Below are 56567 nucleotides of genomic sequence, written 5' to 3' on the forward strand. Positions count from 1 at the left end.
ACGCCTTGCCCGGCCTACGGGCATGATAACCATCCATATCACACAGTTGCAGTGACATCCCAGGCCTGCGCAAGCGCCGCGCCGCCGGGCAGCAGATATCCGGTACCGTGCGCGTCCCGGTGCCGGGCAATGGCGTGCACGCTCGCGCTGTCTGCAAAACCAAAGCCCGGCCGGCCTCTTAACGTTCTTCGTTAAACACCGCGCCCACCTGGCGCCGCACCTCATCCATCACCTGCAGATTCTGCAGCACCTGACTAAGCGGCCGCAGCGGCGAGTCCCGCAGCCCCTGACCGACACACCAGGCAAAATGCTCCGCCTGCCAGAACAGCTGGTCGTAGCGATTGCGCGGCTCTTCCCAGCGCAGCGCCTGCCCGCCCTGGCTGGCGGCGAGCGTGAACCCGCCGGGGGCGTAAAACTGACCGTCGATCGTCAGGGTCGCCTGGCGTCCGGCCACCACCGCCCCGCCCGGCGTGTTGCTGAACAACGTCGTGTTTAACAGCCCCTGCATCCCGTTCCGCCAGCTGAACAGCATTGACGTCTGGCCGTTAAGCCCCTCCGCCGTCGCGTGGCCGCGGGCGACAATCTCCTGCGGCATGCCGCCCACCATCAGCGCAAACGAGGTCAAATAGCTGCCGAGATCCATCATCGGCCCGCCGGCGAGGTCGGCATTAAAGATGCGGTGATCGGTAGTGAAATACTCGCCGTGATCGGCCAGCAGGGTATGCAGGTCGCCGAGTACCCCATCCTCCAGCAGCTGGCGGATCACATCATACTTCGGCGCGTAATCGCACCACATCGCCTCCAGCGCCAGCTTCCCCTGGCGGGCGGCTTCGGCCTGCAGTTCACCTCCTTCGCCGAGGTTGAGCGCGAAGGGCTTCTCTATCAGCACATGTTTGCCCGCCTTCAGCGCCTGCATGCCGTCGGGAAAGTGATGGTTGTGCGGCGTCGCAATATAGACCGCATCAATATCCGGACGCGCCAGCATCTCCTCGACCCGGCCGTAAGCCTGGGGGATCCCCCATTCCGCGGCTACCCGGTCGGCCTTCGCCTGGCTGCGGGAGGCAACGGCCACCACCTGCTGCCGGCTCTGGGTTTTCAATGCGTGCACAAAGCGCTCGGCGATCCAGCCCGGACCGATGATGCCCCAGCGCAGGGAGGGAATGCTCTGCGCCGCCGGGCGGCGCGGGGTCGGTAATTGTGAGGGAAACATAGCGGCTCCTTAATCCTTAACCACGTTAACCCAGCGACGGCTGATCATCGAGGCTTCAATCGCCGACAGCACGCGCTGATTCTGTAAACCAAATTCAAAGCTGGGATAGCAGTCGTCGTCCCCACAAATCCCCTGCACCAGGTCATGCACTTCCATCACCTTGACGTCAAAATAGCCCAGCCCGCCGCCGCCAAAATCGAAGCCGAAGAAGCCGGCATAGGCCGGGATCTGACTCCCGGCATACAGCGTTTTAAAGCCGCGGTCGTGTTTGTCATCGCGGAAGCGATACACCTGCAGTTCGTTAAAGCGCTCCCCGTCCATATACAGCGTGCCTTCGGTGCCGGAGACCTCCCAGAACACGCCGAAGATGCGCCCGGCGGCGATGCGCGAGGCCTCAATCACCCCCGCGGCGCCGCTGTCGAAATTGACCAGGCACTGAACCTGATCGTCATTTTCCACTTCCCGCCACTCGGCATCGGCCGCGACCCGGCTGGCATACCCGGCATCGGTCTGTGGCACCGGACGCTGGCGCAGGCAGGTTTGCGCGCTGGCGGTCACTTCACGGATCCCGCCCATCAAAAACTGGGCGACGGACAGGGTATGGGCGCCGAGGTCGCCAAGCGCCCCGCTGCCGCCGAGGGTTTTCGAGCAGCGCCAGGACCAGGGCAGGTTCGGGTCGTTATAAAACCCCTGATCAAAGGTGCCGCGAAAGCGTACCGGTTCGCCAATATCGCCCCGGGCGATAAGCTGCTTTGCCAGCAGCGCCGCCGGGGTTTTAATGTTGTTAAAGGCCACCATGGTCTTCACCCCCGCGCGCCGGGCCGCCTGCGCCATCTCCTGCGCCTGCTGCTCGTTAACCGCCAGCGGTTTCTCGCAATAGACATGTTTACCCGCCGCGATCGCCGCCATCGCCATCGTGTAGTGCAGATGGTTCGGCGAGGTAATATCCACCACGTCCACCAGCGGATCGTTCACCAGTTCGCGCCAGTCACCGTAAGCTTTCTCCGCCCCCAGCTTCACCGCATGACGTTCAGCCAGCGTCTGATCCTGATCCGCCAGCGCGTAAAGATAGGGGCGCTTCGGCAGATCGGGATAGAACATGGCCGCGCGACGGTAAGCGTCGGCGTGCGCCTGGCCCATAAAACCGGAGCCGATAAGACCAATATTTAACCGCGCGCTCATGATGCGTGCTCCTCTGATGATGACGGGGACGAAAAGTGGTGCGCCAGCCAGGCGAAGGCGCGGCGGGCGGTGGCAAACGGCGGCGCCATCGCCGGGTCCTGCTCGGCTTCGATAATCAGCCAGCCGCGGTAGTCGCTGTCCCGGGCAAAGTCGAGGATCGGCGCATAGTCGATGCAGCCGTCGCCAGGGATGGTAAACAGCCCGGCGCGCACCGCCTCGTTAAAGCTCAGGTTTTCGCGATACAGGCGCCCCAGCACCTGCGGACGGACGTCTTTCAGATGCAGATGGCGGATACGGTGGCCATATTTCTCCAGCACGCGCGGGATATCGACCCCGGCGACGAAGGCGTGTCCGGTATCAAACGCCAGCCCGACATTGTCATGGGTCTGGGACAAAAACCGCTCCAGCTCGTCGTCGTGCTCCACCAGCATCATCAGATGGTGGTGATAGGCCAGCCGGAGGCCGTAGTCGCGCAGCAGCAGGTCGGCAAAGGTATTTAGCTTATGGCAATACGTCGTCAGGCTGACGCGGCTTAACGGCGGCGAGAGCGAGATCGGCTCATCAAGCGGCGTTTCACCGGGCAGTTGCCCGCACTCGCCATAGACCATTACCCTGGCGCCGAGCTGCTGCAGGAGCTGCGCGTGGCCCCGCACCGCCTCCAGCTCCGCTTCCACGCTGCGGTCGGCCAGCAAGCCGCTGTACCAGCCGGACGCCAGGCGCAGGTCAGCCGCCGCCAGCAGAGGCCCCAATGTCTCCGCCTGGCGGGGAAACTTCCGCCCTAACTCAATTCCCTGAAACCCCGCCTCCCGCGCCTCGCGCAGACACGTGTCGAGAGGGATATCGCCGCCTAAATCCTCCAGCACATCGTTGGTCCAGCACAGGGGGCTAATGCCCCACTGCAGGTACTCTGTCGCCATGTTTATCTCCTTTTCAGCCAGTCGTCTGGTGTGCCGTCACTATAAGCAGGCGACGACCAGCGATGAAAACGGAGAAATGATGGAAATCCATCATTGCCGCGGACGAAATATCCGCTGGCGCGAGTAGCCCTGAAAAATAAATGGAAATAATGCTTGCCGCAGGCTTATTTTGCAGATAAAAATTACTGGCTTAATAACCCGCTTCAGAGGTTATCCCTTTCATTCGAAATATGATGATAGCAATATGAAAAAATCTCAACACCGCAGCGGCGCGGGCTTTAGCCCTGCGCCCAGGCCTGGCCTGCTGTTATTTGCGTAAGTGACAAATAGTCCCTTTTAAAACATCAATTACTTAACATTCTCTCTGCAATAATATGACATGCAGCGGGAAGGTACGGTGATAAATAAGCTCAGGGTAATGATGTTTTTACAAATAAATAACCCTTCTCCTTTCTGCTCGTTATTTATCAGGAATGGCTGCGGTTATATTTATTCGGACGCCCCTGGAGAATGCAACAATGTATATCAACCTTTATGACAATGCGCGCCGCTATCGCGATGAGAAACAATAAGATGAATAAGACCTGGCTTTTCACCACCCTCACCCTGGCGCTGGTCGCCGCCGCGCCGGCCCACGCCATTAGCGCGAAATACCGGGAACAGCTTGAACGCTCCGGTTGCACGCAGATGACCGACGGGACCACCTGCGATATTCATAAAACCAAAGCCGAGAATGCCGCCGCCGCGCATCAGGCCAGCAGCGGCTTCGGCCCCTGGGTGGGCACCTGGTATGTATATACTGACTATGGCAATAAAATTGATGAGATTACCATCACCGCTAAAACGGTGAAAACCCATGGTCATCTGGTCGAGGAGGCGAAAGCCAGCCAGGGTAAATTGACGTTCCGGGTGAAAAGCTCAGCCTTTACGCTGAACGACGCCTTTAACGGCGTATGGGCAAACGGCAGCCAGCGCGGCACGTTGCAAAAAGTCCTGTAATAACATTGCCCTGCCGACAGGATGGGGATAATGCAGGAAGAACCTCCCGGCGCAGGCCGGGAGGGAGTGCAACGGTTTACTTCTGCGGACGCATCGCCGGGAAGAGGATCACGTCGCGGATGGTGTGGCTGTTGGTAAACAGCATCACCATCCGGTCGATACCGATGCCCAGACCGGCGGTCGGCGGCAGACCGTACTCCAGCGCGGTGACGTAGTCTTCGTCATAGAACATCGCTTCGTCATCGCCCGCCGCTTTGGCGTTAACCTGATCCTGGAAACGCTGCGCCTGGTCTTCGGCGTCGTTCAGCTCGCTGAAACCGTTACCGATTTCGCGGCCGCCGATGAAGAACTCGAAGCGGTCGGTGATTTCCGGGTTGACGTCGTTACGGCGCGCCAGCGGGGAGACTTCCGCCGGGTATTCGGTGATGAAGGTCGGCTGGATGAGGTGCGCTTCCGCCACTTCGTCGAAGATTTCGGTGACGATGCGCCCAAGACCCCAGCTTTTCTCTACCTGAATACCGAGAGATTCCGCCAGCGCTTTCGCCGCGTCGAAGTTATCCAGATCCGCCATGTTGGTTTCCGGACGATGTTTTTTGATCGCCTCGCGCATGGTCAGTTTTTCAAACGGCTTGCCGAAGTCAAACACCTGGTCGCCATATGGCACCTCGGTTTTGCCCAGCACCGTCTGCGCCAGGGTGCGGAACAGCGACTCGGTCAGTTCGATCAGGTCTTTGTAGTCCGCGTACGCCATGTACAGTTCCATCATGGTGAACTCTGGGTTATGGCGTACCGAGATCCCTTCGTTGCGGAAGTTACGGTTGATTTCAAACACGCGTTCGAAGCCGCCGACCACCAGACGTTTCAGATACAGTTCCGGCGCGATGCGCAGGTACATATCGAGATCCAGCGCGTTGTGATGCGTGATAAACGGACGGGCGGAAGCGCCGCCGGGGATCACCTGCATCATCGGGGTTTCCACTTCCATAAAGCCACGGGCTACCATGAACTGACGCATGGTCGCGAGGATCTGCGAGCGGATGCGGAACGTATGGCGCGACTCTTCGTTAGCGATCAGATCCAGATAGCGCTGGCGATAGCGGACTTCCTGATCCTGCAGGCCGTGGAATTTATCCGGCAGCGGGCGCAGGGCTTTGGTCAGCAGGCGCAGCTCGGTGCAGTGGATGGAGAGTTCGCCGGTTTGCGTTTTGAACAGCTTGCCGCGGGCGGCGATGATGTCGCCAAGGTCCCATTTCTTAAACTGTTCGTTGTAGACGCCTTCCGGCAGGTCATCGCGGGCCACGTACAGCTGGATACGGCCGCCGACGTCCTGGAGGGTGACGAAGGAGGCTTTGCCCATCACGCGGCGGGTCATCATCCGGCCGGCCACCGCAACTTCAACGTTCAGGGAAGCGAGTTCATCGTTATCCTTCGCATCGAATTCAGCGTGCAATTGGTCAGAGGTATGATCGCGACGGAAATCGTTGGGGAAAGCTACGCCCTGCTCACGCAGCGCAGCCAGTTTTTCGCGACGAGTTTTCAGTTCATTATTAAGGTCAATGGCCTCATCGGCACCTTGTGCTTGTTGTTCAGACATATGGGTTCCTCATAACCTTGCTTTCAAACTAGCTTCGATAAATTGAACCAGGTCACCCTTCCGCGCGGCCTGTCTCCGGCTTTACACCGAAGAACAAGAGTAACGAATCTGGCTTCTCTTCAAGCTGATCTCACTCAGCTATGCCTTCACTAACGGTATTTTTTATCGTTGGCTTCCGCGCCTGCCAGAATATCCTCCTTCTGCTCACTACGCTGTGCAGGAGCGGCTTTGCGCTCCGCTGTGGATGGAATGCCCCGGTCGCGCTGCGCGTACCGGGGCGATAATTGGCGCTGGCCGATAGCCCGGCGGAGGCGGTTACGCCGCAGCCGGGACGCGCGTCAGGCGCCGCCGCCGGGAAGCTCGCCAGCCGCCGCGCGGCGTTTGCCGACGCTACAGGCTGCGGCAAAGGCGATAACCACCATCACCGCCACGCAGCCGAGGGTCCATTCCCCCATCTGCGAGAAGAAATGCTGATAGGCGGCAATCGCCGTATCGCTGATTTGCGATTCAGTGGTCTGCTGGGCGACCACGCCCGCCAGCCAGTTGGCCACCGCGCCGGTGGCCAGCATATAAATACCGGTCAATACCCCGGTGACGCCGGGCATGTTCAGGCGGGTGATTTGCGCCATCGCGACCGGGTCGATAAACAGTTCGGCAAAGCCCATCATCGCCAGTCCAGCGACCATCATGCCCATCGAGGCCTGACCCTCAGCGGCGCCGTGGCGGGCGTTGAACGCCAGCAGCATAAAGCCGCCGCCCATCAGCAGCAGGCCAAAAGCGAATTTCAACCAGACGCGCAGCACCGAACGAGCGCTGCCTTCCGGGCGCATCAGCCACGCCAGCGCCACGCCGGCCGCCATCACCGCCACCGCGTTAACCGACTGGAACAGCGCCGTCGGCACGTCCCAGTTCAGCAGGCGGCGGTTAACAAAGTGATCGATAAACAGGCTAATCGAGCTTCCCCCCTGCTGCGCCAGCACCCAGAACAGCGTCCCGGCAAGCATCAGCAGGACAATCTGCCACAGCGCGCGACGATGCTCCGGGGCTTTGATCATGATCCGCGCCACCATCTGGGCGGCGAACAGGCAGACGACCGCCAGCAGATAGCCGGACCAGTTGTTTTGCAGCAGCAGCGTGAAGAACACCGGCGCCAGGCAGAGCATCACCAGCAGCCAGCCCCAGGTCGGCAGCACGAATTTCACCGCCCGCAGCGCCGGTTTATCGACGCCGCGGGTATGCCGGAAGTGGCGGCTGCCGCTTAAGAAAATCATCAGGCCGATGAACATCCCGATCCCCGCCAGGGCGAAGCCGATATGCCAGCCGTACCACTGGGCCGCCAGCCCGCAGGCGATGGGCGCGGCGATGGAGCCGACGTTGCCGGCGGCGTACAGCAGCGAGAAGCCGCCGTCGCGACGCGGATCGTCGTGGGCGTAAAGTTCGCCAAGCAGGCAGCTGATATTGGATTTGAACAGGCCGTAGCCGCAGATAATGATCGCCAGCGCGACGTACAGGCTCCATGCGGAGGTCGACTCAACGCCCAGCACCACGTGGCCGAGGGTCATCAACAGCGCCCCGGCAATCACCGCCGTGCGGTTGCCGAGCAGGCGGTCGGCAAGCCAGCCGCCAAGAATAGGGGTAACGTAAACCAGAGAGGCGTAAGCGCTGAACAGGCTGATGGCGTGGCTGTCGTCGAAGCCAAGCTGGTGGGTGAGGTAGAGGATGAGTAAGGCGCGCATGCCGTAAAAGCTGAAGTACTCCCAGATCTGGATCGCAACGATGTAGTAAATCGCGCGCGGCTGTGAGGGTGTTTTCATGTGTTCTCCTTGCAGCGTGAAAAAGGGAAGTGGCAAGCCACTTCCCTGGTGTGCGTCTATTACTTGTTATTCTCTTCTTTCAGCACTTTAACGGTGTAACGACCATCCGCCTGACGATAGGCGCCGTGGATATCGGTTTCGAAGCCCGGATAGTGGGCGCCGATTTCGCACAGCATCTGCAGGAACTCCAGCACCGGACGGCTCTCTTCGGTGATCATTTCACCCGGCATCACCAGCGGCACTCCCGGAGGATACGGCAGGATCATGTTGGCGTTGACGCGGCCGACCATCTCTTCGAGGTACACTTCTTCCGTCTGACCGTGCAGCTCTTTCTGGAACGCGGCATACGGGGTCATCACCATGGATGGCAGCACTTCAAACGCGCGGAACATCAGGTCCGGCAGGTTGTGATGCTCAACCAGTTTGTGAATGTTCTGCGCCAGGTCCTGAATACGCATGTTTTCATAGAATTCAGGATCTTCACGGTACAGCGACGGCAGCATGTTTTTCACCCGCAGGTTCAGGTCGAACGCGCGTTTGAAGTCGGTCAGCGCACGCAGCAGGCTCAGCGCTTTGGTTTTGTCGATACCGATGCTGAACAGGAACAGCAGGTTGTACGGACCGGTTTTCTCCACCACGATGCCGTGTTCGTCGAGATACTTCGCCACGATGCTGGCCGGAATACCGAACTCATCCATGGTGCCGTCTTTCTTCATCCCCGGGGTCAGCAGAGTGACTTTGATCGGGTCGAGATACATGTGCTCGTTGTCGATGTTTTTGAAACCGTGCCATGCGCTGTCGGAGCGCAGCGGCCAGCATTCAGGACCGTCGATATGTTCCGGCTGCCATACGTCGAAGAACCAGCCGTCAGATTCGCCTTTCAGACGTTTGATCTCTTTACGGAACTTGATGGAACGTTCGATAGAGCCGTCGATCAGGCGCTTACCGGCGTTGCCTTTCATCATCGCCGCCGCGGTTTCGGTGGACGCCACGATCCCGTAGTGCGGGGAGGTGGTGGTGTGCATCATGTAGGCTTCGTTAAAGGTCTCTTCGTTAACATCGCCTTTCACGTGGATCATCGATGCCTGAGAGAACGCCGCCAGCAGTTTGTGCGTGGACTGGGTTTCGTAAATCACTTTCCCTTCGACGCGGCCGCCGCTCATCCCGCATTTGCCTTCATAGATCGGCGAGAAGTTGGTGTAAGGCACCCATGCGGAGTCAAAGTGGATGGATTTCACATCCAGGGTTTTCTTGATGAAGTCAGTGTTGTACAGCAGACCATCGTAAGTCGAGTTGGTGATAACGGCGTGTACCGGCCAGGTCGCGTTCGGCGTCTCTTTCACACGCTTGGCGATAGTCGCGTGCTGGAATTCGCTCTGCGGGATACCGCCGAGGATGCCGTAGGCGTTACGGGTCGGACGGAAGTAGATCGGCGTAATGTCGCTCATCATCATCAGATGGGTCAGCGATTTGTGGCAGTTACGGTCAATCAGCACGGTGCTGCCGGCCGGCGCGGAGTACATACCGACGATTTTGTTGGCGGTCGAGGTGCCGTTGGTCACCATGTAGCTGCGTTCGGCGTTAAATACGCGAGCGATATACTCTTCCGCTTCTTTGTGCGGGCCGCTGTGGTCCAGCAGGGAACCGAGCTCAGAAACTGAAATCGAGATATCGGATTTCATAGTGTTGGAGCCAAAGAAATCGTAGAAGATGCTGCCTACCGGGCTTTTCTGGAAGGCGGTACCGCCCATGTGGCCCGGGGTACAGAAGGTGTATTTGCCTTCACGCACATATTTGAACAGCGCTTTGGTCAGCGGCGGCAGAATGGTGTCGATGTATTCGTCAGTGTTCTGTTTGATTTTGTTCGCGATATCTTCCGCAGCGCCCAGCGCATATTCGAAGAAGCGAACCTGCATGCGCAGATCGTTCAGACTAACGTCCAGCGTGGAGTAGGTGTTAGCGAACGCATACAGCGGCATGTACTCGTTCATTTTGCTGATTTCTTCGCACAGCTCGAGATTGTATTTATCCCAGTCGAAGATCACGCCGCACAGACGAGAGTTGTTTTCGATCAGTTTTAATAAGTCGTCACGGTCGTTCGGGTAGACAATGCGGAAGTCCAGGCGTTCGAGAGCACGATGCAGTTCACGGATGGGTTCTTCTTTGAAGTAAACCCCCATGTGATTCATGATTGCAATAACGTTCATAGTCAAATCTCCAGATGTAGAAAGCCCCTCCCGTCGCGCTATGACAGGTGATGGAAGGAGCCTCAGGAAAAAGGGTTACTGATTAGTGCGCGTTAGCGGGACTGTTGCTATCCGATGCGTTGCTCTGGCGCTGGTGCATTTTGCGACCGTAGAACATCAGGATAATCAGGCTAACGATAAAGGTGCCGGCCAGTTCGAAGGAGCTTGCGCCCATCAGCGCGATGAAGCAGAACACGCAACCCAGTACCGAACAAATCAGGCTGACGAAGTTACGGATGTTGATGCCTTCGAAACGAATCAGGTCAACACAGGAGTAGAAGTAAGGCAGCATGGTCAGCAGTACTGCGATACCGGTCAGTTCGCCGAACAGGTCAGAAGCTTTACCACCGGCGGAGTTCATCAGGGTAATCAGCACCATCAGCGCGGTCATTTTCACCGCGGCCAGCAGCAGGCCTTTTTTCGGGATACCGTTGCTATCGACTTCGCCATACACTTTCGGGAAGTTGCCATCGTTGGCGGCACGCACACCCGCCTGGCCAACCAGCATCATCCACGAGCCCAGAGAAGTCAGGCAGGCGAAGGCGGTGAAAGCGGATACCATCGGCGCAGCCCAGCCGCCGAGGATGGTGGAGGCGCTAATCGCGAACGGCGCACCGGACGCTGCCATCTGAGAAGCAGGATACATACCCGCGATAACCTGAGTCGCGGCGATGTAGACGATACCGGCCATCGCGGTACCCAGCATGGTGGCCAGCGGCACGGTACGTTTCGGGTTTTTCACCATCCCGGTACTCACGGCGGCGGATTCTACGCCAACGAAGGCCCACAGGCAGAGCAGGATACTTTTGATGACCGCGTGGCTATCGGTGGTGCTGGAGGTGTTCCAGTTCGCCTGATAGGTAGCGACATCAAACCAGTGCCAGCCGACGACCGCGGTCATGACTACCGGAATAAGCACCAGCACCAGACCAATGGTGGTCAGACGGCTGACCCAGGTCCCGCCGAGCATATTAACGAAAGTAAAGATCCACACGATGGCAATACAGGCAATCCCTGCTGGCACCGGGTTATTTAAAATAGGGAAGAACGTAGACAGATAAGAAACTGCGGTAATCCCGATAGCCAGGTTACCAATCCAGTTTGCGTGATAATAAAGTACACCGGTCTGGAAACCGAATGCCGGAGATATTTCCCCTGCGTAAGCAATGGGACCACCCTGCTGCGGGTTTTTAGTGGCCAGTCGGGCATAAACATAAGCCAGAGACATCGCACCAATAATTGAAATTACCCAGCCCCAAATGGCAATACCACCGATGCTGGCCAGGTTCGCAGGTAATAATGCAATACCGCTCCCCATCATATTACCGGCGACGACACCGGTACAGGCAAATAGCCCGATCTTCTTGGCAGAACTCATGGTTGTTTTTCTCCTAAGTTTATTTGGGAGGTACAGATCATGATACAGAACCATTAATTGACCCGACCAACTGCCAACAAGATTACTGATTTGTACGAGATAAGTCCTAAAGATAAAGTGAAATAACAACAAACATCAGACAAATGATATTTTGACCTTTTTCGCTTAACATATAAACATGACAACAGGGTGTCAGAAAAAGATAAACATTGTTGTTTTACATGAACTTAGATGAGATGCGATGTGTTGCTGAACTGTTATTCAAAGCCTCCTCAATGCTAAATATAAATAACAACAGGAGGCTTCATGAGAAACATAAATTTAACCTCACCATGCCAAAAACCTTTCACATGATGAGGGTTTACTTATTCTGAAGAGAGGAAATTATCGAGATACGGAACAACCCGGTTGACCGACGTCTGGAAAACTCCGTTTTCAATCCAGTACAATGTATCTCCACCGGGTCGTAAATTAAACGCCGTAATGTAAGAATCCGCTGCCAGTCGGTTCTCACCTTTCATCTCATAGACTTTGCCTAACAGCACATAATTCAGCCACGACATCTCTAAATCGATCGCATGGTTAATCGCTGTGTTCGCTTCGTCAACTTTTCCCTTTCCCAGCAAATCCACTGCGTTTATTTGATAATAAATCGCCATATCTTTTATACCCGGCATCTCCCCTACCCGCTCAACTTCGCTGTAAAGGGCTGCCAGCTGTTTATCATCCAGCGGCTGTTGCGAATGGCGTAATACATCTACCAGCGTTTTTTCGGCATACGCGTAAATAAAATCAGGCGCCCGCTTAATCACATCATCCAGCAGGCTGCTGGCCTTGCTTAATGAATCAACATCGCCCTTCATTAACAGCTGATGCGACTGGTAGAAATAGGTTAACGCCACGCTTTGCGAGGGCTGATATTGCCTGAGCATCGCCTGCATTCGCGCCGGCCACGGCTGCGCCAGCGCGTCCGACAGGCTGTTCATCAGATCGTTCTGGATGGTGAGCTGGTTGTCATTGGTCACAAAGTAGCGCTTATCGAGCATCGTCGAGCTGTCGGCGTTATCCACCAGCTGGACCGACATAAAGCATTGCTGCGCCCGGTAGTGGCGCTGATTGACGAATTCAATGGTCAGCGTTTTACCGGAACTGCTCGGCTCATTGATGTTGTAGTCTGTTTTGTCATGCACCATAAAGGTCGAGAAGGTGTTCAGCGAGGTGGTGATCAGGCTGGCCAGGCCGACCGCGTAGGAGTGCTGCGAAGACCAGTTGGTGCAGGAGTTACCATTGACCAGGTGGATATCGATATCGCGCGGGTTGAGTAGCAGGCGCGCCTTGTTGACCGGCGGCCGCGATTCCATGCTCGACAGCGCCACCAGCGCCACGCAGGTGCCCAGCGCCAGCAGAAACAGCCCCCACACCAGGGCGGTGGTGAGCCGTTTACGCACTGACGGCGCGCTGGCACCTGTCGGCGCGGGAGCTGGCGCGGCGGGATCGGCGGTGGAGATGGGCGCGTCCGGCGGCGCACCGGCGGCCGGCGGCGCGGGAGCGGCGACCGATGGCGAAGGCGTCAGCGCCTCCATCTGCGGGGCGAGTTCCTCCCCCTCTTCGGTGCACCAGATCACCGGCACCGTGAGCTTATACCCCCGTTTGGGTACCGTCGCGATGTACTCAAGGCTAACGTCGTCGCCGTCTTTGAGCGACTTGCGCAGTTCGGAAATACTCTGCGTGACGACGTGGCTGGTCACAACGTTCCGGGTCCAGACGTTTTCGATAAGCTCGTCCCGGCTAAGCACTTCCCCCGGATGGCGAGCAAAAAAGACCAGGAGGTCGATTAAACGCGGTTCAAGGGTAAGCTGGCGCCCCTTCCTGCTGATTTGGTTTACAGAGGGGGTTACCAGCCATTCACCGACGCGAACAACAGGTTGTAGCATACAAGAAAGCCCCAGACAAAAAGGGAAAGGCGCGATGATAACACATTTGTCCTACCTATTTTTGCCAGGGGTCACTCCCTCAGGCATTAGGCTGGAATTCGCCTTTTAGCGACAATAAAAAGCAATATTTCATTAACATCGTGATCATCAAAACTATATATAGCGATAAAAATGCGTTTTCGCTGTCGCTTAGCCGGTGGAACGCGGGCGGCGGAAAAAAAATAAGCCCGGAGGCGTAACGCGCTCCAGGCTCAGTCAGTGGCGTGCCGTTACGGCAGCGGCACAATCGATTATTTATACACTTCCGCTGTGGCTTCAAAGTTAGGGCCATGCTCACGCGCAGCAGTAATCACGTAGTACTTTCCGCCTTTCTCATCGGCCAGCTTAGAGAGCTGATCGTGCAGATCGGAGGGCGAAGAGAACTCACCGCCGGACGGCCCCACCGAGATCGGTCCGACCTTGGTCAGTTTGAAGTGTTTCACTTCTTCTTTGGTGATCAACTGCGCGGCGGAGGCGCCAAATGCAACGGCTGAAAGGGCTAACGCGACTATCACTTTTTTCATCCTAAAATCTCCTTGGAATAGGCCTTCAGTCAGGCCCTTTCAGTATAGACGGCGATTTACTAAGCATGCTACCGATGCGCTGATTTTTCGGCCGCAGCGTTTAGTAACGCGGCGGCACCCCTTCCGGGCGGGTCTTAAAACGCCGGTGCAGCCACATATATTGCTCGGGCGCCATCAGGATGCACTGTTCGATAATCTGGTTCATCCACGCCGCCGTCGCCTCGGCGCTTGCCAGCGGCGGCGTGCGCTCCGGCGTCAGGGAGATCAATTCATATCCCCTACCGTTGGGCTTGCGTCGGGGAACAAACGGCACAATCGTCGCCCCGGACATTTTCGCCAGCATCCAGGTGCCGGTGGTGGTCGCCGCCTGCTCGACGGCAAACAGCGGCGCAAAAACGCTGCTGGCCGGGCCGTAATCATGATCCGGCGCGTACCAGAGGATCTCCCCCTCTTTTAGCGCCCTGACCATCCCTTTCAGATTTTTTCGATCCAGCATGGTCTTGTTCGAGCGCAAGCGTCCCCAGGTCTGCAGCCAGTCAATCAGCGGGTTATCATTGGGCCGGTAGACGCCGATGCCCGGGGTAAACATGCCATACATCCGCGCCCCCATCTCGAGGGTGAGAAAATGAATGCCGATCAGTAAGATGCCCTGCTTTTGTTCGAGGAGGTCGACCACCTCGTTCACGCCGCTGGTCTCGGTCCAGCGCGCCACCCGGTGCGTCGGCCAGAACCAGGCCATGCCGGTCTCCATCAGCCCCATGCCCAACGATTCAAAGTTTTTCACCAGCAGCGCCTCACGCTCGGCGACGCTCATCGCGGGAAAACAGAGTTCCAGATTACGTCTGGCAATCCGCGCGCGACTTTTCATCACCCGCATTGCCAGCCGCCCGAGCGCCGTGCCCAGTCGGTAGATCACCGGATACGGTAATTGCACCAGCAGCCATAACAAGCCAATTCCCAGCCATAATAGCCAGTAACGCGGGTGCAATAGCGCGCGGGAAAATTTGGGTAAATTTGACATAGTAATCCTGTTAATTCACTCAATAATAGCTGAGCAAAAACCGCGAAATAAAGTAGCGGATCCTGCAGGTTATATTTTTCCAATTCGTGCGGTAATACTCAGTCACAAAGCGCGTTATTATAAGCCGATTCCATGATAATTTCAGCCCTTGCGCTGGGGTTACTCTCGTATTAGACACTTAGCGTAAAATTTCCTGATTTGTGCATAAATAAATAAACCTAACCTCTACGACGCGGCCGATTGCCGATAAAATCGCCAGTGCCTTATCCTCAGCCTCTCGCTCAATGCTTTTTTACTCACGCTTTATTATGGCGATAGCCAACGCAAACAGGCCGTTTCGCCCGGTCTAACATGGCCAGCATGCGGTTATTTGTGACTCGGGCAAAGGTTAAGCATCGCCAATGCGGATCCTTTTCCCAGATATGCTACGTTTACAGCGCTCATTCGACGCAAGTGCCTTTGCCGACGTCGTCGCTTTCAGAAGCCATAGTGAGAAGGAACTATGACAATGAATTATCAATTAGTGAAGCAAGTCAGAGAAAATAACACATTAAGAAAAAGCTTCATTGACCTTGCCGTTAAGACTTTCGACCTGTCTTTTGAAGAGTGGTATCAACAAGGTTACTGGACTGACGCCTATATCCCCTACGCCTTTGTCGAACGTAATAAAATTATCGCTAACGCCTCGGCCAACATCATCGATCTGCGCTGGCAGGGCGAACCCCGGCGTTATATTCAGATTGGCACCGTGATGACCGAACCGGACCATCGTAATAAGGGATTAGCCGGTCAGCTTATCCATCACATCCTGCAGGACTGGCAGCAGGAGGCAGACGCCTTCTTTTTATTTGCCAATCCCACCACGGTGGATTTTTACCCCAAATTTGGTTTCACCCGCAGCGAAGAGCATCAATATATTATGCCGGTCTCTCCGCGCGCCGGTGATTTTCGCAAGCTGGATATGGACCGCGCGGACGATGTCGCCCTGCTCCGCCATTACTATGAAAAATCCAACCCGTTCTCACCGCTGCGGGTGGAGCACAACTTTGGCCTGCTGATGTTTTACTGCTCCGCCTTTATGAAGCATTTCGTTTACTATTCGGCAAAAAATGAGGCGGTGGTTATCGCCATGCAAAACGGCCCGGTGCTGATCTGCTTTGACCTGTTCTGCGACACGGGCAAAAGCCTGTCGACGCTGGTCAACGAGCTGGCCGATGACCATGTTTACCAGGCCATCCTCGGTTTTACCCCCAATGAAGACCGGCTCGGCGAGTACGAGAAGATTGAGGGGGAAGATATCCTCTTTGTCTATGACCACAAGGAAAACCTGTTTAAAGACAGGAAGTTGATGTTTCCTTTACTGGCGCATGCCTGACGGCGCCGCGCCGTCAGGCCGATCAGTTATAGGTCACCACGAAGGTCGCGCTGGCGTTCGCCTCGCCCGCTGTCACCAATGGTTGGGTCTGGATATAACGGGCCTGATAGGCAAAACGGTAATTCGTCTGGCTACCCTTGCTTCCGGCCCAGATCTGGCTCACCTGGTTTAGCGGCACCAGCGCGCCGCCGGCGGTGAGGATCTGCACGCCAAGCCCGGATGCGCCTTCAGGTTGGTCATCGATTTTAATCACCTCGTTGGCTGCCATGGCGCTGTCCGCCGTCGCGTTAAACTGCATAAACACGCTGCCGACATTTTCACACTCCGTCAGGTTGATGTTAAAGGGGATGGGGGCGGTAGTGCTGTTGAGTCCGGTAAACGCCGTTTTATTATGCCGCCCGAGGAAGACGTTAATATTTTTACTGTCGTCTGTAATCTTGCAGGTGGGCGATTTGATATGGATACAGAGCCCGCTGACGCTAAAACGCATCGCCTGCACGCCGCCCAGAAAAATATCGCCGAGGTAATCGTTAAGACAATACTCGCCTGGTGGCGGCAGGCCGCCGTTGTCGGCAATACGCCAGAAATAGATGGTCGGTTTTTTATTTTCCGCCTGAAATGCGCGCTGGCCGGAAAATACCGGCGCGGAAGGCCAGGCCGTGAACAGGGGATCGAAATTAATGCCATCCTGTTCCCCCATCTGAAAGCTGTAGCCGATGCCCGGCAGGCGATCGATGCTATAGATATCCCCCGGCTTGCCGTTTCCCGCCGGGCCGACCCGGGACCCGCCAATGCTCTGAAACCCGCCGGGCTCGCTGCCGCTGCAGGCGATCTCCCAGCGCTCATTATTGGTGATTATCATTCCGCCGTAACTGTACAGCAGGGAGCCGACGGGGCGATTGCTGACGTCAAGGTTGATACTGGCCTGGCTGACGTTGACCGAATACTCGATAGTTTTACCACTCACCATCTGGCACGCCGCCGACGGCGAGGCGCAATAGCCCCAGGCCAGTAAGAGGGCTCCCCCTGATGCGATGATTTTTTTCATATTATTTCTCCTTTAATCCCGGACGGCAGACCTGGTGCGACGTACCGCTGCTATCCTGCTGCGCCGCCTCGCCGTGGATGGCATAGTCCAACCGGCAGCGCTGCCCGCTGCGTTCCCCCCAGACTACCGAGACGCTACCGCGGACCTGCGGCACCCGGGCATACAGCAGCCCGCCCTGACCGACAGCGCCAATCGCCCGGTCGCTGTCGTCTAATACTTCTGCGCCCAGTGGCGGCGCCGCGCCATCGGACAGCGTGACGTGGGCAAACCACGGGTAGCCGGTGCGCGTGACAAATTTTACCTTCACCGCAGCGCCCGAATCGGGCACCACCGTCGTGCTGCTGGAAACGATCTCCACATGGTCGTTCATGCCCTGCGGATCGAGATCGAGCCAGTTATCGGTAAAGGGATCGAGGTAAGGGATAATCGTGAAACCCTGGCGATTAATCGGCTGTCCGAGGCGGTTCGCCACCCTGGCCCCCGCCGCGCCGGGCGCTTCCACAATCGCAAAGGTCTCACCCAGCTCGGGGGTGGCGGTCATTCCGCCCTGATGCGCCACCAGGGCACCCGATGCCCCCAGCGAATACTGCTGCTGATGTCGACCCGCGCTGGCGCTGGCATTCAGGTACGCATAATCCGTCCGCAGATTGCCGTTGGCCCCCACGCTGGCTTCATGCGGGTTCTGCCGCGGCATGTCGTAGCTGGCTGTCAGGCCGTAGCTGAAGGCGTTTTTAGCGCCAGCGCTGCCGGTATAGCTGGACTGCAGCTGGCTGCCGTAGTTCTTATCGTGGTTAAAGCGGGTGGTCAGGCTGCCCGCCGGGCCGAACGTCAGCGAGAAAGAAGCCCCCACCACCTGATTATTGCGGTGATGAATATCCTGACTCTGCTGGGCGTACAGATAGTAATTGAGCCGACCATAACGATTGGCGTACCCCAGCTGATAGGAGCGCCAGCGGTGGTGGCGGACGTCCTCACTCCATATTCCGTTAAACGACAGACTGCCGCTACCTGCCTGCTGGGACAATGTCGCGCTGTAGCGCGTCATCTCCCGCCAGTCATTGGGATGACTGTCATGCTCCCAGGCGGCATCGCGAATGGATCGATAGTTGCCGTCGTTGCTGTGGCTCATCGACACCAGCATTCGCGTGTCAGAGGAGAAGGATTTTGATGCGGACACCCGCCAGCGATAGCCCTCCTGCCAGCCACGTTCCCTGCCCCTGGCCGCAGAACGAGAAAGATCGACCGCCAGCGCCCCCCAGTAAGTGTTGAAGGCGCTGCCGACCAGCGTCGAGTAATAATCCGTCGTCGCGTTGGCCCCGGTGTAGCCGCTGACATAATCATTGAAGCCGTACTGCACCGTTGCTTCGCCAAATCCCGGCCGCCCGGCGATCCCGTTCTCATCCAGATAGCCCAGCGACAGGTCATAATAGACGGCGCCGGCCCGCACCAGACCAGGTAGCACAGCGTAAGGCACGGTAAAGGTGTCCTGACTGCCGTCCGCCTCATGGATCGTCACCTGTAAATCGCCGCCGGCGTTGGTGGGATAGAGATCGTCGAAGGTGAACTTACCCGGCGGAACCGTTGCCTCGTACAACAGGGCACCGTTCTGGGTGACCGTCACGCGAGCATTAGTGCGCGCCACCCCGCTTATCGACGGCGCAAAGCCGCGACGGGAGCCCGGCAGCATGCGGACATCGGTGGCCAGTCTGCCGCCGATAAAACTGACGCTGTCAAAGAAGGTCCCGTCGGTCCACCCCTGACCCAGCCGTAAGGTGGAAGCCCAGTTCACCAGACTTCTCTCTGCCCAGGTGGCGATGCTATCCCAATGCTTATCCACGGCCTGAGCCTGGTAGCTGGACTGGTGATGTAACCGCCAGCCAAAGGCGCGCAGGCTGGCATCCAGGCCGAGGTAATGATGGCTGCTGCTATCCCCGTCGACGATGCTCTGATAGCTGTTGGCCTGATAGCGCAGCACCGCGGCGGGCACGCCGCTGTCTACCTTCTTCAGATTCACCGCCCCGCGATAAGGGGATTGCAGCAGCGCCTGGGGCATATTCACCCGCAGGACATTTTCTCCGCTGTCATACTCCCAGGCAATCGCCTTATCAATTTGCGCAAAGCGCAGGCAGGTGGCCGCCGCCGGCCATTGGGCGTCCTTCAGCTGCAGGGCGTCGAACAGCGAGGGCGAGATGCAGGGCTCGAGCTGGCCATCGTATTCCTGGATAACAAACGTCTCTTCCGCCATGTCCCGACCATTCACCGAGAGGAGGCTGCGATACTGTCCGGGGTGCAGTGGATTACCGTATTGATATTTCTGGAGATCAACCGGCGCGGCGCCGTGCAAATGGGCACGGTTAAAACTAAACGCTTCTGCCGCCCATGCCTCTTGCCAGGGGAGGAGGAGCATTAACCCAAACTTGATCTCCCTGAGTTTCATAATAATGTCCTTACTGAGGATAATTATGATTCACTACCGCGCCGTAATCATTGATGGTGGTGAAGCTGAATCTCGCTGGCAGCATGTGCAGCGCGGCCCCTTTAGGCGTGATAACCAGCGAGGAAAAAGGGGCGACCATGCCAGCGGACTGTTTTTGTCCGTTAAGGGTGATGCTATCGATGGTGATATAGCGCGATGAGGCATTACTCACCCGCAGACCACCGCCTGCGGGAGCCAGCGCCCAGCTCAGCGCTTTGTCCGGCGCTATTTTGTCCGCCGCCACGCCTGCCGGGCGGTAAAACAGCTTGATGCGCGACCGTATCGCGAGCTGCAGATAATTGATTGCCTTGCCGTTTTTCGGCTCAGGCGGGATGTCCAGCAGATTGAACCAGAATAGCGATTCCCGATCCTGGGGCAGACGGCTGCCGTTGAACACCAAGCGCCAGCTTTGGCCTTTTCCCGGCTCAATGCGCACAATCGGCGGCAGCACAATAAACGGCGCCGAATCTTTTTCCGGTCGATTTTGCACGCGGCCATCGTCGACCCAGACCTGGGTCAGCGACGGCGTCTCCCCCACATTGGTGGCCCTGACCGCGATCTCTTTTTTGTCGCCGGGAAAAACGATCCGTGTGCCGTCAATAACCATGCTGGCGTCCGCCGAGGGTAAAATGCTGGAAAGCAGCCATGCCAGAACCATACGCCGCATATTCACCTCCTCCTTGCCGGGTGGATAAACGGCCCCTGACCGGGGCCGTGGACTGGGTTTACGGATAGACCACCGTAAAGTTGACGTAGGTCGCGACTTTTCCAGCCGTAGCGGCGTCGGTCGCATAGTAGCGGGCGTAGAAAGGCAGCGAAGCGGAACCATCCTGCTCAGCGACCGCCACCGGGATCACCGAAGGGCGGGCAACGGTGCCGTCCACAGCAATCGTCGGGCTCTCCGCGAGGTTAATCGCCGTAAACCGGGTGTTCAGCAGCTCCACATCGACATTTTCTGCTTCCGTGCCGTCAGACAGAGTGTTTTTTAGTCGCCCCTCCGTGGAAACGAATTGATCCTTCTCGAAGTACACCGAGACATCGGATCCCGGGGTACAGCTCATCAGATCGATGGTGAAGGGAACGACGCCCGCCGTCTCGCCCGCGCTGCTGAGCGCCGAACGCTGGACCGTCGGCAGAGTCACCGTCTTGTCTTTATTCACTACCGTACAGGTATTTTCGATGACTTCACCATTAAAGGTGACTTTGCCATCAGCAGCCTGCGCCGCTACCGGAGAAAGCATCATCATCGCGACGAAAGATGCCATTCCTTTGCTATATTTTTTCATAATCACTCCTTATCACCACGCTTATGGCAGGATCGTTCAGGAAATCCCCCTGGCGTACTTTCTACGTACAATTTATTAATACTCAGTCCATTGGATTAGCCGGTTATCTTTTCACCCCTTCCCTGCACTGACATCCTACTCATTTCGTCATTTATTATTCAAACTCACCACCAGGACAGTTTCTTATTTTTATAGAATAGTCTTAAACCCATGCGAATAAATAAAAACAAAAAACACAAATAAAAAATAACTACATGAAAAATAAGAGTAATTTTTGTTTTTTATTTCATGAAAAACATCTAAAAAATGCGATCTACCTATCTCACCCTCATTATCGCCGTTATCCTCCTGCACCCTCCCCCCTGGATTCACACCACAGGGAGTATGTTATTTTTGATCTTTAATACCTACAGTAAATTGTCGAATCAAGCAGGACAGCATGCACAGCTGTATTTATGCCAGGAGGTCTTTATGTTGATCTGCATTACGGATTCAGAATATTTTAATATTGCGCTGAAGGCGTATATTAATGAGCCCCACAGCAAGCCTCTGGATATTAAAGAATTGATTTGTTACCCATTTAGCGGGCAGAGTGAGATGTTTTATACGTTTTTTTCGACCGATGCCGGTGCCCGGTTAAGCACCATCCTGATCGATTACAGCCGCGCCAGCATCGAAGTGCTGCAGGTCGCACTGAGCCTTAAAGCATTTAATCCCCTGCTCCGTATCTTTCTTTTTACCAGGCCTGGCTACACGCTGAGCGAACTGGAAAGCAGCCTGGCCATCGTGGTCGACGCGGAGTTTATTACCTGCTTTGCCGGGCTCAGCGCGGCGCTGGCCCGCTGGCCGCTACGGTCACCCCCGCCGGCCAACAAACTTTATATCGCGATCCCGGACAGCTATAACCTGACCCGTAAGGAGACCTTTTTAATCAGCCTGCTGATGGGGGGGATGCCGTTGTGCCACGTGGCCAGCACCATGCAGCTCACGATCAAACGGGTCTACTATTATCGTTCACGCGTGCTCAGCAAGCTGGCGGTAAAAAATAACGTGGAATTGGTCACTAAAGTTCAGGGAATGGTATTGCGCCACTATCGACAGGAGACTGGCCATGAAATCGTATCTCTACGCTAAAGATCGCCTCATGCTGATGATCCTGAGCTGGCTTAACGCCGACGAGACGCTCCCGTCTCGCCACGATTTTCATCAGGCCGAGGCCCTGCTCTGCACGCTACATATTCCCTATGTGCTGAAGCCCGACCTGGAACAGCTAAGGGCTACGCTGCAGCCGTTACTCACCACCGCCGGGCCGCAGGTCGGTGAGGTTAACGCATTTATAAGCGCCTTGCTAACGCTGTATACCCGACTCACCGAATATACCGCCGTTGAGCACTACCTGCTCTCCCGGCACCTCTGAGTGACATGCCGCCAGGGCAGGAAGACGCCGCGCGCCTCCTGCCCGTAAGGCATTACCTTGGGTTAGCAGACGGCTCGCCGCGCCGTGAGACGTAATCCCGATAGTCCTCGCCAACATAAATCTGCCGTGGCCGGTAGATGGTCAGCGGCGCCTGGTGCATCTCGTTCCAGTGCGCCACCCAGCCGACCGTCCGTCCGACCGCGGTGACCACCGCAAACATCGACGAAGGCAGATTCATCGCCTTGAGGATCACCGCGGTATAAAAATCCACGCTCGGGGACAGGCCATTTTCCACAAAGTAGGGGTCGGTCAGCGCCACATCCTCAAGGGCCATCGCCACCTGCAGCAGACGGTCGGACATTCCTACCTCCGCCAGTACCCGATGGCTGGTTTCACGCAGGATATCGGCGCGCGGGTCGCGGTGACGGTAGCGTGAGTTGCCAAAACCGAGGCGGCGAAATGCCTGCGGGTCGCGTTTTGCCTGACGCAGAAACGCCGGAACCTGATCGACGCTTTCAATCTCTTCCAGCATCCGCATGCTCGACTCATTGGCGCCGCCGTGCATCGGTCCCCACAGCGACGCTAGCCCGGCGGCGACGCAGGCGAATAAGTTCGCCCCGGAGGAGCCCGCCGCGCGCACCGTGGTGGTGGAGGCGCACTGCCCGTGATCGGCATGCAGGACCAGGATCTGGTTCATCGCCTGTTCGATGACCGGATTGAGGACGTACTTCTCGGCCGGGATAGCAAACAGCATCTGCAGGAAATTGCCGGCATAGGAGAGATCGTTGCGCGGATACGCGGCGGGTTGTTCAATGGTGTACTTGTAGCTCATGGCGGCGATAGTGGGCATTTTCGACAGCAGCCGCGTGGCGGCCAGCGCCCGGTGCTCCGGATTTTCCACATCCAGGACATCATGATAGAACGCCGCCAGCGCCCCCACCAGGGCGCACATCAGCGCCATCGGGTGCGAATCGCGACGAAAGCCGCTGCACATGCGGGCTATCTGCTCATGCACCAGGGTATGGCGGGTGATGGTTTCGCGAAACGTTTGATAGCTGGCCTCATCCGGCGCGTCGCCCCGCAGCATGATGTACGCCACCTCGAGAAAATCACACTGGCGGGCCAGCTGGTCCACCGGATAGCCGCGGTGCAGCAGCACGCTGTTTTCCGTATCGATCCACGAGATCGCCGACTTGCATCCGGCGGTGTTGGCGAAGCCGGGGTCGTAGCTGCAGAATCCGGACTGATTCAGCTCGCGTATGTCGACCCCCACATGGCCCCGGCTTCCCGGCACCTGCGGCAGGGTGATGGGCGTCGGTTGCCCGGCAATAGAAAGCGTTAACGGTGTGGTGCTCATCCTGTCAGTTCCCCCAGCAGCTTATCAGCGACCTGAAGTCATTCTTCAGGCGGAAAGACCAACATAACCAATGTGATGCAGCTTATTCATTGATGTCATCACTATAACGCTGACAAAGAGGATATTTTGCTGGCCTTCCCGGGGAAACAGGCCGTCTTTCCCCACCCCACCGCTGGATAGCGGCACAAATCGCCAAGGATAAAGGCGATCAGCGCTGTCAAAATTTACGCTGAGTAAAGAAAGGATGAAGAGGAGCTACCATGAATTTTGTGCTGTCGATGACCCTCATCTGCATCGCTATCGCCTGGCTGATGATGAGCCTGCTGCCGGTATAGACGCAGCGCTAACCGACACGCCAGTGGCCTGGATAACGCCTCATTCAATGGATTTCCGCCGTGGTCTTCGCCTCTGAAGTTTCAGCAGAGTCATACAAGAAGTACTGGTCGCATATCAGGCTGTTGCGGTTTCCCGGCGAGGGGTAGGCTAAAGGCCCACTGTTAAGGAGGTGATATGTCTGGACTGATCAACCCACATGCGGCCCCGGAAGAAGCAGCCTATGCGCTGATAATTGAGCTCGTTCGCGCCCAGCGCGTGCCGCAATATGAAGGCGATATTTCCGGCCTGCTGGCGATGTACGACGAAGCCGTTAACCATTTTAAAGAGAAAGAGACCAAGCGTTAGGCGTGGGCGTCGTTGTGCAGGGAAAGGGTGACGCCTGCGGGAGACGCGCAGGCGTTGGCTGGATAACGGCCTGGGTTATCAGCTGCCGCGGTAGGTAGAGTATCCGTACTGACTGAGCAGCAGCGGGATATGCAGTTTTTGATTTTGCTTTGTGACATTGAAAATAACCGGAACCACCGGGAAGAACGTATTCATGTTTTGGCTTTTAAAATAGTCACCGGTTTTAAATGTCACTTTATACACCCCCGGCTCCATATTTTCCGCCTGCGGATAGAGCGATTTAATCCGCCCATCGGCATCCGTTTTGCCGGTGGCGATATGCTGCCAGCTGTCCCCTTGCTGCTTATCCAGCTCAATCTGCACCCCCGGCGAAGGGAGCCCGGTTTGCTGATTAAGAATGTGTACGCTGAGCGTGCCCTCTGGCGCCGCCAGCGCGCTGAAGCTGAGCAGGGAAATTACGGAGGCGATAACTAATTTCATAATCGTGACCTTTTGGGCAAGTGAAAGTGCCCTAACTATAGTCAGCGCGGCGGGGAAAAAAATTAAACTTTTTGTTATCAGATTGCGGTGATGGGGACTGTCCCCATACACAACACGCCGAACCGGTTTTGTCGTGAGAAGAGGAAGTGTCTTATGTGTGAGTAACCCCGTGCTCTGCGTAACAGGATACGGGGCACTTAATCTGTCAGGGAGGGGAAATAGATTAGCTGGGGTCAAATATCACAAGGGTAAAGAATATACGCCGTGGCCTCTGCCCCCTCTAACAGAACAGTGCTCACTGAAAATGGCCTGCCGTATTCGAAATAAATTTAATATTATTTCAACGACTATTCCAGTGTAAGTAATCACCTGGTGCAGATAGTGATTATTATCATTGATTCTCTTGTCGCCACGCCTTCACCATCTCCTTTGTTATCTCTTTCTTGTAGCAAATGGGTGAATACCCACCCGCTTTGCTCCAGGCACTGCGGCCACCGCACGAGCTGCCGTTCCGCGCGGTATTGAAGGGACAGGCACAGGTGCCGGGGTAGGATGCGACAGAGTCATCAATAATTCTTTGCCTGACCTGATCATCGCTTAAGGAATTCGATTTGGCGATAGAAATATCTGATGCAAAGACAAACACAACAGCGAATACGGAGATGGTGACGAATTTGATGTTCATTTGGATCTTTCCAGGTCGAAGATGAACATCGAGGGTATGCTTTCAAAAAGCATTGAATATTGATCTTTAGCAACTGTCATTCGCGCCAGCTTAAAATGCGATACCTAGCCCCGGTAGCATAAATTAAAGTTATGAAGAGTGTTAGCCTGTTTATTATTTGCCTGCACACATTTTAATGCAGAGGAAATATTTTTCAGAAAATGAAATTAATCAATAAGGCGACCAGATTACGGAAAAATCGCTATCCAGGATAGTAACGTGTGAGACGCTAGCTCCAAGACAATGACGCCATTTTTGCCGCCAGCGACACAAAGACGACACAGAGAGGAAAATAGTCTGGATGAAGATTGGTATAACGTTTTGATTCAAAATGGCACGCCCTACAGGATTCGAACCTGTGACCTACGGCTTAGAAGGCCGTTGCTCTATCCAGCTGAGCTAAGGGCGCCCTGAGAAGCGAGTGCTTCGCGGAGTGAAACGCCTGGAATTATACGGTCCACGTCGGTTGAGTCAATCCATTTTGCCAGGAAACTGCGGGGCTTATACGACGCTGGCGAAATATCCTCCGCCAACTGTACAAGAAGCATACCACCGGGGCTCTTACGCCAGTAAATCGACTGAGTGGCCAGGCGCAACGCACCAATAACCATGCAATGAAAAGGGTCAAAAACTGGCTAAATTTGCCCCAGACAGGATAAAACAGCAAACGAGGACTGACAGCGAGGCCGGCTTCTGACAAAATATCCTCATCCCCCTTTCGTAAAGATACAGATGGAATCCTCTCTCTGATGGCAGCAAAAATTATTGACGGTAAAACGATTGCGCAGCAGGTACGCTCTGAGGTTGCGGAAAAAGTGAAGGCTCGCGTTGCGGCCGGAAAACGCGCCCCTGGGCTGGCCGTCGTGCTGGTCGGCAGCAACCCGGCCTCGCAGATTTATGTCGGCAGCAAGCGCAAAGCATGTGAAGAAGTGGGCTTCGTCTCCCGCTCTTACGATCTCCCGGAAACCACCAGCGAAGCCGAGCTGCTGGAGCTTATCGACACCCTGAATGCCGATAAGACCATCGACGGTATTCTGGTTCAGCTGCCCCTGCCGGCAGGGATCGATAACGTCAAAGTTCTCGAGCGCATCGCGCCGGATAAAGACGTCGATGGCTTCCATCCTTACAACGTTGGCCGCCTGTGCCAGCGGGCGCCGCGCCTGCGTCCGTGCACCCCGCGCGGTATCGTGACGCTGCTGGAGCGCTACAATATCGACACCTACGGCCTGAATGCGGTGGTCATTGGCGCGTCCAATATCGTCGGCCGCCCGATGAGCATGGAGCTGCTGCTGGCCGGCTGCACCACCACCGTCACCCACCGCTTTACCAAAAACCTGCGCCATCATGTCGAAAACGCCGACCTGCTGATCGTCGCGGTGGGTAAACCGGGCTTTATTCCTGGCGAATGGATCAAAGAAGGGGCGATTGTGGTCGATGTCGGCATTAACCGTCTGGAAAGCGGCAAAGTGGTCGGCGACGTGGTGTATGAAGATGCCGCTGAACGCGCATCCTACATCACCCCGGTTCCCGGCGGCGTTGGCCCGATGACCGTCGCCACCCTGATTCAGAACACGCTGCAGGCGTGCGAAGAGTACCACGACGTTGAGGAGGCCTGAGATGGCGACATTTTCCTTAGGAAAACACCCGCACGTTGAGCTGTGCGATCTGCTGAAGCTGGAAGGCTGGAGCGAAAGCGGCGCCCAGGCGAAGATTGCCATCGCCGACGGGCTGGTAAAAGTCGACGGCGCGGTGGAAACCCGCAAACGCTGCAAAATCGTCGCCGGTCAGACGGTGAGCTTTGAAGGCCAGAGCGTAACCGTCACGGCCTGACCGCGAAAAGGAAAACGCCCGCTTAAGCGGGCGTTTTTTTATGACTTACTTCCGGCGCCAGGTGGTGCCCTGCGGGCCATCTTCCAGCACGATCCCCATCTCGTTAAGACGATCGCGCGCCGCATCCGCCGCCGCCCAGTCTTTCGCTTTACGCGCGTCCAGACGCTGCTGGATAAGCGATTCAATTTCCGCTACTTCCGCGTCGTCAGCCTGCGCGCCGCTCTGCAGGAAGGCGTCCGGCTCCTGCTCCAGCAGCCCCAGCACCGACGCAAGCTTACGCAGGTGGGCCGCCATGGCGTTCGCCGCGGCCGCGTCCTCAGTTTTCAGACGGTTCACTTCGCGCGCCATATCGAACAGCACCGAGTAGGCTTCCGGGGTGTTGAAGTCATCGTCCATCGCCTCGATAAAGCGTGCTTCGAAGGCTTCGCCGCCCGCCGCGTCGACGGATTTGTCCGTCCCGCGCAGCGCGGTGTACAGACGCTCCAGCGCCGAGCGCGCCTGCTTGAGGTTCTCTTCGCTGTAGTTCAGCTGGCTGCGATAGTGGCCGGACATCAGGAAGTAGCGAATGGTCTCCGCATCGTAATACTTCAGCACGTCGCGGACGGTAAAGAAGTTGCCCAGCGATTTCGACATCTTCTCGCGGTCGACCATCACCATGCCGGAGTGCATCCAGTAGTTAACGTACTCGCCGTCATGGGCGCAGGTGGACTGAGCGATTTCGTTTTCGTGATGCGGGAACATCAGATCGGAACCGCCGCCGTGGATGTCAAAATGGTTGCCCAGCTGTTTGCAGTTCATCGCCGAGCACTCGATATGCCAGCCCGGACGGCCCGCGCCCCACGGCGACGGCCAGCTTGGCTCGCCCTCTTTCGACATCTTCCACAGAACGAAGTCCATCGGGTTACGCTTGACGTCAACCACGTCGACGCGCGCCCCCGCCTGCAGCTGATCGAGATCCTGACGCGACAGCAAACCGTAGTTCGGGTCCGTCGGCACATCGAACATCACGTCGCCGTTATCCGCCACATAGGCATGGCCTTTGGCGATCAGCTGCTCGGTAATCTCGATGATTTCCGCAATATGATGCGTCGCGCGCGGCTCGCTGTCGGGACGCAAAATATTCAGGGCGTCAAAATCCTTGTGCATTTCGGCGATCATCCGATCGACCAGCGCGACAAAGCTTTCACCGTTTTCATTAGCGCGCTTAATGATTTTGTCATCGATATCGGTGATATTGCGCACGTACTTCAGCTTATAGCCGAGAAAACGCAGATAACGCGCCACAACGTCAAAGGAGACGAAGGTACGCCCATGGCCGATGTGACAGAGATCGTAAACGGTAATACCACACACGTACATGCCGACTTCCCCGGCATGGATAGGTTTAAATTCCTCTTTCTGGCGCGTCAGTGTATTAAAAATTTTTAACATCGAAGATTCCGTGTAGACGTGTGTGGGTAATGAAGCCTCTATAATACCCATAATTCACACAGGACGCAGCACACATTGCAAGGTGCATCGACCCCCGCGGTTATGCTATAACACCCCCCTATATCTCACCCGACACCGGGTGCTGGCACCACACTCATCGGAACAGGATGCAAAAATGGTTACTTTCCACACCAATCATGGCGATATCGTAATCAAAACGTTTGACGACAAAGCGCCGGAAACAGTTAAAAACTTCCTGGACTACTGCCGCGAAGGTTTCTACGACAACACCATTTTCCACCGTGTTATCAACGGCTTCATGATTCAGGGCGGCGGTTTTGAACCTGGCATGAAACAAAAAGCGACCAAATCTCCGATTCAGAACGAAGCGAACAACGGTCTGAAAAACACCCGCGGCACGCTGGCGATGGCCCGTACTCAGGCGCCGCACTCTGCAACCGCGCAGTTCTTCATCAACGTGGTTGACAACGACTTCCTGAACTTCTCCGGCGAAAGCCTGCAGGGCTGGGGCTACTGCGTCTTCGCGGAAGTGGTTGAAGGCATGGACGTGGTTGACAAAATCAAAGCGGTTGCCACCGGCCGCAGCGGCATGCACCAGGATGTGCCGAAAGACGATGTGATCATCAAAAGCGTCACCGTCAGCGAGTAATTCGTGGCGACACTTTTTATTGCAGATTTGCACCTGCAAACAGAAGAACCGGCGATCACCGCCGGTTTTCTGCGTTTTTTACAGGGGGAAGCCCGTCAGGCGGACGCCCTGTATATCCTTGGCGATCTGTTCGAGGCATGGATCGGCGATGACGATCCGAACCCGTTGCATCAGCAAATCGCTACGGCAATCAAAGCCGTCGTCGACGCCGGCGTGCCCTGCTACTTCATTCACGGCAACCGCGATTTTCTCGTCGGCCAGCGCTTCGCCCGCCAGAGCGGGATGATCCTGCTCGCCGAAGAAGAGCGACTGGACCTCTATGGCCGTGAAGTCTTGATTATGCATGGCGACACGCTGTGCACCGATGACCCGGGCTATCTGGCGTTTCGCGCGAAAGTCCACATCCCGTGGATCCAGCGCCTGTTCCTGGCCCTGCCGCTGTTTATCCGCCGCCGTATTGCCGCCCGCATGCGCGCCGACAGCAAAGCCGCCAACAGCAGCAAATCAATGGAAATTATGGATGTGAATCCGCAGGCGGTGGTTGACGCGATGGAGCGGCATCACGTGCAGTGGCTGATCCACGGCCATACCCATCGCCCGGCGGTCCATGACCTGATGGCCAACGGCCAGCCCGCATGGCGCGTGGTGCTTGGCGCCTGGCACAGCGAAGGATCGATGGTCAAGGTGACGCCGGACGACGTCGAACTGATCCACTTTCCGTTCTAATTCCTGCGCGAGCATAATTCCGAAACCGCCTTTTGCCCGGGCGGAGGTATGCGCCTCCCGGCATTCCGCATGCTAGTCTTCCTCGACATCACTCTCAAGGAACGAGCATGAACAGGAAAAAGTGGAGCCAGCCGCTGATCTGGGGAATGATCATCGCGCTCCTCAATCCGTTAGGGATAAGTTATATCGCCTTAATCGGCGTCACTCTCGGCAACACGCTGACGTTTGTCTGGTGCGCCCTTCTGGCGTGGGCCATCTATTTCTATGCCATTTATTTGCTCTGCACCCGCCCTCACGAGAGCCGGTCAGTACAGATCTTTTTACTGATGATGGGCACCCTGATGCTCCCCTGGGGGCTCGTGCTGCTTATCACCTGTATCATGAATGAGAGAAGTGTCGATAAGCCGCGATCGCCGTCATCGCAGAGCGAGACAAAAGACGGCTAACCATGCACACGCAACCGTTTTCCTTGCCGGCAGTTCATGCTATTCTCTGTGGCCTCTAAAGCAGTGTGAAACACACCCACAGGAGTTTTAAGACGCATGTCTTCCCGCAATAATTCGGCGCGTATCGCCATCGTGATGGGGTCCAAAAGCGACTGGGCTACCATGCAGTTTACCGCAGAAATCCTTGATGCCCTGAACGTTCCGTACCATGTCGAAGTGGTCTCCGCCCATCGCACGCCCGATAAGCTGTTCAGCTTCGCTGAAAGCGCCGAAAGCCACGGTTATCAGGTGATTATTGCAGGGGCAGGCGGCGCGGCGCATCTGCCGGGCATGATTGCGGCGAAAACCCTGGTGCCGGTGCTCGGCGTACCGGTTCAGAGCGCGGCCTTAAGCGGTGTCGACAGCCTCTACTCCATTGTGCAGATGCCGCGCGGTATTCCGGTCGGTACCCTGGCCATCGGCAAAGCCGGGGCTGCAAACGCCGGTCTGCTCGCCGCGCAGATCCTCGCCCAGCATGATGCTGAACTCCACCAGCGCCTGAGCGCCTGGCGTCAGGCGCAAACCGATGAAGTGCTGGATAACCCGGACCCGCGGGGTGCGGCATGAAACAGGTATGCGTGCTCGGTAACGGCCAGTTAGGCCGTATGCTGCGCCAGGCCGGCGAGCCGCTGGGTATCGCCGTCTGGCCGGTGGGGCTGGAAGCCGATCCGGAAGCGGTGCCGTTCCAGCAGAGCGTCATCACCGCAGAAATTGAACGCTGGCCGGAAACCGCCCTCACCCGCGAGCTGGCCCGCCACCCGGCGTTCGTCAACCGCGACGTCTTCCCGATTATCGCCGATCGCCTGACGCAAAAGCAGCTGTTCGATAAGCTGGGCCTCGCCACTGCCCCGTGGCAGCTGCTGGCAGATAAAAGCGAGTGGCCGGCGGTGTTTGCCCGCCTTGGCGAACTGGCGATCGTTAAGCGTCGCGTCGGCGGCTACGACGGCCGCGGCCAGTGGCGTCTGCGGGAAAACGAGATCGATCAGCTACCGGACGATAACTACGGCGAGTGCATCGTCGAGCAGGGGATTAACTTCTCCGGGGAAGTGTCGCTGGTAGGCGCCCGCGCCCAGGACGGCAGCACCGTCTTCTACCCGCTGACCCGCAACCTGCATCAGGACGGTATTCTGCGCGCCAGCGTCGCCTTCCCGCAGGCCAATGCCCGCCAGCAGGAGCAAGCGGAAAGCATGCTGACGGCGATCATGAACGAGCTGAACTACGTCGGCGTGATGGCGATGGAGTGCTTCGTCACCGCCGAGGGGCTGCTGATCAACGAGCTGGCGCCGCGCGTACACAACAGCGGCCACTGGACGCAAAATGGCGCCTCCATCAGCCAGTTTGAGCTGCATCTGCGAGCGATTACCGGCCTGCCGCTGCCGCCGCCGGTGGTTAACAGCCCGTCGGTGATGATCAACCTGATCGGCACCGATCTCAATTACGACTGGCTGAAGCTGCCGCTGGTCCACCTGCACTGGTACGATAAAGAGGTGCGCCCGGGTCGTAAAGTCGGCCACCTGAACCTGACCGACAGCGATACAGACCGTCTGAGCGCGACGCTGGAAGCGTTGAAGCCGCTGCTGCCAGCGGAATACGCCAGCGGTATCGTCTGGGCGCAGGCGCAGCTCAGCTAAGCCCTTCGTGCCGGGGATTTGATCTATCCCCTTCCCCGGCACACCTTGAGGCGCGTACAATCCCCCCTTGCTGTAAAGCCCATTTCTGTTTTGACTTCAGAGGATACCCCATGACCAATGGGACGGATTATCGCGCCATTCTCGCCAGCGATACGCCACTGATTGACGTGCGCGCCCCGGTGGAGTTTAGCCAAAGCGCGATGCCGGCGGCGATCAACCTGCCGCTGATGAATGATGAAGAACGCGCCGCGGTCGGCACCTGCTACAAGCGCCAGGGGCCGGAAGCGGCGCTGGCGCTCGGCCATAAGCTGGTCCAGGGCGACCTGCGCGCCAGCCGGATCCAGGCCTGGCTGGAAGCGTGCGCCCGTTACCCGCACGGTTTCCTGTGCTGCGCTCGCGGCGGCCAGCGCTCGCATATCGTCCAGCAGTGGCTGAAAGAAGCTGGTGTGGATTACCCCCTGATCGTCGGCGGCCATAAAGCGCTGCGCCAGGCGGCGATCCAGGCCACCGACGCGCTGGTACAGCGACCGATCGTGCTGATTGGCGGCTGCACCGGCAACGGCAAAACCCAGCTGGTTTGCTCGCGCCCGGACGGTATCGATCTGGAAGGCCATGCCCACCACCGCGGCTCTTCGTTTGGCCGCACGCTACAGCCGCAGCATCCGCAGGCCACCTTTGAAAACCATTTGGCGGTTAGCCTGCTCAAAAAAGCCGAACAGCATACGCGCTGGGTGCTGGAAGATGAAGGCCACATGATCGGCGCCAACCATCTGCCGGAGTGCCTGCGCATCCGCATGGCGCAATCGCCGCTGGCGGTGGTGGAAGATCCGTTTGACGTTCGCCTCGAACGGCTGCGCGAGGAGTATTTCGATCGCATGTATCGCGACTTTATCGCCGCCTATGGCGAAGAGAAAGGCTGGCAGGCATATGGCGAGTATCTGCATCACGGCCTGTTCGCCATCCGCCGTCGCCTGGGACTGCAGCGTTTTGCTCAGCTCACTGAACGCCTCGATGAGGCGCTGGCGCAGCAGCAGCGCACCGCCAGCACCGAGGCGCACTTCGCCTGGCTGGTGCCGCTGCTGGAAGAATACTACGACCCGATGTATCGCTATCAGTTGGGGAAAAAAGCCGGGAAGATTATTTTTCGCGGCAACTGGCAGGAGGTCGCTGCCTGGCTGGCGGAGTAATCACACCCTCTCTTGTCCCGGCTTGCGGCGTAAACGCCTTAGCCGGGCTACGGGTCCGCAGACGGCGGTGAACCTGTAGCCCCGGTAAGCGCAGCGTCACCGGGGAATGGTTACCGCTTAGAAGTCGTAGCGCAGACGCACCAGGTTCATATCGCCCAGGTTGTCGGTGCTGGAGGTAAACACGTGCTCGTAGTCAACGCGGAAACCATAATCCAGCTGGAAGCTGATCCCCAGACCGTTATCAATACGCTGGTAGTTACGGCCGTTTACATATTCCAGACGGTCGCCCATAAAGTACGGCTGAATAGATTTAATGGCATATTGATTGATCGGGAATTTATAGCCCGCAAAATATTCAATCCCCCAGGCGTCGCCGGCGAAGTAATTATGGACATCGGTTTTTTTGGTAGTGAGGAAGTTCTGATACCAGCCGCCGCCGAAGGAGAAAGTCCAGTTATCCGGGGTCCAGCTCAGCGCGGTACCGACGATGTTCTGGTCATAGGTTTTGCTGTCGGAACTTGACGGGTCGCGCATTTCGGCGCGGGTGTAGTTCCACGCGGTCCCCCAGGTCAGATCCTTCATGATGTGGTAGTCCGCGCCAATAGAACCGCCGCCTTTACGTTTATAGCGCAGACCATTACCCGGCAGGTATTCGCTGTCTTCGAACAGATAGGAGCCGTAAAGATCGACATCGCCAACGGTTTTCTTATATTTCAGCATATTACGTGAACGATAAGAACCATCATAATCGCCGTTAATACCGTTGCCCGGCGCCTGGGCAATCATATCGTAGTCCCAGATATCGGTTTTCACCCCGACCACATCATAGTAAATACTGTTTTGCTGACCGTAGGTTAACGTCCCCCAGGTATCGCTTTTCAGGCCGGTATACAGCATGCGGCGGGTGGTATTGTTCGCCCCTTCCGCGTAGTGATTATCCCAGTCGAACAGCGCCGGAATATTCACCCCCAGCTCGTAGTAGCTGATCCAGCTAATATCATCGAACAGATAGTAGTCCGCGGCGAAACGAAAGCGGGTGCCGCCGTCAAAACCGTTGCGCTTATAGGAGCCTTTATCCCCGTCGCCGGTCATCATATTGAACTGCGGGCGGATACTTCCGCCGACGGTAAAGTTAAGCCGGCTTAACGGATCCCCCGCCTGCGGATCCTGTTTTAGTAAGGTGATCTCCGCGTGGGCAGCCAATGACGTTAACGCTAATGCTGCGCCGATCGAGATCGCCAGCGTTTTTATTGTGTGTGCCATAGTTTTTCCTTGATTAATAAGCAACCTTATATTTTCCAGTTGAATATTAACCGCGAATCAGCACAGCGTGTTGCTGGGTTTTTAATGTTTCGTGCGCTTAAAAATCAATGGTTTATCAATTTGTGCGCTTAAAATAAAAGCGCCGCCAAAAACGGCGGCGCATCATCAACATGTAATATTCTTACTGGCTAAACTGACGGAATAGCGCTTTCCCTTTTAATAAACGCAGCCCCAGCCCGCCGCCGCACAGGGATAACAACACCGCTCCCGTCAGCGGCAGCAACACCCACAGCCGCCAGTCCGGCGCCCAGGGAAAATCAAAGACTTTGGTCTGCAGCATCGCCAGCGCCACTTCGGCGCCTATCGCCGCCACCAGGCCGGAGACCAGCCCCAGCAGGGCAAACTCCGCCCACAGCGTGGCGCGCAGCAGCGATTTCCCGGCCCCCAGCGTGCGCCAGACCACCAGTTCCTGATGACGCTGACGCATACCGACCTGCACCTGCGCCAGCAACAGCAGCACGCCGCAGGCCGTCACCAGGCCTACCATCACCTCCAGCGCCCGGCTGACCTGGGAGAGCACCTGGCCGACCTGACGCAGGATAGCGCCAATATCCAGCAGACTGACGGTGGGAAACTCGCGGTTCAGCTGGGTCAACATCGCAGGACCATTATCCCAGCGGAAGCTGGTGAGCCAGCTCTGCGGCTGCCCGTCCAGCGCCCCGGTGGGGAAAATAAAGAAGAAGTTTGGCCGCAGGCTCTCCCAGTCGACTTTGCGCACGCTGCTCACCTTCGCGCTGAACTCCTGCGTATCGCCGGTAAAGGTCACCGTATCGCCGATTGTCACTCCCAATCGCTGCGCCAGCCCCTCCTCAATCGATACCTCGCCCTGCTTCGGCGGCCAGCTGCCGGCCACCAGCGGATTATGATCCGGACGCTGTTCGCTCCAGGTGAGATTAAGCTCGCGATTCAGCGCTTCGTCTTTATTCCCGTCCGTGGACTGGCCGTTGATCTGCGTCAGACGAGCCCGGACGATCGGATAGAATTCCGCCGCCCGCGTCTGATGTTCGGCGAGGAAGGTCTTCACCGGCATTATCTGCTCAGGGGCGATATTGATCAGGAAGTAGTTCGGGCTCTCCGGGGGCAGCTGCTGCTGCCAGCGGTCGAGCAGATCGCCGCGCAGCACCAGCAGGAGCGCCAGCAGCATAAACGACAGGGAAAACGCCGCCAGCTGGCTGAGGGTCGACCACGGCTGGCGAAGCAGGCGATTCACCGCCAGACGCAGCGGCAAGGCTCTGAGCGTCAGGCGTTTGAGCAGCCACAGCAATCCCCAGCCCACCAGGCCGCACAGCAGCGCCAGCACTACCGCCCCGGCCAGCACTGACCACAGCAGCGGACTGCCGCCCATCAGCCACGCCAGCAGGCCCACCACCACGGCGCTGACCGTCGGGATCCAGATCTTCAGCGGCCAGACGCTGGCCACCACGTCCTGGCGCAGCACTCGCAGCGGCAGGGTCGCCAGCAGCAGCCGATACGGCCGCAGGCCCACCAGCAGGGAAATCACGCCGGTCGCGCCCACCGCCCACAGCCACGGCCAGCCGCTGGCCGGCGGGAGCGCGGCGGGCAGAACCGGTTTGAGCACCAGCAGCAGCAGGCGCTCCAGCGCCAGCCCCGCCACCCCGCCGGTTATCACCGACAGCGCCAGCAGCAGCAGCCACTGACCGACAATCAGCTTGCGCAGCTGCGCCCGTCCGGCGCCCAGCGTCTTGAGTATGGCGACCAGATCGTAGCGGCTGCGGCAGTAGTGGCCCATCGCCACGGCCACCGCCGCGACGGCCAGCAGCAGCGTCAACAGCGCGGATAACAACAGGAATTGCTGCGAGCGTTCGAGGGATTTGCCCAGCGCGCTGTCGTCCTGTTCAAGACCAATCCAGCGATGCTCCGGGCCGAGTTTCGGCAGCAGCCACTGCTCATAACGGGCCAGCTGTTCAGCGTCGCCGGCGAACTTATATCGCCATGCGACGCGACTGCCGGGCTGCACGGCGCCGGTCTTTGCCACGTCGGCCATATTCATCATCAGCCGCGGCGCCATCTGGAAGGGGTTAAACCCCGCATCCGGCTCCTGAATCACTTCCCCGGCAATGCGCAGCGTGGCGTCGCCAACGTCAATCGTATCGCCGGTTTTCAGGTTCAGCAGCGCCATCAGCCTTGGCGCCAGCAGGACGCTGCCCGCCCGGGGCTTCAGCCCCGGCGGCTGCGTCTCGAGAGTGCCATACAGCGGATAGCGGTCATCCACTGCCTTGACGTCCGCCAGCTGCGGCGTATCGCCCGCAAAGGTCATGGTGGCGAAGCTCAGCTGTTCGCCGACGCTCAGCCCTGACTTCCGCGCTTGCGCGATCCACTCAGCGGGTACCTCGCGCGAACTGCGCAGCGTCCGGTCGCCCGCCATAAACTCACGGCTTTGCTGGCTGAGGCCTTTCTCCATTCGATCGCTTATCGACCCCAGGGCCAGCACGCAGGCCACGGCGAGGCTTAACGCCAGCCAGACGATCAGCAGCGACGGCGAGCGCCATTCGCGCCAGAACCAGCGGGCGATCATGCTTCCTCCCGCAGCTGGCCATCCACCAGGCGCAGACGGCGGTCGCAGCGCGCCGCCAGCAGCGGATCGTGAGTGACGAGGATCAGGGTGGTGCCGTGTTCGCGATTAAGCGAGAACAGCAGATCGGCAATTTTGTCCCCGGTCTGGCGATCGAGGTTGCCGGTGGGCTCATCGGCGAACAGAATGGCCGGACGCCCATTGAAGGCCCGGGCCAGCGCCACCCGCTGCTGTTCGCCGCCGGAGAGCTGCGCCGGCAGGTGGTGCAGGCGTTTGCCAAGCCCCAGTTGCTCGAGCAGCGCCCGGGCATCGCCCCGGCTCTGGCTATCGCTGGCGCCGCGCAGCAGCGCCGGCAGCTCGACGTTCTCCAGGGCGTTGAGCGTTGGGATCAGCATAAACGACTGAAATACAAAACCGACGTGCTGCGCCCGCAGCGCCGCCCGCGCCTCCTCATCCATCCGATGCAGCGGTTTGCCCAGCATCGATACTTCCCCGCTGCTGCCATCGTCCAGGCCGGCGAGGATCGCCAACAGGGTCGATTTACCGGAGCCCGACTCGCCGATCAGGGCGATGGTCTGCCGCGGTTTGACAACCAGCTCAACTCCGGTAAGGATGGTGAGCTGATGCTCCCCCTGACCGACGGACTTCTTAAGATGATGAACTTCAAGTATGTTTTCCGCTGGCATGTGCCTTTCCTGTTTTTGTTCCTGTTTACCTGCCGCGCGATGGCGGCGGACACGCTGCTGATCCTCGGCGACAGCCTGAGCGCTGGCTATCGGATGGCGGCCAACGCCGCGTGGCCTGCGCTGCTCAATGAGAAGTGGCAGGCGAAAACGCCAGTGGTGAACGCCAGCATCAGCGGCGATACCTCCCAGCAGGGACTGGCCCGTCTGCCAGCGCTGCTTAAGCAGCATCAGCCGCGCTGGGTGCTGGTTGAGCTCGGCGGCAACGACGGGCTGCGCGGATTTCCGCCGCAGCAGACCGAGCAGACGCTGCGCACCATCATTCAGACGATCAAAGCGGCCAACGCCGAGCCGCTGCTGATGCAAATTCACCTGCCGGCGAACTATGGCCGCCGCTATAATGAAGCCTTCGGCGCGATTTACCCGGCCCTGGCCAAAGAGTTCGCTATTCCTCTCCTGCCCTTTTTTATGGAGGAGGTGTATCTGAAACCCCAGTGGATGCAGGACGACGGCATTCACCCGAATCGCGACGCGCAGCCGTTTATCGCCGACTGGATGGCGAACCGGCTGGCTCCCTTAGTTAATCATGACTCCTGAACGCCAGGGGTCGCTGACAGGTAAAGTTATGCAAAAAACGGTTTTAGTGACAGGCTGTTCCAGCGGAATTGGTCTGGAAAGCGCGCTGGATTTAACCCGCGAGGGCTTTCGCGTGCTGGCAGCCTGCCGCAAAGCGGAGGACGTGGCGCGAATGCAGGAGCTGGGGCTAACCGGTATTTTGCTCGATCTGGACGACCCGCAGAGCGTGGAGCGCGCGGCGGCGGAGGTGATTGCGCTGACCGATAATCGTCTCTACGGCCTGTTCAATAACGCCGGATACGGCGTCTATGGCCCGCTGAACACCATCAGCCGCCAGCAGATGGAACAGCAGTTTTCCGCCAACTTTTTTGGCGCCCATCAGCTCACCATGCTGCTGCTGCCGGCGATGACCCCGCACGGCGAAGGGCGCATCGTGATGACCTCCTCGGTGATGGGGCTTATCGCCAGCCCCGGCCGCGGGGCCTACGCCGCCAGCAAATATGCCCTTGAGGCATGGTCCGATGCGCTGCGCATGGAGCTGCGCCACAGCGGTATTCAGGTCAGCCTGATTGAACCGGGCCCGATCCGCACCCGCTTTACCGATAACGTCAACCAGACGCAAAGCGACAAGCCCGTTGAAAACCCGGGCATCGCCGCCCGTTTTACCCTCGGGCCGGAGGCGGTGGTGGAAAAAGTGCGCCACGCTTTTACCAGCGATAAGCCGAAGCTACGCTACCCGGTCACCCTGGTCACCCACGCGGTGGCGCTGCTCAAGCGCCTGCTGCCAGCTCGCGCGATGGACAAAATTATCCACGGCTGAGTTGAAGCGCGGAATGCCGCCCCCATGTAAAACAGAAATCGACTAACGAGAAATGCCCATGTCCGAACAGAATATTGTCAACATTAGCGAAGCGAACCTGCAGCAGACGCTACAGCAGTCTATGAACGTCCCGGTGCTGTTTTACTTCTGGTCTGCCCGCAGCCAGCACTGCGAACAGCTGACCCCGGTTCTTGAGCGTCTGGCCGCGCAATACAATGGCCAGTTTACGCTGGCGAAGGTCGATTGCGACGCTGAGCAGATGCTCGCTTCACAGTTTGGTCTGCGCGCCATCCCTACGGTTTATCTGTTCCAGAACGGCCAGCCGGTGGACGGTTTTGAAGGCCCGCAGCCGGAAGAAGCGATCCGCGCCCTGCTGGATAAAGTCCTGCCCCGCGAAGAGGAGCTGAAAGCTCAGCAGGCGCTGGCCCTGATGCAGGAAGAAAAATACGCCGATGCCCTGCCGCTGCTGAAGGAAGCCTGGCAGCTGTCGAATCAGGAGAGCCAGATTGGCCTGCTGCTGGCGGAAACGCTGATTGCCCTGCACCGTTCCGATGAAGCGGAAAGCGTGCTGAAAACCATCCCGCTGCAGGATCAGGATACCCACTATCAGGGTCTGGTGGCGCAGATTGAGCTGCTCAAACAGGCCGCCGACACGCCGGAAATCCAGCAGCTGCAGCAGCAGGTGGAACAGAATCCGGAGGATGCGCTGCTGGCCTCCCAGCTGGCGCTACAGCTGCATCAGGTCGGGCGTAACGAAGAAGCGCTGGCGCTGCTGTTCAGCCATCTGCAGAAGGATTTAGGCGCCGGCGACGGCCAGGCGCGCAAGATGCTGCAGGAGATCCTCGCCGCCCTCGGTACCGGCGATGCGCTGGCCGCCAAATACCGCCGTCAGCTCTATTCGCTGCTGTACTAATTCGTTGCCTGCCCCGGATAGCGCTGCGCTATCCGGGCTATGCGAACGAGGCGCAACGTAGCCTTAGTAACCCGGGTGAGGCGTGAACGCCGCAACCCGGGATCGTTCACGGGCGTTTTTTCAGCTGCGTCACCACCAGCTGATGGCGGGCGTTGAAGAACTTCCGGTAGGTCAGATAGCCGGCGATAATCGTCGACAGGCTGGCGGTCGACAGCAGCATAAATGTCACCATGATCTGGTACTTAATCGCCTTCACCGGGTCAATACCGGCAAAAATTAGTCCCGACATCATCCCTGGCAAACTCACCAGGCCGACCGTTTTCGCTGAATCGACGGTGGGAATCAATGACGCGCGGATGCTGTCGCGGATCAGCCGCGCCGAGGCCATCTTCGGCGTCGCGCCGAGGCTGAGCTTCTCCTGAATCTGCTGCTGCTCGCTGCTGAAGCGCTGGCCCATATTGTTGTAGCACAGCCCCACCGCCACCATGGCGTTCCCGGCCACCATCCCGGCAATCGGGATCACCTGCATCGGGACGAAGGCTATCGAGCCAGAGAACACCAGCACTGCCAGCGTCAGCCCAGCGCCGGTGGTGATGGCGATAAATGACGAGACAAACGCCTTATCGATATATTTACTGCGCTTTTTGGCATTCCACGCCGCGTTAAAGCAGATAAACAGCACCATCAACAGCGTCAGAACCGCATGGTTGACGTTAAAGATATATTTCAGCACATAGCCGACGATAATCAGCTGCACGATCGCCCGGCAGATGCTCCAGAGAATATCTTTTTCCAGCGCCAGCTTTTCCCGATAGCTCACCAGAATAGCGATCAGCACCAGCACCATCGACAGCGCCAGCGATTCGTTCGTAATGTTATGCCCGTTCATGCTGTGTCTCCTGCATGTTTCCGCCGGCAGGTTGCAGCGTAATTACTTCATCGGCATGCGAAATTTCATTGCGATCGTGGGTGACCCAGAGAACAGCGACCTGTTTTTCCGTCGCGTAGCCATGAATAATGTCATTCACATTCTGTTTATTACTGTCATCCAGCGCGCTGGTAATTTCGTCCAGCAGCAGCACGCGCGGCAGAAATTGTAAATTGCGGATCAGCGATACGCGCTGCTTTTCACCGCCCGACAGTTCGTTAATCGATTTTTCCAGCATATTTTCGCCAAGACCAAAGCGCTGCAGATCGGCCACCAGCGCCTGCGGATCCGGTTGTTTATTACGGATCTGCCACGGAAAAATCAGGTTATCGTAAACCGAATCCCCGAACAGCGCCGGCGTCTGCGCACAATAAGAGACCTGCTGGCGATACCTTTCCGGCGACAGCGTCGCGACATCGGCATCATCGAAAAACAGACGTCCGGAGGTCGGGCTGAGCAGCGAGGCGATAATTTTCAGCAAGGTGCTTTTCCCGCAGCCGGAAGGCCCGGTAATCAACTTGAATTCCCCGGGTCTGAGCTGAAGGTTGATATTATGTAAAATAACTGCGTCGTCGGCCTTAAATCCCACATCCTCGAGACGCAAAAGCGCGTTATTTTCCTTCATGAGTCTTCCTGATTATTTTCTGAAACACCGCTAGTTTACCCCACTTTCCTTTCTCCAGGATGAGGAGAAAGATATACTCAATTTAAACATGCGCTATTTCCTTGTAGCGCCCCACCAGGCAACAAGACAGGAGGTTTTTGATGCTGATTTTTATTCCTATCCTTATTTTCGTCGCGCTGGTCATTGTGGCCGCGGCGGTGAAAATCGTCCCGCAGGGCTACCAGTGGACGGTGGAGCGCTTCGGGCGTTTTACCCAGACGCTGCAGCCGGGATTAAGCTTAGTCGTGCCGTTTATGGACCGCATCGGCCGCAAAGTGAACATGATGGAGCAGGTGCTCGACATCCCGTCACAGGAGGTGATCTCCCGGGATAACGCCAACGTCACTATCGACGCCGTTTGCTTTATTCAGGTGGTTGACGCGCCGAAGGCCGCCTACGAGGTCAGCAATCTTGAGCAGGCGATCGTCAACCTGACGATGACCAACATCCGTACCGTGCTCGGCTCGATGGAGCTGGACGAAATGCTCTCCCAGCGCGACAGCATTAACACCCGCCTGCTGCATATCGTTGACGACGCCACCAACCCGTGGGGGGTGAAAATCACCCGCGTCGAAATTCGCGACGTTCGCCCACCAGCGGAACTTATCGCCTCGATGAACGCCCAGATGAAAGCCGAACGAACCAAGCGCGCTTATATTCTCGAGGCCGAAGGGGTGCGTCAGGCGGAAATACTGAAAGCGGAAGGGGAAAAGCAGTCGCAGATCCTCAAGGCGGAGGGCGAGCGGCAGTCCGCGTTCCTGCAGGCGGAGGCCCGCGAGCGTTCCGCTGAAGCGGAAGCCCGCGCCACCCAGATGGTCTCCTCGGCGATCGCCTCAGGCGATATTCAGGCGATCAACTACTTCGTGGCGCAGAAATACACCGATGCGCTGCAGCAGATTGGCGCCGCCAACAACAGTAAAGTGGTGCTGATGCCGCTGGACGCCAGCAGCCTGATGGGATCGATCGCCGGGATCAGCGAGCTGATCAAAGAAGGCGCTGGCGATCGGAAAAAATCATGATCGACCTGATCCTCGCCCACCCCCATCTGTTCTGGCTTAGCCTCGGCGGGCTGCTGCTGGCGGCCGAGATGCTGGGCGGCAGCGGATACCTGCTATGGAGCGGCGTCGCCGGCGTGGTGACCGGCGCCCTGACCTGGCTCCTGCCGCTGAGCTGGGAATGGCAAGGCACGCTGTTTGCCGTCCTCACTCTGCTGGCGGCGTGGCTGTGGTCGAAGTGGCTGCGCAAGCGCGTCAAACTGCAGCGTCCTGCCGATGCTCAACTCAACCAGCGCGGGCTACAGCTGATTGGCCGCCGTCTGACGCTGGATACCCCGCTGGTAAACGGCCGCGGCCACGTGCGCGTGGGCGACAGCTCCTGGCCGGTGATGGCTGACGAGGACCTCGCCGCGGGCAGTCAGGTCGAAGTGGTCGCCGTGGAAGGGATTACGCTGCGGATCAGACCCGTTGTTCGTTAAGCCTGCGCCTTGCGATGACAACAGCCGGAAAGATTATCGATAATCGGGCACTCCGCGCTGTCGTCGCCGGGGCAGGATTCAGCCAGCGCCAGCAGGTGCGCGCGCATATTTTGCAGCTCGCGGATATGGTTCTCGATATCCGCCACTTTCTCCAGCGTGCGTTTTTTCACATCGGCGCTGTGCCGTGACGGGTCGTTGAATAGCGCCACCAGCTCGCGGCACTCTTCCAGATTAAACCCCACCTGCCGCGCCTGGCGCAGCAGCGTGAGCTCATCGAGATGCTGCTGACCGTAGGTGCGGTAGCCGTTTTCGCTCCGCAACGGCGGCGTCACCAGCCCCTTCTCTTCGTAAAAACGAATCGCTTTGCTGGTTAAACCGGTTTTTTTCGCCACATCGCTGATATTCATTTTTTCTCCTTGACCTTCCCCTTGCTGGAAGGTTTAACCTTCTTAATACTCGATGAAAGAGTGGTTCTGGTCAATCGTTGACCGGAAAATTATTCAGGAGTTATTTATGTCTAACACTATCGACCTGACGCTGGATGGCCTCTCCTGCGGCCACTGCGTTAAACGCGTGAAAGAGAGTCTGGAGCAGCGTCCTGACGTTGAGCAAGCGGAAGTCACCCTCACTGAAGCCCATGTGACGGGCAGCGCCAGCGCACAAGCGCTGATTGAAACCGTTAAACAAGCCGGATACGGCGCGGAGCTCAGCCACCCAAAGGCTAAACCGCTGGCAGAATCATCAATCCCGTCGGAAGCACTGACAGCGGCCACTCCTGAGCTTCCGGCAGCCCATGACGAAGATGACAGTCAACAGCTGCTGATCAACGGCATGAGCTGCGCCAGCTGCGTCTCCCGGGTACAGAACGCGCTTGCCGCGGTGCCGGGCGTCTCACAGGCGCGGGTTAACCTGGCGGAACGCACGGCGCTGGTGATGGGCAGTGCGTCCGCCGCAGAATTAGTGCAGGCGGTGGAGAAAGCGGGCTACGGCGCGGAGGCAATCGAGGACGATCTGGAACGCCGCGAACGGCAGCAGGAAACCGCCATCGCCACCATGAAACGTTTTCGCTGGCAGGCGATTGTCGCCCTGCTGGTCGGCGTGCCGGTGATGGTCTGGGGCATGATCGGCGATAACATGATGGTCAGCGACGACAACCGTTCGCTGTGGCTGGTCATCGGCCTCGTCACCCTGGCGGTGATGGTCTTCGCTGGCGGCCACTTCTACCGCAGCGCGTGGAAAAGCCTGAAAAACGGCACTGCCACCATGGATACGCTGGTGGCGCTCGGTACCGGCGTCGCCTGGCTGTACTCGATGAGCGTCAACCTGTGGCCACAGTGGTTCCCGATGGAAGCCCGCCATCTCTATTACGAAGCCAGCGCAATGATTATCGGCCTGATTAACCTCGGCCATATGCTGGAGGCCCGCGCCCGCCAGCGCTCCTCAAAAGCGCTGGAAAAACTGCTCGACCTGACGCCGCCTTCGGCGCGGGTCGTTACGCCCGAGGGCGAGAAAGATCTGCCGCTCGCTGAAGTTCAGGCCGGCATGACGCTGCGCCTGACGACCGGCGACCGCGTCCCGGTCGACGGCGTGATAAGCCAGGGGGAAGCCTGGTTTGATGAAGCGATGCTCACCGGCGAACCGGTACCGCAGCAAAAAGGCGACGGCGACGCCATTCACGCCGGCACCGTAGTGCAGGACGGCAGCGTGCTGTTCACCGCCAGCGCCGTCGGCAGCCAGACAACGCTGGCACGTATTATCCGCATGGTGCGCCAGGCGCAGAGCAGCAAGCCGGAGATCGGCCAGCTGGCGGATAAAATCTCCGCGGTGTTTGTCCCGGCGGTGGTCGCCATTGCGCTGATTAGCGCTGCGATCTGGTACTTCTTCGGCCCGGCGCCGCAGATCGTCTATACCCTGGTGATCGCCACCACGGTACTGATTATCGCCTGTCCGTGCGCCTTAGGCCTGGCGACGCCGATGTCGATTATCTCCGGCGTTGGCCGGGCGGCGGAATACGGCGTGCTGGTGCGCGACGCCGATGCTCTGCAGCGCGCCAGTGAACTCGACACCCTGGTGTTCGATAAAACCGGCACCCTGACCGAAGGCAAGCCGCAGGTGGTGGCGGTGAAAACTTTCGCAGACGTTGATGAGATGACCGCGCTGCGTCTTGCCGCCGCGCTTGAGCAGGGTTCAAGCCATCCGCTGGCGCGAGCGATCCTTGATAAAGCCGGAGACAGCCCGTTGCCGGAAGTGAGCGGCTTCCGCACCCTGCGCGGCCTTGGCGTCAGCGGCGAAGCGGAAGGCCATCGCCTGCTGCTCGGTAACCAGGCATTGCTCAACGAGCAACATATCGCCACCGGCGATATAGAAAGCGAGATGATGGCGCAGGCCTCGCGCGGGGCTACGCCGGTGCTGCTGGCGGTAGATGGTCAGGCGGCCGCGCTGTTCGCCATCCGTGACCCGCTACGCGAAGACAGCGTCGACGCTCTGGCGCGCCTGCATCGTCAGGGCTACCGCCTGGTGATGCTCACCGGGGATAACCCCACTACCGCGAATGCTATCGCCAAAGAAGCCGGCATTGATGAAGTGATTGCCGGCGTGCTGCCGGACGGTAAAGCCGACGCCATTAAGCGTCTGCAGAGCCAGGGGCACAAAGTGGCGATGGTGGGCGATGGGATTAACGACGCCCCGGCGCTGGCGCAGGCGGATGTCGGGATCGCCATGGGCGGCGGCAGCGATGTCGCCATTGAAACGGCGGCGATCACCCTGATGCGCCATAGTCTTCACGGCGTGGCCGATGCGCTGGCGATTTCGAAGGCGACCTTACGCAATATGAAGCAGAACCTGCTGGGGGCCTTTGTCTACAACTCGCTGGGCATCCCGATTGCCGCCGGGATCCTCTGGCCGCTGACCGGCACGTTGCTCAATCCGGTGGTCGCCGGCGCGGCGATGGCGCTGTCGTCGATTACCGTGGTGAGTAACGCTAACCGCCTGCTGCGCTTTAAACCAAAAGCGTAAGCGTTGTTGAGGAAAGCGGGCGCTGACAGGGTCGGCGCCCGCTTTTTTACCGGGACAAGAAAAGCCCGCCGGAAGGGTGACGTGTATCACCATATGCGCTAGCATGAATGCCTCACACTTCGGAGCGCGTATGGGCCTGTTAAACCGGATAAAAATGCTGTGGCGAGCCGCCGTCGGCTCGTCTTATTCCTGGCCTGCGATGGATATCGTCCTGCCTGGCGAACGCTATCTGCACCTCGTCGGCAGCATCCATATGGGCACCCGCGATATGGCGCCGCCGCCAGCGAAGCTGCTGAAAAAAATACGCCAGGCCGATGCGTTAATCGTTGAGGCCGATATCAGCGGCAATGAAACCCCGTTTAGCCATCTCCCCGCTTATCCGCCGCTGGCGGAGCGCCTGAGCGACGCGCAGCTGAGCGAGCTACAGACGCGAGCCGGTGAACTCGGCCTGTCGGTCGCGCTATTCGACAGCCAGCCGCTGTGGCAGGTGGCGATGGTTCTGCAGGCCACCCAGGCGCAGAAGCTGGGGCTGCGGCCGGATTACGGTATCGATTATCAGTTGCTGATGGCCGCCCGCGAGAGCAACATAGCGGTGATGGAGCTGGAAGGCGCCGACAGCCAGATCGCGCTGCTGCGCGACCTGCCCGATGGCGGAATGGCGCTGCTGGAGGATACGCTGACCCACTGGCGCACCAACGCCCGTTTACTGCAGGTCATGATCGGCTGGTGGCTGGAGCAACCGCCGTCGCGCGGCGCGGTATCGCTGCCGACGACCTTCAGCCAGTCTTTATATGATGTGCTGATGCACCAGCGCAATCTCGCCTGGCGCGAGACGCTGCTGGCCCTGCCGCCGGGGCGCTACGTGGTCGCCGTCGGCGCGCTGCATCTGTATGGCGAAGGGAATCTGCCGGATATGCTGACATAAAAAAATGGCCAATATTGCTATTGGCCCGTCAAAGAGGAATTTCATCATTATTATTATCCCGGGATTTGCATCCCGGATCGTCTGATTGTCGCTCAAAGTGACCATCACTGCCAACACTATTGCGCAAGATGGTACTATTTTTTAGACAACCTGCGGGCGTATTCTGACGTCACGCAAAACCGGTTGGTAAGAAGGATAGCTATGACTCCCGCCGTTAAATTACTCGAAAAAAACAAAATCCCCTTTCAGATCCACAGTTACGATCACGATCCCAATGAGACCAACTTCGGTGATGAAGTGGTGCGCAAGCTCGGCCTCAATGCCGACCAGGTTTACAAGACCCTGCTGGTCGCCGTAAATGGCGATATGAAGCATCTGGCGGTCGCCGTCACCCCGGTCGCCGGGCAGCTGGATTTGAAGAAAGTGGCGAAAGCGCTGGGCGCCAAGAAAGTCGACATGGCCGACCCGATGGTGGCGCAGCGTATCACCGGCTATCTGGTGGGCGGCATCAGTCCGCTGGGGCAGAAGAAGCGCCTGCCGACGGTGATTGACGCCCCGGCGCAGGAATTTGCCACCATTTACATTTCCGGCGGCAAACGCGGGCTGGATATTGAGCTGGCGGCCAGCGATCTGGCGCAGCTGCTGGATGCGAAGTTCGCCGATATCGCCCGCCGCGATTGATGACGCGCCCCGTGCCCGGTAAGCGCAGCGCCACCGGGAAAGCGCCCGGATAGCGACGCAGCGCGCTTTATCCGGGCTTCCCGTCAGGGTTACTGCCAGCTCACCTCGCCTTTCGGCTCATAGGCGGCGGCATCCAGCGGCGAGTTCTTCTCGATATACTCTTTCAGCACTTCGGCATCGATAAAGCCGGTATTCACATACCCGGGTTTATCGGCGATGTTCGGATAGCCATCGCCGCCGGTGGCGTTAAAGCTCAGCGTCGCCATCCGGTAGGTCTTCGCCGGATCCACCGGTTCGCCTTTGATTTTCAGATCGTTCAACTTGCCGTCTTTGGCCACAAAGCTGACGTTCGCAAACTGCGGATAGGCGCCGGAATCCGGCTTCATCTGCGCGACGGCGGTCAGGTAATCCACCACCTCTTTGCCGCTCATATCGACATAGGTCAGCACATTGCCGAACGGCTGGACCTTCATCACATCCTTGTAGGTGATATCGCCCGCCTCGATGGAGTCGCGGATCCCACCGCCGCTCATCACCGCGAAATCCGCGTTACTGCGCGCCATCTGCGCCGCCAGCAGCAGGTGGCCCATATTGGTCTGCACGAAGCGCACTTTACTGCGATCGCCCTCCAGATGACCATTCACGCTGCCGATTTTGACCTGCAGTTGCGCCTTACCTTTGTTCTGGAACGGCGTCAGCAGCGACATCATCTGCGGGTTCTCCGCGATCTGCGGCGTATACAGCACCCGCTCGCTTTGGCCGTTATCGTATGTCACTTTTTTCTTCAGGTTGACCGGGATCAGCTGATAGTGCACCAGCTTCATCTCACCGTTGCGGAACTCAAAATCGGCGCGGCCGACGTATTTGCCCCACTCATGCGCCTGGACGATCCAGATGCCATTCTGGCGATCCGGGGCGCACGGCGTCCCTGGCACATAGTCGACCTGTTTTTTATTTTCCGACGCCATGCACACCGGATCCTGCGAGTGACCGCCGACGATCATCGCCAGCGAGCCCGCGGGTAAACTGCGTGCCATCTCGACATCCCCCGGCGCGTTAGACCCGTGGTTGCCGTTGTCATAGTGGCCCATATGGGTGGTGGCCAGGATCACGTCCGGCTTTTCATTCTGCTGCAGCTCCTGGATCACCAGCTTCGCCTCTTCCGCCGGTTTGCGGAATTCGATATCGGTGAAATATTCCGGATTGCCAATCTTGGCCGTATCGTCAGTGGTTAAGCCAATTACCGCGATTTTTAACCCGCCGCGTTTAAACAGCGCCCAGGGTTTGAACAGCCGTTCGCCGGTGCTTTTCTGATAAATATTGGCCGACAGGAACGGAAACTTCGCCCACTTTTCCTGCTGGCGCAGCACGCTCAGCGGATTATCAAACTCATGGTTCCCCACCGCCATCGCGTCGTAGCCGATCAAGTTCATGCCGCGAAAATCGGGCTCTGCATCCTGTAAATCAGACTCCGGCACCCCGGTATTGATATCCCCGCCGGACAGCAGCAGAACGCTACCGCCTTCGGCCGCCACCTCTTTACGAATACCGTCCACCAGCGTTTTTTGCGCCGCCAGGCCATATTCGCCGTAGTCATTGCGCCAGAAATGGCCGTGGTGATCGTTGGTGTGCAGGATGGTAATTTTATAGGTTTTATCCTGCTCATAGGCCTGCGCGGACAGGCTGCCCAGCGATAAAGCGGCGAATAACGCCAGCGCCACGCTGTGTTTGAAATAATGCATGCTTCACTCCCTGACTTAATCCCAAGTGCCGAAAGTATAGCGAGTTAGCCGCGTTGACAAATATGTTTTCAGAATTGCGACTTCCTTCAAACCTTATCAACAGGTATGTTAGTCGGATAATAATTCTACCCGTCATACTTCAAGTTGCATGTGCGTTGGCAATAACTCGGCCCATCCCTGGGCCTCGCCCTTACGGGCGCAGTGAACTGCGTTCAAATTCGTTCCTGACGAATTTGTCCTCGCTCACCCCAGTCACTTACGAGAGTAAGCTCCTGGGGATTCGCTGCGTCGCCGCCTGCCTGCAACTCGAATTATTTAGGGTAACAACCTGCATTCTCTACAACAAATCGAACTCGCTGAAGTGAACCTATGACAACCAACCAATCCGCTCAGACCTTACCCAGTACCGACGCGCCGCCGCAAAAAGCGCGCACCTCGTTTGGCATCTTAGGCGCGATCAGCCTGTCCCATTTGCTTAACGATATGATCCAGTCGCTCATACTCGCTATCTACCCGCTGCTGCAAGCCGAGTTCTCCCTTACCTTCGTGCAGATTGGGATGATCACCCTCACCTTCCAGCTCACCTCATCGCTGTTCCAGCCGGTGATTGGCTACATCACCGATAAACGATCGATGCCGTGGTCGCTGCCGGTGGGCATGTGCTTTACCCTCTGCGGTTTGATCCTGCTGGCGCTGGCCGGTAGCTTCGGTATGGTGCTGCTGGCCGCCGCGCTGGTGGGTACCGGCTCCTCGGTTTTCCATCCGGAATCATCCCGCGTGGCACGGATGGCCTCCGGCGGCCGTCACGGCCTGGCCCAGTCGCTGTTCCAGGTCGGCGGCAACTTCGGCAGTTCGCTTGGCCCGCTGCTGGCGGCGGTGATCATCGCCCCGTATGGTAAAGGCAACGTCGCCTGGTTCGTGCTGGCCGCCCTGCTGGCTATCGTCGTGCTGTCGCAAATCAGCCGCTGGTACGCCGCGCAGCACCGGATGAATAAGGGCAAACCGAAGCCGGCGATCGTCAATCCGCTGCCGCGCAATAAGGTGATTCTGGCGGTAGGTATTCTGCTGATGCTGATTTTCTCGAAATACTTCTATATGGCGAGCATCAGCAGCTATTACACCTTTTATCTGATGCATAAGTTCGGCTTATCGGTGCAAAACGCCCAGCTGCATCTGTTTGCCTTCCTGTTCGCGGTGGCCGCCGGGACGGTGATTGGCGGGCCCGTTGGCGATAAGATTGGACGAAAATATGTTATTTGGGGCTCTATCCTCGGCGTGGCGCCTTTCACCCTTGTTTTACCCTATGCCAGCCTGGAATGGACCGGGATTTTAACGGTGATCATTGGTTTTATCCTCGCCTCGGCCTTCTCCGCTATTCTGGTCTATGCCCAGGAGCTGCTGCCGGGACGTATCGGCATGGTTTCAGGCCTGTTTTTCGGCTTCGCCTTTGGTATGGGCGGCCTTGGCGCCGCGGTGCTGGGCCTGCTGGCGGACCATACCAGCATCGACCTGGTATATAAAATCTGCGCCTTCCTGCCGCTGCTGGGATTCCTGACGATATTTCTTCCTGATAACCGGCAAAAAGCCTGATTATCCGGCGGCCAAAGTGTAACGCTGGCCGCCGTTACCCCTTGCGCCATCGGCCTGATGCGCGCATTCCTCTCTCGATTTTTCCTTCTGTGCCTTTTCAGCGGCCAATTGCATTTTTTTGCACAATTCAAGAATTATTCATAAACAAAGTGAACGTTTTTGTCATAAACTATTACGCGGACAGGGTAGCAAAATGGACCGATTCACCACTGGAAAGGAGACGGAATGCACCACGCAACACCGCTAATCACCACCATTGTCGGCGGCCTCGTGCTCGCCTTTATTCTCGGCATGATTGCCAATAAGCTACGTATTTCTCCTCTGGTGGGATATCTCTTAGCGGGCGTGCTGTCCGGACCTTTCACCCCTGGCTTTGTTGCTGACACCAAACTGGCTCCGGAACTGGCGGAGCTCGGCGTGATCCTGCTGATGTTCGGCGTCGGCCTGCATTTCTCCCTCAAGGATCTGATGGCGGTAAAGTCGATCGCCATTCCCGGGGCCATCGCCCAGATAGCCGTGGCGACGCTGTTGGGTATGGCGCTCTCCGCCGCCCTTGGCTGGTCGCTGATGACCGGCATCGTCTTTGGTCTGTGCCTCTCCACCGCCAGTACCGTGGTGCTGCTGCGCGCCCTGGAGGAACGACAGCTGATTGACAGTCAGCGCGGGCAGATCGCCATCGGCTGGCTGATTGTGGAAGACCTGGTGATGGTCCTGACGCTGGTCCTGCTGCCGGCGGTGGCCGGTATGGCGGAGAAAGGCAACCTCGGCTTCGCTTCCCTGGCCCTCGACCTCGGGATCACCATTGGCAAAGTGGTGGCCTTTATCGCCATTATGATGCTGGTCGGCCGTCGGCTGGTGCCGTGGATCATGTCGCGCAGCGCGGCCACCGGCTCGCGCGAGCTGTTCACCCTGTCGGTGCTGGCTCTGGCGCTGGGCATCGCCTTCGGCGCCGTGGAGCTGTTTGATGTCTCCTTCGCCCTCGGCGCCTTCTTTGCCGGCATGGTGCTTAACGAATCCGAGCTGAGCCACCGTGCCGCTCATGACACCCTGCCGCTGCGCGACGCCTTCGCGGTGCTGTTCTTTGTCTCCGTCGGCATGCTGTTTGACCCGATGGTGCTGGTCCAGCAGCCGCTGGCGGTGCTGGCGACGCTGGCGATCATTATCTTTGGTAAATCCGCAGCCGCCTTTTTCCTCGTGCGTATGTTTGGCCACTCGCCGCGTACCGCACTGACCATTGCCGCCAGCCTGGCGCAGATTGGTGAATTTGCCTTTATTCTCGCCGGCCTGGGGATGGCGCTTAACCTGCTGCCGCAGGCCGGGCAAAACCTGGTGCTGGCCGGAGCGATCATCTCGATTATGCTCAACCCGGTACTGTTCACTCTGCTGGAGAAATATCTCGATAAAACCGAAACCCTCGACGAGCAGACCCTGGAAGAGGTGCTGGAAGACGAGAAGCAGGTGCCGGTCGATATCTGCAACCACGCGCTGCTGGTCGGTTTTGGCCGCGTCGGCAGCCTGCTGGGCGAGAAGCTGATGGCCCAGGGGATCCCGCTGGTGGTGGTTGAAACCTCGCGCACCCGCGTGGATGAGCTACGCGAGCGCGGGATCAGCGCGGTGCTGGGCAATGCCGCCAATGAAGAGATCATGGAGCTGGCGCATCTCGACTGCGCCCGCTGGCTGCTGCTGACCATTCCCAACGGCTATGAGGCCGGCGAGATTGTCGCTTCCGCACGAGAAAAATGTCCGCATATCGAGATTATCGCCCGCGCCCATTATGATGACGAAGTGGATTACATTATCGACCGTGGGGCCAATCAGGTGGTGATGGGCGAGCGGGAAATTGCCCGCGCCATGCTGCAGCTTCTGGAAACGCCACCCGCCGGTGAAGTGGTCACCGGCTGATGTTCTGCCCTCTCCCGTCGGGAGAGGGACTCGCTTACCGATCCCAGTACGCCTCTTCCAGGCTGTCCTCACGTTCCGGCAGGCCGCGGGTTAAGCGCGGCGAGTGCTGGTTCAGCACCTGATAGCTCACGCGGTTGGCATATTTACACACCTGCGCCAGCGAGGAGTAGGTCAGCCATTTGCATTTGTGTTTGCTGGAGTTGGGGACGTTATTGCGATGGTAGTTATTGGCGGTGATGTCATGCAGCAGCGCCGCCAGCGCGCCGTCCCCTGCGCCGTTGGTGTTCATGATCTTCTCCGGGCCGCCCATATACGGCGCAATGTGCGAATAAATCCGCAGCGGATTGACGCAGTCCTGGTGACGCATCGCGCGACTGAATTCGAACTGGTTAAATTCCGGGATCGCCCCCGGCAGCAGCGGATGCTGGGTCTTACGCTTCGCCTCTTCTTCAGTGAAGCCCGCCATATACAGCCCCGCCGGTCCGGCGGTGCACAGCACCAGGTCGACCCAGTCCAGCGCTTTATCCGCCGCCGTCAGCGGATCGGCAAAGCCGGTCAGTGCTTCCCCTTCCTCTTCATTCATCGCCAGAATCGAGACATGCTCCTGCAGGAACTGCTGCCACCACGCCGGGTTATCGGCAATCACGTATTTGGTTCCAAGAGTTAACACCACCGGCACATCATGCTTTTTGGCATACTCGATGGCTTTCATCGTCGCGTCCGGCATCGGCTCGCCCGGCTTGCAGCGTACCAGGTAGGAGGTCAGCACCAGCGCCGAGGCGCCGGCGATCACCGCTTCCGGAATGCTTTCCGGGCGCAGCTTGTTCATATGACCCGGGCTGATGGCGAAGGTGCGCTCGCCGCTGTCGCTGATCAGGGTGAAGCAGCGGCCAATGGCGCCGTCGACGCCCTGCAGATAGTTCAGATCGGTACGGCTGGAGGTATTGCACAGGTAGCGATAGGCATAGCCGCCGATTTCGATATTGCTGCACATGACGCCAAGCAGCACCGAGCGATCGTCCGCCAGCACCGAGTAGTTGTGCATGGTATTGCCGATCGTGCCGCCGGCAAACTGATGGGTAATAAGATTATTGCGCACCAGCTCCTGGTACAGCGCCTCGGCGACGTCATCTTCAATCACCAGCGAGTGGCCCGCGCTCAGGCCGTAGCGCACGATAAACGACTCATCCACTTTCGCTTCGATATCCACCAGCGTCTGGTCGATACCCACCACCCAGGAGACGCTGGATTCATTCTCCGGCTGAATTTGCTGCAGCAGCGGGTCGCGGGCGTTAACGGGAAAATAGTGTTTGGATTTGCGTTTACCGGGAAATTTCATAGTGGCGCTTAAATAACAGGGAACAAGCGGGAAATAGTAGCATATTCCCCGCCCTGCGCGCGATCAGCGATAAGGCGCCGTTAGGTTGACCATCATCTCAATATGCGCGGCGTCCGCGTTAAGCGCCGGAATGTATTCATATTGCTTTCCGCCCGCTTCGAGGAATATTTCCCGGTTCTGGACGGCGATCTCTTCCAGCGTTTCGAGACAGTCGGCGGCAAACCCCGGGCACAGCACCTGAATATGCTTCGTCCCTTTCTCGCCGAGCATCTTCAGCGTCTCATCGGTGTACGGCGTCAGCCAGGGTTCCCGACCAAAGCGCGACTGGAAGGTCATCATCACCCGCTCCGGCGGCAGCCCCAGCGCGGAGACCAGTTCCCGCGTGGTATCGCGACAGCGCTGAGGATAATCATCCCCCTGATTGGCATAGCGCTGCGGGATCCCATGATAGGAGAGCAGCAGCAGATCCGGTTCCCCATGAACGGCAAACGAGGCGCGCACGCTGGCCGCCAGGGCATGGATATAGTCCGGGTGCCTGGCGTAATCGCGAATAAACGAGATACCGGGAATGGCGCGTTTCTTCGCGAGGATCCGCGCCAGCTCATCCCAGACGGCAGCCACCGTCGAGCAGGAATATTGCGGATACAGCGGCAGCACTACGATGTGCCCCACCCCCTGCGCCAGTAAATCATCCACCGCGCTGGCCAGCGACGGCGATCCATAGCTCATGCCCAGCGCCACCGGGGTATCCGGCAGTCTGGCGGCCAGCGCCTGCTGCTGGCGACGGCTGTATACCATCAGCGGCGACCCCTCTTCCATCCAGACGGACTGATAGAGTTTAGCCACGCGGGGAGAGCGAATCGGCAGTATGACGCCGCGCAGCAGCGGCCACCATAGCAGACGAGACGTATCCACCACCCGTTTGTCGCTGAGGAATTGTCGCAGATAGCGCTTCACCGCACCGGGGGTGGGCGCATCGGGAGTGCCTAAATTGGCCAGCAAGATACCTGTTTTCGTCTGATGCATTACCGCCTCTTAACCATTTGAATCGCAGCCAATTGTAGCTGAAATGGCGCTAAACGGAACCAATCATAGCAAAAGGTAGGAATGAGAGAAGTTCTCATCCTGCCGCAGCAGGATGAGAAAAGGCTTTATCAGCCGAGGATTTTTTCCAGTTCGGCGCGCACGTCAGCCACCGCTTTGGTGCCGTCGACTTTGGCGTATTTGGTGTTGCCCGCCTGCGCTTCTTTGGTGTAGTAGCCGATCAGCGGCGCCGTCATCTGATGATATTCCACCAGACGCTTACGCACGGTCTCTTCCTGGTCGTCTTTACGGGTGGTCAGCTCTTCGCCGGTCACGTCGTCTTTGCCTTCCACCTTCGGCGGATTAAATTTGATGTGGTATACGCGACCGGATGCCGCGTGAACGCGACGGCCAACGATGCGGTCGACGATCAGTTCGTCCGGCACATCGAATTCCAGCACGTAATCAACGGTAATGCCCGCTTCTTTCATGGCGTCAGCCTGCGGAATAGTGCGCGGGAAGCCGTCCAGCAGGAAGCCGTTACGGCAATCTTCCTGGGCGATACGCTCTTTAACCAGCGCGATAACCAGCTCATCGGTCACCAGCTTGCCGGCGTCCATGATGTCTTTCGCTTGCTTACCGAGCTCGGAGCCGGATTTTACCGCAGCGCGCAGCATATCGCCGGTGGAGATTTGCGGAATACCGTATTTCTCCATGATGAACTGAGCCTGAGTTCCTTTACCCGCGCCCGGAGCGCCAAGCAGAATAATACGC

At 58.0% G+C, this 56567-nt stretch carries 54 protein-coding genes and 1 tRNA gene (1 of these 55 running past the window's edge); 25 read left to right on the forward strand and 30 right to left on the reverse strand.

Features of this window, described 5'->3' with window-relative positions; translation table 11 throughout:
- Positions 1 to 178: 178 nt before the first annotated feature.
- Genes ABLU95_RS13330 through iolE form a run of 3 tightly spaced genes read right to left on the reverse strand, consistent with a single transcriptional unit; the run spans position 179 to position 3309 of the window.
- On the reverse strand, positions 179 to 1210 hold the full coding sequence (locus ABLU95_RS13330) for a Gfo/Idh/MocA family oxidoreductase (protein WP_065882793.1): 1032 nt from the start codon (positions 1208 to 1210) through the stop codon (positions 179 to 181).
- Positions 1211 to 1219: 9 nt separating this feature from the next.
- Positions 1220 to 2392 carry a Gfo/Idh/MocA family oxidoreductase gene (locus ABLU95_RS13335; RefSeq protein ID WP_218810296.1) on the reverse strand — a complete coding sequence of 391 codons (1173 nt, stop codon included), beginning with the start codon at positions 2390 to 2392 and terminating at the stop codon, positions 1220 to 1222.
- Complete coding sequence (gene iolE / locus ABLU95_RS13340) at positions 2389 to 3309, reverse strand: myo-inosose-2 dehydratase (protein ID WP_218810297.1); 921 nt, start codon at positions 3307 to 3309, stop codon at positions 2389 to 2391. The genes ABLU95_RS13335 and iolE overlap by 4 nt, the downstream gene beginning before the upstream one ends.
- Here iolE and ABLU95_RS13345 point away from each other — a divergent pair.
- Positions 3308 to 3436: a hypothetical protein gene (locus ABLU95_RS13345; RefSeq protein WP_254915157.1), complete on the forward strand. Its 129-nt coding sequence runs from the start codon at positions 3308 to 3310 to the stop codon at positions 3434 to 3436. The two genes, iolE and ABLU95_RS13345, sit on opposite strands and share 2 nt — an antisense overlap.
- A 446-nt stretch (positions 3437 to 3882) precedes the next feature.
- Positions 3883 to 4308: a hypothetical protein gene (locus ABLU95_RS13350; protein ID WP_277475368.1), complete on the forward strand. Its 426-nt coding sequence runs from the start codon at positions 3883 to 3885 to the stop codon at positions 4306 to 4308.
- A 76-nt stretch (positions 4309 to 4384) separates the two neighbouring features.
- On the opposite strand, the gene lysS is transcribed toward ABLU95_RS13350, so the two are convergent.
- The 7 genes from lysS to ABLU95_RS13385 all read right to left on the reverse strand — a co-directional run bounded on the left by lysS (position 4385) and on the right by ABLU95_RS13385 (position 14858).
- Positions 4385 to 5902, reverse strand: a complete 1518-nt coding sequence (lysS, locus tag ABLU95_RS13355) for a lysine--tRNA ligase (protein ID WP_004202393.1) — start codon at positions 5900 to 5902, stop codon at positions 4385 to 4387.
- A gap of 338 nt (positions 5903 to 6240) precedes the next feature.
- Entirely contained in the window at positions 6241 to 7716 is a 1476-nt protein-coding gene (dtpD, locus tag ABLU95_RS13360) for a dipeptide permease DtpD (RefSeq protein WP_277475367.1), read from the reverse strand.
- A gap of 59 nt (positions 7717 to 7775) precedes the next feature.
- The gene (gene cadA / locus ABLU95_RS13365) at positions 7776 to 9923 is read right to left on the reverse strand and encodes a lysine decarboxylase CadA (protein ID WP_023288680.1); all 2148 of its coding nucleotides are present in this window, start codon (positions 9921 to 9923) and stop codon (positions 7776 to 7778) included.
- An 82-nt stretch (positions 9924 to 10005) separates the two neighbouring features.
- A complete protein-coding gene (cadB, locus tag ABLU95_RS13370; RefSeq protein ID WP_023288679.1) occupies positions 10006 to 11340 on the reverse strand; it encodes a cadaverine/lysine antiporter in 1335 nt (444 codons plus the stop codon).
- A 365-nt stretch (positions 11341 to 11705) separates the two neighbouring features.
- Positions 11706 to 13274 (reverse strand): lysine decarboxylation/transport transcriptional activator CadC, encoded by a 1569-nt coding sequence (cadC, locus tag ABLU95_RS13375; protein ID WP_044521381.1) that lies wholly within the window; start codon positions 13272 to 13274, stop codon positions 11706 to 11708.
- 290 nt (positions 13275 to 13564) lie between these two features.
- Positions 13565 to 13837: a DUF1471 domain-containing protein gene (locus ABLU95_RS13380; RefSeq protein ID WP_002892402.1), complete on the reverse strand. Its 273-nt coding sequence runs from the start codon at positions 13835 to 13837 to the stop codon at positions 13565 to 13567.
- Between the two features lie 100 nt (positions 13838 to 13937).
- Positions 13938 to 14858: a Kdo(2)-lipid IV(A) acyltransferase gene (locus tag ABLU95_RS13385; protein ID WP_065882796.1), complete on the reverse strand. Its 921-nt coding sequence runs from the start codon at positions 14856 to 14858 to the stop codon at positions 13938 to 13940.
- A 508-nt stretch (positions 14859 to 15366) separates the two neighbouring features.
- Here ABLU95_RS13385 and ABLU95_RS13390 point away from each other — a divergent pair.
- A complete protein-coding gene (locus tag ABLU95_RS13390; protein ID WP_023288676.1) occupies positions 15367 to 16233 on the forward strand; it encodes a GNAT family N-acetyltransferase in 867 nt (288 codons plus the stop codon).
- Between the two features lie 22 nt (positions 16234 to 16255).
- On the opposite strand, the gene ABLU95_RS13395 is transcribed toward ABLU95_RS13390, so the two are convergent.
- From ABLU95_RS13395 to ABLU95_RS13410, 4 genes are read right to left on the reverse strand one after another with little or no spacing between them, the layout of a single operon-like run.
- Positions 16256 to 17281, reverse strand: coding sequence for a fimbrial protein (locus tag ABLU95_RS13395; RefSeq protein ID WP_086075303.1), 1026 nt, complete (start codon positions 17279 to 17281; stop codon positions 16256 to 16258).
- Position 17282: 1 nt separating this feature from the next.
- Positions 17283 to 19718, reverse strand: a complete 2436-nt coding sequence (locus tag ABLU95_RS13400; RefSeq protein WP_348879743.1) for a fimbria/pilus outer membrane usher protein — start codon at positions 19716 to 19718, stop codon at positions 17283 to 17285.
- A gap of 10 nt (positions 19719 to 19728) precedes the next feature.
- A complete protein-coding gene (locus ABLU95_RS13405) occupies positions 19729 to 20424 on the reverse strand; it encodes a molecular chaperone (RefSeq protein WP_241516298.1) in 696 nt (231 codons plus the stop codon).
- 58 nt (positions 20425 to 20482) lie between these two features.
- The gene (locus tag ABLU95_RS13410; RefSeq protein WP_086075300.1) at positions 20483 to 21043 is read right to left on the reverse strand and encodes a fimbrial protein; all 561 of its coding nucleotides are present in this window, start codon (positions 21041 to 21043) and stop codon (positions 20483 to 20485) included.
- Between the two features lie 471 nt (positions 21044 to 21514).
- Between ABLU95_RS13410 and ABLU95_RS13415 the strand changes: the two genes are divergently transcribed.
- Both ABLU95_RS13415 and ABLU95_RS13420 read left to right on the forward strand, forming a co-directional pair.
- Positions 21515 to 22177 carry a LuxR C-terminal-related transcriptional regulator gene (locus ABLU95_RS13415; RefSeq protein WP_241516310.1) on the forward strand — a complete coding sequence of 221 codons (663 nt, stop codon included), beginning with the start codon at positions 21515 to 21517 and terminating at the stop codon, positions 22175 to 22177.
- The gene (locus tag ABLU95_RS13420; protein ID WP_101995750.1) at positions 22155 to 22460 is read left to right on the forward strand and encodes a hypothetical protein; all 306 of its coding nucleotides are present in this window, start codon (positions 22155 to 22157) and stop codon (positions 22458 to 22460) included. The genes ABLU95_RS13415 and ABLU95_RS13420 overlap by 23 nt, the downstream gene beginning before the upstream one ends.
- 52 nt (positions 22461 to 22512) lie before the next feature.
- Here ABLU95_RS13420 and ABLU95_RS13425 read toward each other — a convergent pair whose 3' ends face one another.
- Complete coding sequence (locus ABLU95_RS13425) at positions 22513 to 23817, reverse strand: citrate synthase (protein ID WP_348879746.1); 1305 nt, start codon at positions 23815 to 23817, stop codon at positions 22513 to 22515.
- Positions 23818 to 23862: 45 nt separating this feature from the next.
- Positions 23863 to 24003 (reverse strand): hypothetical protein, encoded by a 141-nt coding sequence (locus ABLU95_RS13430; RefSeq protein WP_032428644.1) that lies wholly within the window; start codon positions 24001 to 24003, stop codon positions 23863 to 23865.
- Between the two features lie 324 nt (positions 24004 to 24327).
- Between ABLU95_RS13430 and ABLU95_RS13435 the strand changes: the two genes are divergently transcribed.
- Positions 24328 to 24498: a hypothetical protein gene (locus ABLU95_RS13435; RefSeq protein ID WP_023288674.1), complete on the forward strand. Its 171-nt coding sequence runs from the start codon at positions 24328 to 24330 to the stop codon at positions 24496 to 24498.
- Between the two features lie 78 nt (positions 24499 to 24576).
- On the opposite strand, the gene uraH is transcribed toward ABLU95_RS13435, so the two are convergent.
- The 3 genes from uraH to ABLU95_RS13450 form a co-directional block, all read right to left on the reverse strand.
- On the reverse strand, positions 24577 to 24978 hold the full coding sequence (gene uraH, locus ABLU95_RS13440) for a hydroxyisourate hydrolase (protein WP_086075296.1): 402 nt from the start codon (positions 24976 to 24978) through the stop codon (positions 24577 to 24579).
- A 391-nt stretch (positions 24979 to 25369) separates the two neighbouring features.
- Positions 25370 to 25663, reverse strand: a complete 294-nt coding sequence (locus ABLU95_RS13445; protein WP_277475363.1) for a hypothetical protein — start codon at positions 25661 to 25663, stop codon at positions 25370 to 25372.
- A gap of 371 nt (positions 25664 to 26034) precedes the next feature.
- Positions 26035 to 26111: transfer RNA gene (locus ABLU95_RS13450), tRNA-Arg, on the reverse strand.
- A 340-nt stretch (positions 26112 to 26451) separates the two neighbouring features.
- Between ABLU95_RS13450 and folD the strand changes: the two genes are divergently transcribed.
- Positions 26452 to 27318 (forward strand): bifunctional methylenetetrahydrofolate dehydrogenase/methenyltetrahydrofolate cyclohydrolase FolD, encoded by an 867-nt coding sequence (folD, locus tag ABLU95_RS13455; protein ID WP_004143017.1) that lies wholly within the window; start codon positions 26452 to 26454, stop codon positions 27316 to 27318.
- 1 nt (position 27319) lies between these two features.
- A complete protein-coding gene (ybcJ, locus tag ABLU95_RS13460) occupies positions 27320 to 27532 on the forward strand; it encodes a ribosome-associated protein YbcJ (RefSeq protein ID WP_004143016.1) in 213 nt (70 codons plus the stop codon).
- A gap of 45 nt (positions 27533 to 27577) precedes the next feature.
- Here ybcJ and cysS read toward each other — a convergent pair whose 3' ends face one another.
- Positions 27578 to 28963: a cysteine--tRNA ligase gene (gene cysS, locus ABLU95_RS13465; protein WP_004204706.1), complete on the reverse strand. Its 1386-nt coding sequence runs from the start codon at positions 28961 to 28963 to the stop codon at positions 27578 to 27580.
- A 175-nt stretch (positions 28964 to 29138) separates the two neighbouring features.
- Between cysS and ppiB the strand changes: the two genes are divergently transcribed.
- From ppiB to mnmH, 6 genes are all read left to right on the forward strand, one after another.
- The gene (gene ppiB, locus ABLU95_RS13470) at positions 29139 to 29633 is read left to right on the forward strand and encodes a peptidylprolyl isomerase B (RefSeq protein ID WP_004151319.1); all 495 of its coding nucleotides are present in this window, start codon (positions 29139 to 29141) and stop codon (positions 29631 to 29633) included.
- A gap of 3 nt (positions 29634 to 29636) precedes the next feature.
- Positions 29637 to 30359, forward strand: coding sequence for a UDP-2,3-diacylglucosamine diphosphatase (lpxH, locus tag ABLU95_RS13475; RefSeq protein WP_087849739.1), 723 nt, complete (start codon positions 29637 to 29639; stop codon positions 30357 to 30359).
- Between the two features lie 107 nt (positions 30360 to 30466).
- A complete protein-coding gene (locus tag ABLU95_RS13480; RefSeq protein WP_348879750.1) occupies positions 30467 to 30805 on the forward strand; it encodes a hypothetical protein in 339 nt (112 codons plus the stop codon).
- A gap of 96 nt (positions 30806 to 30901) precedes the next feature.
- The gene (gene purE, locus ABLU95_RS13485) at positions 30902 to 31411 is read left to right on the forward strand and encodes a 5-(carboxyamino)imidazole ribonucleotide mutase (protein WP_004151322.1); all 510 of its coding nucleotides are present in this window, start codon (positions 30902 to 30904) and stop codon (positions 31409 to 31411) included.
- The gene (gene purK / locus ABLU95_RS13490) at positions 31408 to 32475 is read left to right on the forward strand and encodes a 5-(carboxyamino)imidazole ribonucleotide synthase (protein WP_086075291.1); all 1068 of its coding nucleotides are present in this window, start codon (positions 31408 to 31410) and stop codon (positions 32473 to 32475) included. Before purE ends, purK begins: the two co-directional genes overlap by 4 nt.
- A gap of 110 nt (positions 32476 to 32585) precedes the next feature.
- Positions 32586 to 33662: a tRNA 2-selenouridine(34) synthase MnmH gene (gene mnmH, locus ABLU95_RS13495; protein WP_086075290.1), complete on the forward strand. Its 1077-nt coding sequence runs from the start codon at positions 32586 to 32588 to the stop codon at positions 33660 to 33662.
- Positions 33663 to 33779: 117 nt separating this feature from the next.
- Here the strand turns inward: mnmH and ABLU95_RS13500 are convergent, their stop codons facing one another.
- Positions 33780 to 34925: a porin gene (locus tag ABLU95_RS13500; protein ID WP_348879755.1), complete on the reverse strand. Its 1146-nt coding sequence runs from the start codon at positions 34923 to 34925 to the stop codon at positions 33780 to 33782.
- Between the two features lie 91 nt (positions 34926 to 35016).
- Here ABLU95_RS13500 and ABLU95_RS13505 point away from each other — a divergent pair, with 91 nt between their 5' ends.
- Positions 35017 to 35130, forward strand: coding sequence for a hypothetical protein (locus ABLU95_RS13505; RefSeq protein WP_032428640.1), 114 nt, complete (start codon positions 35017 to 35019; stop codon positions 35128 to 35130).
- Here the strand turns inward: ABLU95_RS13505 and ybbP are convergent.
- Complete coding sequence (gene ybbP / locus ABLU95_RS13510; protein WP_348879757.1) at positions 35107 to 37521, reverse strand: putative ABC transporter permease subunit YbbP; 2415 nt, start codon at positions 37519 to 37521, stop codon at positions 35107 to 35109. The two genes, ABLU95_RS13505 and ybbP, sit on opposite strands and share 24 nt — an antisense overlap.
- Positions 37518 to 38204, reverse strand: coding sequence for a putative ABC transporter ATP-binding protein YbbA (ybbA, locus tag ABLU95_RS13515; protein WP_032454210.1), 687 nt, complete (start codon positions 38202 to 38204; stop codon positions 37518 to 37520). Before ybbA ends, ybbP begins: the two co-directional genes overlap by 4 nt.
- On the opposite strand from ybbA, the gene tesA reads away from it, so the two are divergent.
- The 3 genes from tesA to ABLU95_RS13530 are packed head-to-tail and all read left to right on the forward strand — an operon-like array spanning position 38175 to position 40510.
- The gene (gene tesA, locus ABLU95_RS13520; RefSeq protein WP_050533146.1) at positions 38175 to 38798 is read left to right on the forward strand and encodes a multifunctional acyl-CoA thioesterase I/protease I/lysophospholipase L1; all 624 of its coding nucleotides are present in this window, start codon (positions 38175 to 38177) and stop codon (positions 38796 to 38798) included. The genes ybbA and tesA overlap by 30 nt on opposite strands.
- A complete protein-coding gene (locus ABLU95_RS13525; protein WP_072096484.1) occupies positions 38788 to 39597 on the forward strand; it encodes an SDR family oxidoreductase in 810 nt (269 codons plus the stop codon). Before tesA ends, ABLU95_RS13525 begins: the two co-directional genes overlap by 11 nt.
- 58 nt (positions 39598 to 39655) lie before the next feature.
- A complete protein-coding gene (locus ABLU95_RS13530; RefSeq protein ID WP_023288662.1) occupies positions 39656 to 40510 on the forward strand; it encodes a co-chaperone YbbN in 855 nt (284 codons plus the stop codon).
- Between the two features lie 106 nt (positions 40511 to 40616).
- Here ABLU95_RS13530 and fetB read toward each other — a convergent pair whose 3' ends face one another.
- A complete protein-coding gene (fetB, locus tag ABLU95_RS13535; protein WP_004204721.1) occupies positions 40617 to 41399 on the reverse strand; it encodes an iron export ABC transporter permease subunit FetB in 783 nt (260 codons plus the stop codon).
- On the reverse strand, positions 41386 to 42063 hold the full coding sequence (fetA, locus tag ABLU95_RS13540) for an iron ABC transporter ATP-binding protein FetA (RefSeq protein ID WP_348879760.1): 678 nt from the start codon (positions 42061 to 42063) through the stop codon (positions 41386 to 41388). The genes fetB and fetA overlap by 14 nt, the downstream gene beginning before the upstream one ends.
- A 140-nt stretch (positions 42064 to 42203) precedes the next feature.
- Here fetA and ABLU95_RS13545 point away from each other — a divergent pair, with 140 nt between their 5' ends.
- Together ABLU95_RS13545 and ABLU95_RS13550 are read left to right on the forward strand one after the other, a co-directional pair.
- Positions 42204 to 43121 (forward strand): SPFH domain-containing protein, encoded by a 918-nt coding sequence (locus tag ABLU95_RS13545; protein ID WP_004204723.1) that lies wholly within the window; start codon positions 42204 to 42206, stop codon positions 43119 to 43121.
- Positions 43118 to 43576 (forward strand): NfeD family protein, encoded by a 459-nt coding sequence (locus tag ABLU95_RS13550; protein ID WP_023288660.1) that lies wholly within the window; start codon positions 43118 to 43120, stop codon positions 43574 to 43576. Before ABLU95_RS13545 ends, ABLU95_RS13550 begins: the two co-directional genes overlap by 4 nt.
- Here ABLU95_RS13550 and cueR read toward each other — a convergent pair.
- On the reverse strand, positions 43573 to 43983 hold the full coding sequence (gene cueR, locus ABLU95_RS13555) for a Cu(I)-responsive transcriptional regulator (protein WP_004204725.1): 411 nt from the start codon (positions 43981 to 43983) through the stop codon (positions 43573 to 43575). The two genes, ABLU95_RS13550 and cueR, sit on opposite strands and share 4 nt — an antisense overlap.
- Before the next feature lie 106 nt (positions 43984 to 44089).
- Between cueR and copA the strand changes: the two genes are divergently transcribed.
- From copA to ybaK, 3 genes are all read left to right on the forward strand, one after another.
- Positions 44090 to 46591, forward strand: a complete 2502-nt coding sequence (gene copA, locus ABLU95_RS13560; protein ID WP_044521405.1) for a copper-exporting P-type ATPase CopA — start codon at positions 44090 to 44092, stop codon at positions 46589 to 46591.
- A gap of 130 nt (positions 46592 to 46721) precedes the next feature.
- Positions 46722 to 47516 carry a TraB/GumN family protein gene (locus ABLU95_RS13565; RefSeq protein WP_023288658.1) on the forward strand — a complete coding sequence of 265 codons (795 nt, stop codon included), beginning with the start codon at positions 46722 to 46724 and terminating at the stop codon, positions 47514 to 47516.
- 201 nt (positions 47517 to 47717) lie between these two features.
- Entirely contained in the window at positions 47718 to 48197 is a 480-nt protein-coding gene (gene ybaK, locus ABLU95_RS13570; protein WP_004204728.1) for a Cys-tRNA(Pro)/Cys-tRNA(Cys) deacylase YbaK, read from the forward strand.
- Between the two features lie 89 nt (positions 48198 to 48286).
- Here ybaK and ushA read toward each other — a convergent pair whose 3' ends face one another.
- Positions 48287 to 49939: a bifunctional UDP-sugar hydrolase/5'-nucleotidase UshA gene (ushA, locus tag ABLU95_RS13575; RefSeq protein WP_032734896.1), complete on the reverse strand. Its 1653-nt coding sequence runs from the start codon at positions 49937 to 49939 to the stop codon at positions 48287 to 48289.
- A gap of 369 nt (positions 49940 to 50308) precedes the next feature.
- On the opposite strand from ushA, the gene ABLU95_RS13580 reads away from it, so the two are divergent.
- Together ABLU95_RS13580 and ybaL are read left to right on the forward strand one after the other, a co-directional pair.
- Positions 50309 to 51529 (forward strand): MFS transporter, encoded by a 1221-nt coding sequence (locus ABLU95_RS13580; protein ID WP_023288656.1) that lies wholly within the window; start codon positions 50309 to 50311, stop codon positions 51527 to 51529.
- Positions 51530 to 51754: 225 nt separating this feature from the next.
- Positions 51755 to 53431 carry a YbaL family putative K(+) efflux transporter gene (gene ybaL / locus ABLU95_RS13585; protein ID WP_023288655.1) on the forward strand — a complete coding sequence of 559 codons (1677 nt, stop codon included), beginning with the start codon at positions 51755 to 51757 and terminating at the stop codon, positions 53429 to 53431.
- 34 nt (positions 53432 to 53465) lie between these two features.
- Here ybaL and ABLU95_RS13590 read toward each other — a convergent pair whose 3' ends face one another.
- From ABLU95_RS13590 to adk, 3 genes are all read right to left on the reverse strand, one after another.
- Complete coding sequence (locus ABLU95_RS13590; protein WP_087849730.1) at positions 53466 to 54770, reverse strand: inosine/guanosine kinase; 1305 nt, start codon at positions 54768 to 54770, stop codon at positions 53466 to 53468.
- A gap of 63 nt (positions 54771 to 54833) precedes the next feature.
- Positions 54834 to 55796, reverse strand: coding sequence for a ferrochelatase (gene hemH, locus ABLU95_RS13595; protein WP_348879762.1), 963 nt, complete (start codon positions 55794 to 55796; stop codon positions 54834 to 54836).
- Between the two features lie 128 nt (positions 55797 to 55924).
- A protein-coding gene (gene adk, locus ABLU95_RS13600; RefSeq protein ID WP_002892184.1) for an adenylate kinase crosses the window boundary here: on the reverse strand, positions 55925 to 56567 show its 3' portion. 2 nt of this gene lie beyond the right edge of the window; 643 of the gene's 645 nt are visible here — the last part of the coding sequence; the start codon is cut by the window's right edge — 1 of its three bases falls inside, at position 56567; its stop codon occupies positions 55925 to 55927.

The organism is Klebsiella sp. GG_Kp146, assembly GCF_040061975.1.
GTDB classification, from domain to species: Bacteria; Pseudomonadota; Gammaproteobacteria; order Enterobacterales; family Enterobacteriaceae; genus Klebsiella; species Klebsiella quasipneumoniae.

Bases quoted from the DNA above. Each gene is read 5' to 3' on its own strand.
- ABLU95_RS13380 (WP_002892402.1), bottom strand. From the start codon at position 13,837: ATGAAAAAAGTGATAGTCGCGTTAGCCCTTTCAGCCGTTGCATTTGGC.
- uraH (WP_086075296.1), bottom strand. From the start codon at position 24,978: ATGAAATTAGTTATCGCCTCCGTAATTTCCCTGCTCAGCTTCAGCGCG.
- mnmH (WP_086075290.1), top strand. From the start codon at position 32,586: ATGACCAATGGGACGGATTATCGCGCCATTCTCGCCAGCGATACGCCA.
- ABLU95_RS13525 (WP_072096484.1), top strand. From the start codon at position 38,788: ATGACTCCTGAACGCCAGGGGTCGCTGACAGGTAAAGTTATGCAAAAA.
- ABLU95_RS13545 (WP_004204723.1), top strand. From the start codon at position 42,204: ATGCTGATTTTTATTCCTATCCTTATTTTCGTCGCGCTGGTCATTGTG.
- tesA (WP_050533146.1), top strand. From the start codon at position 38,175: ATGAACTTCAAGTATGTTTTCCGCTGGCATGTGCCTTTCCTGTTTTTG.
- ABLU95_RS13410 (WP_086075300.1), bottom strand. From the start codon at position 21,043: ATGAAAAAATATAGCAAAGGAATGGCATCTTTCGTCGCGATGATGATG.
- purE (WP_004151322.1), top strand. From the start codon at position 30,902: ATGTCTTCCCGCAATAATTCGGCGCGTATCGCCATCGTGATGGGGTCC.
- ABLU95_RS13390 (WP_023288676.1), top strand. From the start codon at position 15,367: ATGAATTATCAATTAGTGAAGCAAGTCAGAGAAAATAACACATTAAGA.
- lysS (WP_004202393.1), bottom strand. From the start codon at position 5,902: ATGTCTGAACAACAAGCACAAGGTGCCGATGAGGCCATTGACCTTAAT.
- ABLU95_RS13400 (WP_348879743.1), bottom strand. From the start codon at position 19,718: ATGAAACTCAGGGAGATCAAGTTTGGGTTAATGCTCCTCCTCCCCTGG.
- cadA (WP_023288680.1), bottom strand. From the start codon at position 9,923: ATGAACGTTATTGCAATCATGAATCACATGGGGGTTTACTTCAAAGAA.
- ABLU95_RS13480 (WP_348879750.1), top strand. From the start codon at position 30,467: ATGAACAGGAAAAAGTGGAGCCAGCCGCTGATCTGGGGAATGATCATC.
- ABLU95_RS13435 (WP_023288674.1), top strand. From the start codon at position 24,328: ATGTCTGGACTGATCAACCCACATGCGGCCCCGGAAGAAGCAGCCTAT.
- ybbA (WP_032454210.1), bottom strand. From the start codon at position 38,204: ATGCCAGCGGAAAACATACTTGAAGTTCATCATCTTAAGAAGTCCGTC.
- ABLU95_RS13580 (WP_023288656.1), top strand. From the start codon at position 50,309: ATGACAACCAACCAATCCGCTCAGACCTTACCCAGTACCGACGCGCCG.
- hemH (WP_348879762.1), bottom strand. From the start codon at position 55,796: ATGCATCAGACGAAAACAGGTATCTTGCTGGCCAATTTAGGCACTCCC.
- ABLU95_RS13345 (WP_254915157.1), top strand. From the start codon at position 3,308: ATGTTTATCTCCTTTTCAGCCAGTCGTCTGGTGTGCCGTCACTATAAG.
- cadC (WP_044521381.1), bottom strand. From the start codon at position 13,274: ATGCTACAACCTGTTGTTCGCGTCGGTGAATGGCTGGTAACCCCCTCT.
- ABLU95_RS13405 (WP_241516298.1), bottom strand. From the start codon at position 20,424: ATGCGGCGTATGGTTCTGGCATGGCTGCTTTCCAGCATTTTACCCTCG.
- cueR (WP_004204725.1), bottom strand. From the start codon at position 43,983: ATGAATATCAGCGATGTGGCGAAAAAAACCGGTTTAACCAGCAAAGCG.
- folD (WP_004143017.1), top strand. From the start codon at position 26,452: ATGGCAGCAAAAATTATTGACGGTAAAACGATTGCGCAGCAGGTACGC.
- ABLU95_RS13385 (WP_065882796.1), bottom strand. From the start codon at position 14,858: ATGTCAAATTTACCCAAATTTTCCCGCGCGCTATTGCACCCGCGTTAC.
- ppiB (WP_004151319.1), top strand. From the start codon at position 29,139: ATGGTTACTTTCCACACCAATCATGGCGATATCGTAATCAAAACGTTT.
- ABLU95_RS13530 (WP_023288662.1), top strand. From the start codon at position 39,656: ATGTCCGAACAGAATATTGTCAACATTAGCGAAGCGAACCTGCAGCAG.
- ABLU95_RS13590 (WP_087849730.1), bottom strand. From the start codon at position 54,770: ATGAAATTTCCCGGTAAACGCAAATCCAAACACTATTTTCCCGTTAAC.
- ABLU95_RS13350 (WP_277475368.1), top strand. From the start codon at position 3,883: ATGAATAAGACCTGGCTTTTCACCACCCTCACCCTGGCGCTGGTCGCC.
- copA (WP_044521405.1), top strand. From the start codon at position 44,090: ATGTCTAACACTATCGACCTGACGCTGGATGGCCTCTCCTGCGGCCAC.
- cysS (WP_004204706.1), bottom strand. From the start codon at position 28,963: ATGTTAAAAATTTTTAATACACTGACGCGCCAGAAAGAGGAATTTAAA.
- ABLU95_RS13335 (WP_218810296.1), bottom strand. From the start codon at position 2,392: ATGAGCGCGCGGTTAAATATTGGTCTTATCGGCTCCGGTTTTATGGGC.
- iolE (WP_218810297.1), bottom strand. From the start codon at position 3,309: ATGGCGACAGAGTACCTGCAGTGGGGCATTAGCCCCCTGTGCTGGACC.
- ABLU95_RS13395 (WP_086075303.1), bottom strand. From the start codon at position 17,281: ATGAAAAAAATCATCGCATCAGGGGGAGCCCTCTTACTGGCCTGGGGC.
- ybcJ (WP_004143016.1), top strand. From the start codon at position 27,320: ATGGCGACATTTTCCTTAGGAAAACACCCGCACGTTGAGCTGTGCGAT.
- ybaK (WP_004204728.1), top strand. From the start codon at position 47,718: ATGACTCCCGCCGTTAAATTACTCGAAAAAAACAAAATCCCCTTTCAG.
- ABLU95_RS13420 (WP_101995750.1), top strand. From the start codon at position 22,155: ATGAAATCGTATCTCTACGCTAAAGATCGCCTCATGCTGATGATCCTG.
- ABLU95_RS13565 (WP_023288658.1), top strand. From the start codon at position 46,722: ATGGGCCTGTTAAACCGGATAAAAATGCTGTGGCGAGCCGCCGTCGGC.
- purK (WP_086075291.1), top strand. From the start codon at position 31,408: ATGAAACAGGTATGCGTGCTCGGTAACGGCCAGTTAGGCCGTATGCTG.
- ABLU95_RS13330 (WP_065882793.1), bottom strand. From the start codon at position 1,210: ATGTTTCCCTCACAATTACCGACCCCGCGCCGCCCGGCGGCGCAGAGC.
- ushA (WP_032734896.1), bottom strand. From the start codon at position 49,939: ATGCATTATTTCAAACACAGCGTGGCGCTGGCGTTATTCGCCGCTTTA.
- ybaL (WP_023288655.1), top strand. From the start codon at position 51,755: ATGCACCACGCAACACCGCTAATCACCACCATTGTCGGCGGCCTCGTG.
- ABLU95_RS13550 (WP_023288660.1), top strand. From the start codon at position 43,118: ATGATCGACCTGATCCTCGCCCACCCCCATCTGTTCTGGCTTAGCCTC.
- dtpD (WP_277475367.1), bottom strand. From the start codon at position 7,716: ATGAAAACACCCTCACAGCCGCGCGCGATTTACTACATCGTTGCGATC.
- fetB (WP_004204721.1), bottom strand. From the start codon at position 41,399: ATGAACGGGCATAACATTACGAACGAATCGCTGGCGCTGTCGATGGTG.
- cadB (WP_023288679.1), bottom strand. From the start codon at position 11,340: ATGAGTTCTGCCAAGAAGATCGGGCTATTTGCCTGTACCGGTGTCGTC.
- ABLU95_RS13500 (WP_348879755.1), bottom strand. From the start codon at position 34,925: ATGGCACACACAATAAAAACGCTGGCGATCTCGATCGGCGCAGCATTA.
- ABLU95_RS13445 (WP_277475363.1), bottom strand. From the start codon at position 25,663: ATGAACATCAAATTCGTCACCATCTCCGTATTCGCTGTTGTGTTTGTC.
- ABLU95_RS13415 (WP_241516310.1), top strand. From the start codon at position 21,515: ATGTTGATCTGCATTACGGATTCAGAATATTTTAATATTGCGCTGAAG.
- ybbP (WP_348879757.1), bottom strand. From the start codon at position 37,521: ATGATCGCCCGCTGGTTCTGGCGCGAATGGCGCTCGCCGTCGCTGCTG.
- ABLU95_RS13425 (WP_348879746.1), bottom strand. From the start codon at position 23,817: ATGAGCACCACACCGTTAACGCTTTCTATTGCCGGGCAACCGACGCCC.
- fetA (WP_348879760.1), bottom strand. From the start codon at position 42,063: ATGAAGGAAAATAACGCGCTTTTGCGTCTCGAGGATGTGGGATTTAAG.